This window comes from Cryobacterium sp. Hb1 (genome assembly GCF_004403585.1).
In the GTDB taxonomy this organism is placed as follows: domain Bacteria; phylum Actinomycetota; class Actinomycetes; order Actinomycetales; family Microbacteriaceae; genus Cryobacterium; species Cryobacterium lyxosi.
Genome location: NZ_SOHI01000006.1, coordinates 57,134 through 105,233, shown reverse-complemented (window position 1 = coordinate 105,233; position 48,100 = coordinate 57,134). Strand labels below are relative to the sequence as shown.

Sequence of the window (48,100 nt, the reverse complement as noted above, 5' to 3'; positions counted from 1 at the left end):
GCATTGCCCACTATGGGCAATGTCACAATCGAACTCGGGGCTTTCTCAGGTTCACCCCCGTTCAGGGGCAGACGATGTGCGCACAATGCGCGCAAAAAACCGGCCGGACCTGCAATAACAGGCCCAGCCGCATCCAATTGCCAAAATAAACAAATTTCGCGTCTGAGCTTCTCGCGCACGCCGGGCTACGCTGCTATGCGGCTACGCGGCTACGCGGCTACGCGGCTACGCGGCTACGCGGCTACGGATTATGGGCAACGGGCATGGGCGTGCGAACGCACGCTACTGGCCGGACACGGTGGAGTGGCGCGGGCGAGTGGGGTCAGGAGTCGACGGGGGGCCAGATGCCGTCGCATCCGCTTTGATCACAAGCGAACTGCCACGCATCCCCGTTCGGCACGACCTGCATCGGCATGAGGCAGCGCACGCAGTTGGGCGGGCCGAGCACGACCGTGTTGTCGCTGGCTAGTTCGGCCTCGGTATAGGGCGGACCACAGTAGACAAGCGAGCACGCATAGTTCTCGCAGCCGTAGTCGTAGGAGATGCCGTGCCAGGAGACCTGCATGGGGTCGTTGCACTGTGGGCACAGGCGCGGCCGGGCCACGTCTTTCTTTTGAAAAACCCACGACACGTTGTCGTCCATGAGGTGAGACTAGTCCTGCTAATGGGAGCTCGGTATGGTTTTGCCAATTTGTGGAGAGCCGAGCGGTTCCTACTCCGGTCGACGTTCGCACGTGCGCAGGCCTTGGGTCAGCGCAGGGGCATGTTGGCGTCGCTGGCGCGGCTGGCGAAAATTTGCCCAGGTAACCGCGGCATCAGACTCCTGCCGCGAAGAGGGCTGCCGTGATCGTGGTGACGGAGCCGTTGATGGCCGCCGCCGCACGGGCGTACACGGTCGCGGACTGCCGGTAGGGGTCATCGACGTCGTCGAGAGTGGGAGGAGAGGGCGAAGGGTGGAGTCCGCGGGTCGCGGCGACGTCGGCGATGAAGGCTGCGAAGTCGAGGGGCGGCCGGGCCTTGGAGACGGGGGGCAGGAGTCTCATGGAGGGCTCGGCAGGCTCGACCGCCGAGTTCCGGGCTACGGAGCCGGCGCCGGCCGAGGCCGACGCGTCGACGAGAGCAGCCGGGGCTACCAGACGCGCAAACTGGTTGAGGGTGAAGGTGTAGCGGGTTGCCCTGGGCCGCATCGATACGACCTGACGACGGTGCTCTCTGGTCGCAGTCAGCACCAGGTCAGCATCGGCGATCAGTTCTTCGGTGAGTTGCCGCGCTACGTGCCTGGTGTGTGACGCACCGTACTGCGACGACAGCGCCGCTGCCTCGGGTGTCATGGCGCTGCCGGTCATGGCTCGGGTTCCGGCACTGGTGATGACGGCGTCGATGCCTGCTGTGCGCAGGTCTTCGCGCAGCAGCTGCTCGGCCAGCGGTGACCGGCAGATGTTGCCGGTGCAGACCATGAGAATACGGGGGGCGCGAGCAGGCGCGGCGCTCACGTGCGCGCATGCAGCGGATGCAGCGGATGCAGCGGATGCAGCGGATGCAGTAGCGTTCAGGTCCCTACTGGTCTGGGGTTCGTTCATGTTTTGCTCTCGATCGGCGGGAGTTTGTGGGGACGATAACTTCGGGGCCGGAAACGTCACCGTCGGTGTGTCCATTTCCGTAGTGGTTTTAGCCGTCAGCTTCCGGCCTCTCAGCATCCGGCCTCTCAGCATCCGGCCTCTCAGCATCCGGCCTCTCAGCAGGCAGCATGGTCATAACGGCTCCGCGAGCACGACCAGAAGTTTTCGAAGGTGAAGACCTTGTAGTGCATTGATACCGGATGGCTCCGATCACCCAAAACCACGGCGTTCTGTGATCGCTGTGGTCCTTCGTGGTGAACCTAACAAGTGAATTCTAATGATGCGGTGTCATTGAGAACGATCAATGGTGTGCTGCGCAGTTCGAGCTGACCGGTGAAGGGCTCGGCTCCCAGCCAGTTGAAGCGCAGCACGGTGCTCTCGCCGGGTGCCAGTTCGATGCTGATCGAACTCACCGGATACCCGGCATCGGCAGCCGGACGGTAAGGCACTTCGACGCCGTCACGGGTGAGGCCGAGGTTGTGCACCTCGGGGGTGCCGTAGCCCGCGACCAGGGTCTTGATATTGCCGGGTGCCACACCGAAGGCGCCGCCGCCGGTGACGTAGGCCGGGAGGCTGGTGGCGGCATCCGCTGGGGCAGTGTTGGTAAGGGTGACCTCGAACGCATACTGCGGGCGCCGGTCCTGGCGGCAGGTCTGTTGGCCGATAGCTGTCTGCACGTCGAGGTAGAGGTCCATTTTGGAGCCGGTTCCGTCGTTCAGGTAGAGCCCGAACCGGTTGGTCTTGTCGTCACTGACCGGTCTGGCGCCGGCCAGGGTGGTGTCGTTGAGAATCGTCTGCTCGGCTTCGTCGGCATTCCAGACCAGCACCCGGTTCTCGGCAGCAGCCCTGGCGAGCGCTGCGATGAGCTTGGTCGGGTCGGCGTTGCCGCTTTTGACTGCGTTGAACACGGCGCCGGCTGCGGCCGCGAAAAAGATGTCTTGCTGCTTCGGGTCGTCATACCGCGCGTACACGTCACTCAGCAGCAACTGCACGGCATTGTCGGCGTTGAGCTGGTCGCCGGTGGGGAGGGTGATCGGACCGGTGGCCTTGAGCAGGTAGCTGAGCGCGACCGGGTCGATCGACAGCACACCGTTTGCTTCCAAGCCGAATTCCAGGCGCCACATTTCGCGGGCGAGCTCACCGGTTTGCGCAAAGTCAGGGGCCATCGAGACGTTCTGAATGAACTGCCCGGTGATGTCGCCGTAAATGCTGCGAATCTCGTCGCCCAGGGGTAGCACCGGAACCGGGTATTGCGGAAAGGAGGTCGAGCTGGCCTGCTGGGTGAGTTCAATGCTGCCGTTGTCAGTGTGGAGTAGCGCGAGCGCACCGGGGATACCGCCGGTGGAACGCAATTCGGCCGGGTTTTGGAACAGCAGAATGTAGTCGCGCGGCTCGGTGGCGCCGAGCATGGCCGGCAGCAGGGTCACTGCCCGGTTCATACCGTCGAGCGTGGCCGAGGTTTCAACGGTGACCGTCTGCAGCCGGGTGACGGCATCGCGCACGACATCGAGCACGTCGTTGGTCTCGATGGCTTTCACGTTCGTGACTGCCCGGGCCAGGGCTGCATCGGCAGCTGCTACTGCCGGCTGCGCATCGAGCAGCGGTTGCAGGGCAATGGCGCCGTCGACGGGCTTGAAATCGGTCAGGTCGAGATTGCCGGCCAGCGCAGCCAAAGGGGTGACGGCGCTCTGCGCGACGTCGTCGACGACCGCGGCGATTTGACGCACGGCCACGAGGTTGGAGCCGAGAAAGGGCAGCAGCTCGTAGGTGCGCCAGACCGGATCGCTCGTGCGTGACCGGGCGGTGTTGGCGTATCCGGCCAACTGTGCAGCGGTCCGGGCAGCAGCGTCACCGTCACCGGAGACGACTTGGTCGGTGATTTTCTCGGCCAGCGGCACCGCAGCTTCGAGTGCGTCCTTGGCCTGCAGTCCACGAATGCCCACCCAGGCGGTGGCCGCCACCACGATGACCAACAGACCGAGCACGAGGAACCCCACGGTGGTGCGTGTTCGCGAGCGCTTCGGAGGCATGGTCTGCGCCGAGTCAGAAGAGGACATTGCCATATTCAAGCAGACCTCGGATGTCGGCCACGGCTTGACGCGCGCGCCGGTGCCGCATCCGTTTCGCTGGCTTCCGGGCGGAGCGCTAGCGCAATCATCGCGGACGTGACTTTCACCGGCCTCGTGATCGAGCCAGCGCTGGTGATTATCTGACGACATGCGTGCTGGGCCTGCGCTCACAGCGTCAGACCGATCCAACTGTCCCCAGAATTGGGGCTGGGTTACAGCTACCTAAGCGAGAGACTCTGTGTCGGAGTTCACTAGGCTCGGCAGCACATGGAAATTGTCGTTCCCGTTTTGGAAATGAAACCCGTGGTTGTATGCGAATCGGCCTGCCGTTCGCGTTCGCCGATGAACCAGCGCGAGGCAGAAAAATGGGCAAGTTGACGTATGACTCGAGCATCACCGTCGATTTCGACGACCGAGTACTCGCACACATTCAACTCGTGGTCGGCGCCAAACTGCGCCGCGGCGAATCGTTCTATTTCTCCTGGCGCGACGACCCCCCCGTCGGGGGAGGCCGCAGCACCGTTTGGATACACCCCGGCATTTCTCTGGCCTATAAGTACTTCGGCAGCAAGGCGCCGGTACTCAACCGCGACTGGGTTGAGGCGCTGTCGCTCTCGGCCAACTCCGCGACCGGCCTGCAGGTGATGGCGGAACCGGCGCAACGCACCCCCCTAGCGCTGCGTCCGGGCGGTTAGCCCCACGTATGCCCCAGCTGCTCCCGAGGGGCAGAACTCGCACTTTCACACATCGCGTTCAATCGGGCCCCCTGTGCCTGTCGTTCGACAGTGGTCGCGCTGGTTCAAGTTCTCCGGGAGCCGACGAAGGGGGCCTGCGCATTGGCCGCACGGACCGCAAGCACCACGCGCTCGCGCTGAGTTCGGCGTCAACACGGTCTGGGTTGACGTCCCGACTGCGGCCCAGTCCGTTGAGGCGATGGTTTCACCGCGCGCATCCGAGATGATGGCCCCGACGAGCACCGCCGTCAACTCGGGCTTACACACGACGCCGAGCACTCTCGCACGGGCAGGGCGTCGTCTCCCCCGGTGAAGGCGCACGACCGAGCCCCGGGCACGGAGGCGGTCGACGTTGCTCGTAATTGTTGGCCCGTCCGAGAGTCGCGATCGTGAGAACGAGCGCTCCACCGGCCTTATGTGGGCGCTGGCCGGCTGCGATTGTTCAGCACGCCGTGGCTCTCCTCGAGGTAACAACTGCCGCAGAATGACTCGTAGGTGACTTCTTCGCCATCGATGGCTACCTGGTCGCCGTCGAACACGAAGACGCCGTCGATCTTGCGACCGTTGAACACGGCCTTGCGTCCGCAACGGCAGATGGTTTTGAGCTCTTCGAGGCTATGAGAAACTTCGAGTAGGCGGCGACTGCCGGGAAAAGCGACGGTCTGAAAGTCCGTGCGGATGCCGTAGGCCAGCACGGGCACGTTCTCCAAAATCGCGATACGCAGCAGGTCATCGACCTGGGTTTCGGTAAGAAACTGAGCCTCGTCGAGCAGCAGTGCACTCACGTCTCGGCCGGACCTGCGCAGAACCTGCGCGCGGTGCTGTTCGAATGCGGCGTACGCGTCCGTCTCGGGGGTCAGCAGAAAATCGACGGTTCTGGTGACGCCGAGGCGGGAGAGGATGCCGCGGTCCCCCTTGGTGTCGACGCTCGGCTTGGCCAGCAGCACATGATGGCCGCGTTCCTCATAGTTGTAGGCCGCCTGAAGCATGGACGTGCTCTTGCCGCTGTTCATGGCGCCGTATCGAAAGTACAGTTTTGCCATTATTTGATGCCCTCGATCGTGGTGCGTTCAGCGTTAAATTCTAGCGTGAGCAGCGCATGCCGACTGGTCACCCGCACCCGAGTGAACACGGCGCGCAGCACGCTGAGGTACGGTCGCAGGGCGCGGCGGCGCAGGTACGGCGGCAGTGAGAGTACGACCTGGATGGTGATGGTGTCTACGTCGCGGTCATCTCGGCGGGCGTGTATCTGGGAATGCAGCTGCGCTTGGGCACGCGCCTGGGTGCGGGCCTGCGCGGATGCCTGCTCTTGGGCTGCGGTGACGATGGCAATGGTCGTGGTGTCGGTAGCCGGAGTGGGAAGAGCTCCGCGTAGTCCGAAGGCCTGGGTGACCTGGGCGGTATCGGTCGGGGCGGCGCCGGATCCGTCGATCTGCACGACAAGGCTGGTCGGATCGAATCCCTTGAGAGTGCACAGAGCCACGATCATGGCGCCAGCGGCGGCGCGCTGGTCGGAGTCGAAAGCGGTCGCTCGACGGTCGGGATCGGCGATGACGCAGAGCGGGTCGAGGCCGCGATCGGTGAGGCCGATGCGTTCGCGTCCGATGAGGTCGTCGAGCCAGGTGTGGTCGACCTCGGCTACGAGCACCCGCCGCACCTGGAAGGCGAGGGAGCGTGCGCGTTTGATGTCGGCGGCAGTGAGTTCTTGCCGAACGAGGACGTCGGCCAGAAAGGGGAGAACATCAGCGCCGAGATTGGTCAGGCGATGGTCCACCACCTCGTGCGCGAGGGGGCCGCGGCTCTCTTCCGTGCGCGCGCGGATGGCGCGGCGGGCATCCGTCTGCCAGCGGTGAATGGAGTTGACGACCTGTCGAGAGTATGCGGCGGAGGCCAGCGCGGGCGCGAGCACCTGCGTCATGGCGATGACGGCGAACAAAACGGGCGGCGTCTGAACACCGAGGAACGGTGACTGAACCAGGGCCGTGATGCCCACTACGGTAGCGGACGAGCCGCCGAGCACGAGGATTTCTTTCCACGGCCGGAACGGCGCGAGGGCCAGGAGCAACAGGCCGAGCCCGATCGGGGCGAAGTCGTCCTGGATCATGCCGTTGAACTGCCAGGTGCTCGCCGCAGCGAGCAGGTGCGCCGCAAGCCCCAGGGCCACGATCACGATGGCGCGGATGCGGGTGAATGGGGCCAGGTCGGGACGAGCGGCCCAGACGAGCACGGCGGCCGCGATCATGAGCACGCCAACGGACACCACCGCGAGCTCTATGAGCAAAATCTCATGCATGCGCGAGATCGTCGCGGCGACGGCGTAGGTGACGACGATGGCCGAGACAACCGGAGCGAGCGGCCAGGCGGCAAGGCCTCCGATCGGGTCGAGCCGCTGCTGAGAAGCGGATGCCGGCGCACGCGGCCGACGCGGAGTGGGGGTCGCGCGGGTCATGCGGCGGGCCGTTTGACGCGGTTCGGCTGATCCTGGGGCTGTATTGGTGCCGCCGGCACCGTCAGGCGCACGTTCGTGCCGGCGCCCGGTCTGCTCCAGATCAGTACGGATCCGCCGAGTTGTTCGATACGGCGCCGCACGGACTGGCGGATACCGAGGCGGTCGGATGCGGATTCCGATTCGGTGAAGCCGCGGCCCGCATCCGTTATGAGGAGTGAGATCGTGCTCAGGTCGGATTCGACGGCAACCTCGGCAGAGGCGACGCCGGCGTGCAGGATGACGTTGACGAGGCAGTGCTGTACGGCGAGGCCGACGTCGCGGTCGCTTTCAGCGTCGAGGCGGGCGAGGGCGTCGCGGTCACCGGTGACCTCGACGACAAGTCCGCGGTCACGGCTCCGTTCGATGGCGGTGTACACGGCGCTGGAGAGCCAGGCGTCGCTGGGCAACTTCTGGGTGTCGGTCGGTTGCAGGGCGGTGTTGGTGCGGGCGTCGATGTCGGTAAGCCAGTTGGTGTCGTGCAGGGTGGTCAGAGTGTATTTGAGGCTCGCGGTGAGGCCCGGTGAGAGCACTCCGGGCTCGGCGAGCGACAGCGCGACGAGCTGAGCCACCGTCGTGTCGTTAAGTAGGGCAATGGCGCGGGTATCGAGGGCATCACGCAGCTGCCGGTTGGCGCCGTCTTGCACTGCGCGGTGGATCGCGGGCTGGGCGGCGTTGCTGGCCCGTCGGTCGATTCCGGCGAGCACCATGGCGCCGACCAACACGAGGTACGTCGACAGGGTGAACAGATCGGGCCGGTAGGGCACGGTGGTGGTGAGGATGGCAAGGAAAGCGGAGGCCTCGGCGAGAATGAAGGCGGCGGTGCTCCAGAGCACGCCGCCGACAGCGCTGATTCCGGCGCCGCCGACCATGACGAGCGCCATTTTGGGCATGGCAACGAGGAACATATTCGACGCGGGGAATGCGTCTGGGACGCCGAGCACGGTCGTGGTGAAGACGTAGACGCCGAGGGTTCCCACGACAAGATAGGCGACCGCGAATGCAATGCGGCGGTGCCGGGTGAAGAGCACGAGCAGGGCGCCCATAGCCACGACGACCCCGACCGTCACCCAAAGTTCGGGACTGTGCAGACTTAGAACGGCAACCGAGACGACTGCGGCCATAAGACAGGTCAGCGCAAACCAGTGTGCGGCCCGCGCGAGGGCGCGGGCGAGCGTCAGCTGGACCAGGTGCCCGGGTAACCCTAGAGACATATTTCCCCCGCGTTAAGTATGCCACCGGGGGTGTGCGGTGGTTGAGCGGGGGTGCTGTCGGGGTGCTTATGGTGCTTGGGGTTGGCGTTCGCGGCATCCGCTCGCCGGGCCCACGTTATGGCCCCGGGCCCAGTTTCTAAGCTGGGCCCACGGTCCGGGCCCGGGCCCCGTCCGGAACGGAGTCAGAACAGGGTCGGCGCCAGATCGGGCGGAAGCTCCGCCGCGATCAGCGATCGGGGCGCCTCCGCAGCGCGGGCCCACATTATGGCCCCGGGCCCAGTTTCTAAACTGGGCCCACGGTCCGGGCCCGGGCCCCGTCCACTTGACGCTGCCGGCACACTTGACGCGGCCTGCACACTTGACGCGGCCAGCACACTTGACGCTGCCGGCACACTCGACGCGGCCGGCACACTTGACGCTGCCGGCACACGGGGCGCGGGCGGGGACGACGCGGGCGTGCGGAAGCCGGACGTCGGCATCCGCTCTGGGGAGACCGGAAGGGCACTTGACCGCAGGCCACCGGTGGCTGGGTCGACGATTCCACGCTCTAGGCCGTGCGCACGAATGAGGGGTTTGATGCGGGCGGCGAGCCAGGTGCGGTACTCCTTGGGTGCATATTGGCCGCCGGCGTAGAGTTCCCGATAACGGCCAACGAGTTCCGGATGCTCGCGCGCCAGCCACAGCAGGTACCAGTCTTTGACGGCGGGCTTGAGGTTGAGCCCCGAGTAGAGCACGCTCGTGGCGCCGGCGGCTTTGGCCCGCCGCAGGGCCTCGTCGAGGTGGGCGCGGGTGTCGGTGAGAAAGGGCAAAATTGGCATGAGAAAGACGCCGCAGTCGAGTCCACGTTCGCGAACCGCGGTGACCGTGGCCAGGCGCGCCTTGGTGGTGGGGGTTCCAGGCTCGACCGACTGCTGCAACTCGTCATCGTAGATCGCGATCGACATGGCCAGGTCCACCGGAACGTGTTCGCTCGCCTCCACGAGCAGGTCGAGGTCGCGGCGCAGCAGCGTGCCCTTGGTGAGAATGGAGATGGGCGTCTTGCTGTCGGCGAGGGCCGCAATGATGCCGGGCATAAGGCGGTAGCGTCCCTCCGCGCGTTGGTAGGGGTCGGTGTTGGTGCCAAGAGCTACTGGATGCCGGCCCCACGTCGGCTTGGCGAGTTCTTTTCTCAAGACCTCGGCCACGTTGACCTTCACGATGATCTCGCTGTCGAAATCTTTGCCGGCGTCGAGGTCGAGGTATTGGTGCGTGGTGCGCGCAAAGCAGTAGGTGCAGGCGTGTGAACAGCCGCGGTAGGGGTTGATCGTGTAGCCAAACGGCATCGTGCTCCGGCCGGGGACATGGTTGAGCGCCGACTTGCACAGGATCTCGTGGAACGTGATTCCTGCAAACTCGGGCGTCTGCACGCTGCGCACGAGGTTGTTCAGGCGGGCGAGTCCCGGCAGCGCACCAACTTGTTCGGTCTGTAATTCCTGTGAGCTCCACCGCATGCATCCAGTCGAACACAGGTACTAGTCAAATGCAAGTACCGCTCAATATTTCCGGAGTGAAATGAATGCCGACGGCCGCCCCGCGCGCGCTGCCTCTTCGCGGCACTCGTCCGGAAAGCGTGCACCCCCAACACGGAGTGCCGCGAAACGTACCGGGTGCCGCGAGGCCTGACCTGCGGCACGACCTGCGAGACGGGGGGCGCCGCATCCGTTCGCGGGTGATTCGCACTACTCTTCCGGGCAGGCGCACAGAGAGGGGATCCGCATGACCCGGTTACGACGCAGCGACCCGACACGACCTGGGTATTCCCGGCGGCGGGCGGGTACGGGGTTCAGCTATCGCGACCCGACCGGGCAACAAATCACCGACACGGAGCTGCGGCAGCGGTTCGCGGCCCTCGCTATCCCTCCAGCATGGAACGACGTCTGGATCTCGCCGCACCCGAACGGTCATATCCAGGCGATCGGCATCGATGCCGCCGATCGCCGCCAGTACATCTACCACCCGGCCTGGCGGGAACAAAAGGACCGCCTCAAGTTCGAGCGCGCGCTGCAGTTGGCCTCGTCTCTGCCGCGGGTGCGCGGCCAGGTCACCCGTGAACTGCGCGGCGACGGTCCGCCGCGCACTCGGGCACTCGCCGCGGCCTTTCGCATGCTCGACCTGGCCTCACTGCGCATCGGCAGCGAGCGCTATGCCGACACCTACGGCAGCCACGGACTCTCGACCCTGCTCTGCTCGCACGTCACGGTGCGCGGCGACGAGGTCAGGCTTGATTTCCCGGCTAAGAGTGGGCAGCAGTTCGAGAGCGTGATTACGGATGCCGACCTCGCCACCTACCTGCGTGCCCGGCTGCGCGAACGGCCGGCCGCACCCCTGCTGTCCTGGGTGTTGGATGACGTCGAGGACGTCGTCTCGGCCTCCGACATCAACGATTTCATCAGGGAACGCACCGGCGGCGAGTTCACCGCAAAGGACTTTCGTACCCTGCGAGGCACGATTGCTGCCGCGCAGAGCCTGGCGCAGAGTTTGACGGCGAGTCTGGCGGACAGCGCGCGACCGGTGGGGCAGGCGGCCAGGGGGCCGACCGGTGGGGCGGGCCCCAGTGATGTGCCCACCTCGTTTGCTGCGTCCCCGGCATCCACTGCGCCGCCACCACGCGCGGCAACGCGCAGCCGACGCTCCGATGACCGCGCCATCGCCGAAGCGATGCGGCAGGCCGCCGATGCGCTCGGCAATACGCCGGCGATCGCCCGCACGAGTTACGTCGATCCGCGCGTCGTCGATCTGTTTCGCGCGGGTGAAACCATCGACCCGGCGAGCCGGGTATCGGTCGAAACAGCCCTGCGCGAACTTCTGCTCGGCGACACGGAGTGAGCAAAAAAGCCACCCGGCGCATTGTCGCGCCGGCAGCGCGAGCCAATTTCAGTGGATGTCCCTCGTTCGGGGTATAACTTAAACGTCGCCGGTCGAGGCGCAGCTCTGGTCATCGAGAAAGGTATGCCCGTGTCCCACGATTCTGATCCCGTTGAAGAGCCGCCGCTCAATATTCCGGAGCCGCCGAGCACACCGACCAATCCCGACCAGCTCGTGGGACCGGACGGCCCCGACGGCCCCGACGCGGAACACGCGGAGCCCGCCGGGAAACGAGACGGTTCTTCCAGGGAACACCCCAAACCGACCATTCCAGTCGCGAGCGCGAGTGCGAGCACCGGCCCGGACGGTCCAGCTCCGAGCATCGATGGGTCGACTGCGGGAGAAGCTGCCGTCGCAGCCGCGGTCGAGCCGAACAGCGACACCGAGGTGAACCTCGACGACGTAGACCCGGTCGACGACCCCTCGAACCCTGATCTGGTCGGCCGCGACGTGGATGACGATGATCCCACCCGCGCCGAACCCACTACGCGGACGACGACGATCCCACCCGCGCCGAAGCCGGGGCCTAAACCCCGCAACCTGAAGGAGTCCCTATGAAAGGCAAATTCCTGTTCCTCGCCGGCACCGCAACGGGCTTTGTGCTCGGATCCAAGGCTGGCCGCCAGGCCTACGACCGCCTGAGCGCGAAAGCCCGCCGGCTCTGGGGCGACCCCACCACGCAGAAGGTTATCTCGCAGGCCGAGACCATTGCGCGCGACGCGGCATCCGTGGCGCAGACCAAGCTGAGCGATCTGCTAGATCGCACCGAGGCATCCGTCAAAAAAGAAGAGGCCAGGACCAGTCCGAAAGAGGATGACGGGGGCCACGTCATATAGACCACCGGGGAGTCGGCGGCCACGCGGGCTCTCTGCCGGTACACGGGCCCTGTACCGGCACACGCCCTCCCTGCCGGAAACGGGCTCTGTACCGGCACGCGGTCTCCCTGCCGGAAACGGGCCCTGTACCGGTACTTAGGCAGGCGCGTCGTGTCGAACGGGCCCGTCGCGTCGGCCACTCCGCTGTGCGTGAACCGGCCGGCCGGACCAGCTGCGATACACCCAGGTTTCCGCACCCGAAACGCCAATGTTCGGGTTCACGTGCCGACTCCGGACCGTTCTGAGCCTCAAGTAGACATCAGCTCGTAGTCATCAGCTGACTGCCTCGATCAAAGGGTTGACCGGGCGCAGCTCCAAAACTCTCACGCCACTCCAAAGCGCCGCCCGCGCATGACTCCGGCAAGCCCTCCGGCAAACTTCTCTCAGGCGCATAACTCCTGCAATTTGTTTCAGGCACGCCGAGGCTCCCGCGTGATCACGCAGGAGCCCACGTAGCAGCACGCAGATTGCAGGAGTTATGCACCTCGCCGGCCACCCAGCAGACGCCGAGCAGACGCCGAGCAGACGCCGAGCAGAAGCCGAGCAGAAGCCGAGCAGAAACCCAGTAGGCGGAAGCCACTTAGACGCCCGCCCAGCCGGTGCCGGGCGGCTAGTTGCTCAGGTGCAGGATCTCAGCGGTGGCGGCCAGCGACGCCGCGGCCGCGGCAGGGTCGTCGGAGAGTTTGGTGCCGTAACTGGGGATCATCTGACGTATGCGCGGCTTCCATCCCTCGATGCGGTCGGGGAAGCAGCGGGCCAGCAGGTCCACCATGATCGGCGCTGCCGTCGAGGCTCCCGGCGAGGCACCAAGCAGGCCGGCGATCGACCCGTCAGCGGACGCGATGACCTCGGTGCCGAACTGCAGCACCCCGCCGAGCTTGGCGTCGTGCTTCATGACCTGCACGCGCTGGCCGGCCGTGATGAGCTCCCAGTCGTCCGAGACCGCAGCGGGAATGAACTCGCGCAGGGCCTTGAGCTTGGCGTTTCGCGAGGCGAATACCTCGCCGAGAAGGTATTTCATCAAGTCGAAGTTGTGACGCGCGACGGCGAGCATGGGGCCGAGGTTGTGCGTACGAATCGAGAACGGCAGGTCGAACCAGGTGCTTGTCTTCAAGAACTTCGGGCTGAAACCGGCGTACGGGCCGAACAACAGCGACATTTCGCCGTCGACCATGCGGGTATCGAGGTGCGGCACCGACATAGGCGGCGCGCCCTTGGCTGCCTTGCCGTATACCTTGGCCTGGTGCTGGGCGACGAGCTTCGGATTGGTGGTGCGCAGAAACTGGCCGCTGATCGGAAACCCGCCGAAACCCTTGATTTCCGGGATTCCACTCTGTTGCAGCAATGCCAGGGCTCCACCGCCGGCGCCGACGAAGACGAAGCGGGCGTTGATGCTGGTGCGGGTCTGGCCGACCTGGCGCAGCAGTTTGAGGTTCCAGGTGCCATCCGCTTTGTGCTTGAGACCGACGACCTGCTCGTTCATGTGCATCGTGACCCCCTGCTGTTCGAGGGTGTCAAACATGAACCGGGTGAGGGCGCCGAAGTCCACGTCGGTTCCGCTCACGATGCGCGTCGCGGCAATCTTCTGGCCGGCCGGGCGCTTGCGGGTGAGCAGGGGCGTCCACGTACCGATCTTCGCGGCGTCGTCGCTGAACTCCATGCCGGAGAACAACGGCTGGGTGGCCAGCACGGCATGACGTTTGCGCAGGTACTCCACGTTGGCTTTGCCGTGCACGAAAGTCATGTGCGGGGTGGAGTTGATGAATTTGTTCGGCTCCGGCAGTGCGCCGATGGACACGAGGTGGGCCCACAATTGGCGGCTGATCTGAAACTGCTCGTTGATGACGACGGCCTTGTCGGCCGTGACCGAACCATCGGGTGCCTGCGGCATGTAGTTGAGCTCGCAGAGGCCAGCGTGGCCGGTGCCGGCGTTGTTCCACGGGTTCGAGCTCTCCTGGGCAAGTTCGCCGAGACGCTCGTACACCTCGATGCGCCAGTCGGGCTGCAACTCCTTCAGGAGTATGCCGAGGGTGGCGCTCATGATGCCGCCACCAATGAGGACTACGTCGACGGTTCCCGAAGAATTCACACTGTTGAGTGTATCGCTGCGAGCGGATGCGCCCTACCGTGCCGCCCAGCCCCGCGGCGGCCCACACCTATCGGCGACCGGGCGCATTGAGGCGCCCGTGGGTCGTGCAGTACCGCTCCCCGGCTACTGTCGCGACGCAGCGGACACCAAGGTCGATCACCGACCAAAGACCACCCCCTGCCAGCAGCTGGGAGCTGGGAGCTGGGAGAACGTCGCAGTGATTTTCGGCCGGGGTCGGAACGGTCTGTTTAGTAACGCATTAAGTCACCTCGGTAAGGATCCGCCAACTTAACGGGATACTGGAGAGCATGTTGTCAGAAAAACCCGAGCAGCGCGTCGCCGTCATCATCGAAGACGACGCAGACATTCGTAACCTGCTGGAGGCCGTGCTCACTCAGGCCGGGTTCGAGACAATCGCCGCGAGCAACGGCCTCGACGGTATCGCCGCGGTACGCGCCCACGATCCGATCGTCACGACCCTCGACGTGAGTATGCCCGGTATGGACGGCTTCGAAACAGCCAAGCGTATCCGCGCGTTCAGCCCTACCTACCTCGTCATGCTCACCGCCCGCGACGACGAAATCGACACCCTCCAGGGCCTCGAAGCCGGCGCTGACGACTACCTGACCAAACCGTTTCGTCCACGAGAGCTCCGGGCCCGCATCGAGGCGATGTTGCGGCGCCCCCGCCAAACCGGCACCGCGAATGCAGCCGCCGTACCAGCTGTGGCCGCCGCCGCCCCCGGAGACGTCGCCGACGGTGATGTGGGCGACGGTGACGTGACCCGCACTGAAGTGGCCGACAGCGATGTGTCTGCGGATCGACCCGCCACCGCGCCCCGTGCGGCTCTGCCGACCGACCCGGCACTGTCGCGGGTCTTTCGACAGGCTCCCGTCGCCTGCGCCCCCATTTTTGTGCCGGCCGCGGACGCCGCCAGCCCGGGACTCGACGCGGTACCGTTGAACGGATGGTTTGAACACAACGACCTGCGTTTAAACCCCGCGGAACGCCTCGTGCATCTCACCGGCGCCCAGCTTGAGCTGACCCGCACCGAGTTCGAGCTGCTCGCCGCACTGCTGCAGTCTCAGCGTCGGGTGCGCAGCAAGAACGATCTCGCGCAACTTCTGCGTGGTGAGGCCTATGCAAGCACGTACCCGGTGAACGAGACGGACCGGCGCGCTATCGAAGTGCACATGGGCAACCTGCGACGCAAAATAGGCGACAGCAGCGCGACCCCGCGTTGGCTCGAAACAGTGCGCGGCGTAGGTTACCGGCTTACCGCCCCCGAGTAGCGCGACCAGCAGAGTCCGCGTTGGACTGGCCCACGTTACCGCGCGATATGCCGCGACAGCGCCAGACAGGTATCGACGCCCACCTCGCTCAGACGCGGCATCTGCCGTTGACAGCCGGGCAGGTCCCGGTCATGCAAGGTGCTGTGCAAACGGCCGGCGGTGTTCTCCAGGCGCACCGCTCCGATCATCTGACTGCTCGAACGTATGCTCAGAAGCACGATGTGGGCGTCGTCGAGGTCGGCCGAGGCCAGAGCCGTGTGCAGGCGCAACTCGCGGGTGTGCCACAGGGCGAGAAAGTCGTTTACGAACCGATTCTGCGCCATGGTGTCCCCGCCGAGATCGCTGCGCAGCCGCTGCAAGGGTGCCGGGTCGACAAGCGGACTCATGCCGAACATCCGCTCGTTGCGGTGACGTAAGGGATCGGAATGGTCACGCTTTCAATTCTCACAGGTCACCCCCGTTCAAGGCATAGTTTCGGGTCGATTCGGCTCAAGATCTGATCAAGATCCGGCTTGGCCGGTCGCGGCTAGTTCGACGGCGATGTCATTGCCGCCGCGCCCCTTGACGGTCTCTATGGCCGTGTTGACTGCGATGCTCAGCGCGGTCAGCGCATAGCCGTGGTCGAACGTGTCGGCAATACCAAAACTCGCGGTCAGTCGAATCAGGGAAGCCTCCTTCAACGGTTCGTCGACGAGGGTCGCCTGCATGCGTTCCGCAACCGCGCGGGCTTCGGCCGCCGACCCGGCGCCGACGAGCACCAGAAACCGCCCGCTGGCCGGGTGCCCAATAATCGAAAGCACCGGAGCACTTGCACGTAGTTTCGAGGCGAACGAGGCGATCGCCTCGTCGCCGGCCACCCGGCCGAAGGCAACATTGATTTCCGGCAGGTTGTCGATATCGGCACCGATCACGGCGAGCCCCACGCCCGCATTTCTCGCACGACTCAGATGGTCGGTGGCCGCCTGCCCAAAGGCGGCCGCCGACAGCACGCCCGCCGCCGAGTGGATGCCGTCGGTCAGGTCGCCGACGGCACTGCCCGACACCTGCTGCGCGCGCAGTGCGGAAACGGCGAGGGTCAGGAGCACCACGAAACACAGGCTGAGCGCCGTGGCGTTCGCCGTGTTGAAATAGGTCAGAAACACCGCCCCGGTCTCCCCGTCCACGGTGAAGACGATGGAGCGAGCCATAGCCGCTGCTGCAGTGACCCACAGGGCCACGGCCAGAATCTGTCCGCTCAGGTTGCGGCGCATACGCCCGCGCACGGCTTCGAGTGCACCGAGCAGGCACAGGACCGCCACAGCAATCCACAATTCCGCGGCGCCGGCCCAGCGGCCGGCGGATTCTCCGTGCAGCAGCGTTGCGGCGAGCACCAGAACGCTGATCGCGCCGACCACCCACAAGCCGCCACTGCTGCGCCGGTTGTACCGCCGGAGCCCGGCCCACAGCGACCCAACGGCGATCGTCAGCGATACGTTAGCGACGACGATAGCCCACCAGATCAGTTGGCCGGTCGCGGAAGCGTCGTGCGCGATGGTGACGACCATGGCGGCGATGAAGCCCATGCTCCAAATGCGGTCGACGGAATCGGTGCGATGGAACGCGGTGTTCAGAATGAAGGACATCCCGCACAGCGCGATGACCACTCCATTCATGACGAGTAGTGTCGGTGTGTCCAGGTTCATGCCCCTACCTTTTGATTGCCGTTCATGATGTGCGCGGTAACGTCGCGATGGCGGTGGTGCCCTTGCCAAACGCCGATTCGAGCCTCAGGTCTCCCCCATGCTGGCGGCAAATGTCGCGGCTGATGCTCAGTCCGAGTCCTGTTCCGTGAACGCTTGACCCGCGCACCGAATCGGCACGATAGAACCGATCGAACAGGTTCAGCTGCTCGCCGGAGGACATCCCTCGGCCGGTATCGGTCACGCGCAGCTCGATCTGGGTGTCGGAATCGAGCAGGGTCACGTCGATGCGTCCGGATGCGACGTTGTACTTGATCGCGTTCGAGAACAGGTTGTCGATTACCTGGCGCAGGCGGAAAGCATCCGCTTGCAATCGCACGGTCGGCAACGCCACCAGCACGAACGTGATGTCGCGATCGGCGGCGACCGGCCGCATCGACTCGATGGCGTCGGTGACGATCGCCGCCAGGTCGCACGGGGCCAGGGTGATAGCCAGCTCGTGCTTGGTCGCGGCGGCCGTAGTGAGCAAATCGGCAACCAGAGCCAGCAGGCGGTCGGAGTTCTTCGACACCACTTCAAGCATGCGCCGGGTCGAAGGATCGAGGGCATCGTCATCGAGGGCCAGTTCGAGGTAGCCCATGATCGAGGTCAGCGGAGTGCGCAATTCATGGGAAACGGATGCGACGAGGTCGTCTCGTGCCTTGATCGCACGCAGTTCGGCGGTGACGTCCCTGGAGACCATGACGCCGCCGTCGAAGTTGTCGTTCTCGTCGAGAATAGGCCGGGCAGAAATGATCACGGCGGCCTGGTGCTGGCCGTGCTCCCCCACCCAGACAGTCACTCGGTCGATTGTTTCGCCGCGCATCGCCCGCTGGAACGGCCGATCAGCCTCGGCGAAAGGGGTGACCTGGTCTTCGTGGTAGACCACGATCGACGAGATCTGGCCCTCTTTCACGCCGAAACGGGAGAGCATTTCGCGTTGGGCTCGGTTGATGAAATTCGGCTTGGATTCTCGGTCGAACCCGACAACGCCAAAGTCAACGCTGTTGACGATCTCGTCGAGGGTGCGTTCCTCACGGCGAGAGCGGCGCAGGGCCCCCTCGAACAGGACGGACTGCTGGGTGAGCAGCGCCTGCTGCGCTGCGGCACGCTTCGTCGTCGTGTGCGTTGTCGCTGCGACGAAGGCCAGCACGATAGGCACGATGGCCAGCCGCGGAATCTCACTGCCCGAGACCGAATCCGCTCGCATCAAACCCGCAGCCCAGAGTAGCGCCGAGGTGAAGACGACACCTCCGACGGCGCCCCGGCCACCGAAGTGCGTCGACAGCCAAATGATGGGAAAAACAAGGAGAAACGTCGTGCCGAGCAGCGGCTCGCCCTCCCGTGCGATTACTAGCCCAACGAGGTCGAGGATGGGCAGGACGACGATCCACTTCTTATCGACGTGCCGCCACGGTACCCCGGCCGACACAGCGGTGGTGAGAAAGATAATGAGAATACCGGCTAGGAACAGCTGGTTGTTGAAGAGGTGACTGTCGAGCAGCCCCGACACAGCCACCAGAAGCAGCGTCGCCGATCCGACCAGCAGCTGCGTCAAAAAGACGGACCGTTCGACCCGATAGCGGTGCGCCCGATTTGAGCGGTGGCGCTGGATCATGACGGTGCCCCCGAACCAGGCGCGGCTTGGGCTGCCGGCTGCAGCTCGGGGTGCACGACCGGCCCACTGTGGGCGGGCAGCACGGCCTCAGCACCGAACTCATCGAGCCGATCAACCGTCTCAGTGAACCCCTGTGGCACCCCAAAGTGAAACCCCTGCGCGCTCCGAATGCCGAGCTGGGTCAGCTGAACGGCCATGTGTTCGTTTTCAACACCTTCGACGATCATCGAGTACTCGAGCTTGTCGCCGAAACTTTGCAGGGCGGTGAGCACTTCACGCTGGCGCACGTCGGCAAGGTCATCGACCAGGCTACGATCGATCTTAAGAATGTCCATCGGCACCCGAACGAGCGAATCGACCGAGGAATCTTCGGACCCGTAGTCATCGAGTGCGATCAGAATACCCACCTCGCGCAGCCGATCAGCCTGCTCTCGTACCTGCGCCGAGACCCGCGCCGCCGAACGTTCGTTGAGCTCGAGGCACAGCAAAATCTCGGGGTAGCGACTGTTCAGGTTTTCTGCGAACGCGCCGAGTCGTTCCGGCGCCAGCTGCCCGGCCTCAACGTTGACGGTGATGCAGGTGATGCCGGGTTCGACAAGTCGAAATTCGGCGGCCGCGGCCATGGCCTTCTCGGCAACCTGCCGGGTCAGCTTGTCGAACCGGCCCAGGCTCTTGGCCTTTTCCACCAGCGACGGCGGTGAGATCGCGCCCAGCTCCGGGTCGACGTAGCGCAGCAACGCCTCAAACGCCCAAATACGCCCGGTGACAAGGCTGACGATGGGTTGATAGGCCAATTGCAACTGATTTTCGTCGATAGCACGAGCAACCGTGGCATCGAACCGCGACGAGCGGTGGCCAGACACGTTGATGCTCGCCACGCCGTCTGTGTTGCCGCGGCGGCGGCGCCTTTTCTTGACCATGAGCATGCTGTGGTCAGCGTCGCGAACGAGCGAGGCGATATCCGTTTCGATGACAGCGGAAAACGCCACGCCGATGCTGAGGCTCGGAGTGAAGCTGTCGGTGCCGACAACGAGCGGCGCCGCGGATGCTCTGAGAATCGTTTGGGCGATCGCCGTGGCTTCGTCGAGGGTGGCCAGGCGCGTGAGGATGATGACAAATTCGTCGCCGCCGACCCGGGCGACGACATCGTGCGAACGCACAGCCTGGCGCAGTCGTTGGCCGAGAACCCGCAGCACCTCGTCACCTACCTGGTGCCCGCAGCTGTCGTTGAGGCGTTTGAACCCATCAAGGTCCATGAACAATACGGCGATGGCTTCGGTGTCGCTTCGGGTGCTGTTGATGGTGTTCAGTGCCTCCTGGAAGGCGCCATAGTTGGGCAGGCCGGTGAGCGGGTCGGTGTTGGCTTTCGCTGTGAGTCCGGCCACATTCTGCCGGGCTTTTCCGGCTAGTTCAGCGGTGGCACCGAGGGCTTCCAACGTGTGCCGGTCGACGCCGGAGAACGCGCCATCCATCGGGTCACGACGGGCCACCAAAAACTGAGGTTCTCCGGGGGTGAACGTGACGGGGACAGCGATGGCGCCGGCCTCGGCGGGGCCGGGCTGCAGGGCGATCGACTGCACACCGACCGCGGTGGCCGCCGCCTGGCACAGGGCATCCGCGAGGCTGTCCACGCTGCGTGTATGGCTGAGGATGCTGCTGCCGACCACGAGACCGTTCAGCCTCCGTCGCATATTCCACGCGGAGCGCACAACAATGACGATCACGGCCACCGTGAGACTCCCCAGGAGCGTGCCGACCGCGGTTTGGATGCTGGTGCGACCCTCTCCAGGGGTGGGCAAGCCGGCGCTAATCCAGTGGACCGAAAACATACTCAACGCGGCAACGATGACCAGCAGCGCAGCCAGTCGCAGCGGCGAGACGAATAGGCGGCCGCCGCGGTCTGCGGGGGCGCTGAGCAGGTGCATTCTGACGACTTCGAGCGCCAATACGAACAACACATATCCAGCAGATGCCGCGGCGGCGGTTGGCAGCGCGGCCGCACCGAACTGACCGAGATGCCAATCGATCAGGAAGTAGACCATGCAGCCGACACTGGCGAGGCCCGAGCTGTAGACGGCCACTTTGATGCGACGGGATTCCAGCAACCGCACGACGAGAATTCCAAACATCACGACGCCGATGATCGCCTGCCCGGGCAGTAGCGGAACGAGCGCGGGAACGGCGAGAATTGGCAGGCTGACGACGGGCGTTCGATGACGCACACTGCCCACTCGAATCCAGGCCAATTCGAGGGCGGCAACGCACAGGATTCCGCTCACCGCAGCGGCGATCCTGGTGCCGGGATCAGCCAGAACGGCGACGATTGCGCCCGTGATGAACGCCAAAGCCACGGCCGTGAACACGCCGAAGGAGACGCGCTGCAGCACGCCAGACACCCCACTTCGACTCACGCATTCAAATCCTACGCGACTTGTCTTGGAACGCACGCGCGGTACCGGATTTGGTCGCGGTCGTTTGGCGGGCTTCGGTGACAAACGGAGTTCCAGGTTCGGGCGTACCAGCGGAAGCGGGCCCGCGCGCGTCGAGGTTAGGCTACGACGAGGTCGACCGCGATGAGCTCGGCGATCTGCACGGCATTCAGTGCTGCACCCTTGCGGAGGTTGTCATTACTGATGAAGAGGGCGAGGCCACGGCCATCCGCTACGCCTTCGTCCTGGCGGATGCGACCGACGAAGCTGGCGTCCTGACCGGCAGCCTGCAGTGGGGTGGGGATGTCGGTCAGTTCGACGCCAGGGGCGGATTTTAGTAATTCCTGGGCGCGGGCAACGCTGATCGACTTGGCGAACTCGACGTTGATCGACAGGGAGTGGCCGGTGAACACGGGTACGCGCACGCAAGTTCCCGACACGAGCAGCTCGGGCAAGTCGAGAATCTTGCGGCTCTCATTGCGCAGTTTCTTCTCTTCGTCGGTCTCGAACTGGCCGTCATCAACAATGGAGCCGGCCAAAGGAATCACGTCGAACGCGATCGGACGGGCGTAGATGGTGGGCTCGGGCAGGGCAACCGACCTGCCGTCGTGCACGAGCTGCAGAAGGTTTTCGTCCTGGGCGGCGACGCGTACCTGGCTGGCCAGCTCGAACGCGCCGGCCAGGCCGCTGCCAGACACCGCCTGGTAGGTACTGACGATGAGCCGTTTGAGGCCGGCCTCATCGTGCAGCACTTTGAGCACGGGCATAGCTGCCATGGTGGTGCAGTTCGGGTTGGCGATGATGCCCTTGACGGCTCGTTTGATGGCTTCGGGGTTGACCTCGCTGACGACCAGCGGAACGTCGGGGTCCATGCGCCAGCCCGAGGAGTTGTCGACGACGAGCACGCCGGCCGCGGCGAAGCGCGGGGCCTGGGCCTTCGAGAGGGTGGCGCCGGCCGAGAAGATGGCCACGTCGAGCCCGGTGGGGTCGGCGGTCGAGGCATCTTCGACCGTGATGGGCTCACCCTTGAAGGTGAGGGTACTGCCAGCCGAGCGGGCCGAGGCGAAGAAGCGGATGCTCTTGACCGGAAAATCGCGGTCCTCGAGCAGGCGCCGCACCACGGCGCCGACCTGTCCGGTGGCTCCGACGACGCCGATGTTGATACCGGCTGTGTTGGCTGAGGTAGTCACGTGTGTTTCCTAACGTCGTTCGCCCTCACGGGCACTTCATGCTGTCGAGGGGCTAGCGGCCGGAGCCACCGTGCACGACGGCCTCGATCTCGCCGTCGAGCCCGAACGCGGTGTGCACCACGCGGAGGGCTTCGTTGATGGTGTCGGCCCGGGTGACCACCGAGATGCGGATCTCGCTCGTGGAAATCATCTCAATGTTGATTCCGGACTCGTAGAGGGCCTCGAATAGTTTCGCCGATACACCGGTATTGGTGCGCATGCCACCGCCGACCAGGGCGAGCTTGGCGATCTGGTCGTCGTACTGCAGGCTCGCGAAGCCGATGAGGTCCTTCTCGTTGGTCAGCGCGGTGAGTACCCGCTCCCCTTCCGACTTAGGCAGCGTGAACGAGATGTCGGTGAGCCCGGTGGCGGCAGCCGACACGTTCTGCACGATCATGTCGACGTTGGCGTTGGTGCGCGCGACGATCTTGAAGATGAGCGCGGCCTTGCCGGGGATGTCGGGCACACCGACCACGGTGACCTTCGCCTCGCTCAGGTCAGCGGCGATTCCGGCGATGATTGGCTCTTCCACGATTTCTCCTTTTTCTCGCGCGGTCACGGCGTCGTACACGATGGTGCCGGTGTTGTTGTTGAACGAGGAGCGCACGTGGAGCGTGACGCCGTGGCGGCGCGCATATTCCACAGCGCGAATATACAGAACCTTGGCCCCCGCAGCGGCGAGTTCCAGCATCTCTTCGCTCGTAACGCGCTCGAGTTTGCGAGCACGAGGAACGACGCGCGGATCCGCTGTGAAGACGCCATCGACATCGGTATAGATCTCGCAGATGTCGGCGCCGAGGGCAGCGGCGAGGGCGACAGCGGTGGTGTCGGAGCCCCCGCGGCCGAGGGTGGTGATGTCTTTGGTGTCGCGGTTGAAACCCTGAAAACCGGCAACGATGGCGACGGCGCCCTCATCGAGCGCCGAGCGGATACGCCCTGGTGTGACGTCGACGATACGCGCGGAACCGTGCCGGGCATCCGTGATCATGCCGGCCTGGCTTCCGGTGAAGGAGCGTGCGTCGTAGCCGAGGCTTTTGATGGCCATCGCGAGCAGCGCCATCGAGATGCGTTCGCCGGCCGTGAGCAGCATGTCGAGTTCGCGCGGAGCGGGCAGCGGGGTGACCTGGTGGGCGAGGTCGAGCAGTTCGTCAGTGCTGTCGCCCATCGCCGAGACGGCGACGACGACCTCGTTGCCAGCCCTGCGGGTGTCGACGATGCGCTTGGCGACCCTCTTGATACTTTCGGCATCGGCGACGGATGACCCGCCGAACTTCTGCACGATCAAGCTCATGTGACTCCTGAGATGGGGGTTTGCGGGCCGATGATGCGCGCCCCGTCCAAGGTTCCATCCTAAATGCTGGCGCTCGGGGTCGGTGCCATGTGACGCTGCGCTGCGGGCCGGGCCGGGGCGGGAGTGGCTAGTGCGCGACCTCGCGGCGACCCTCGAAGGCGCGGCCGAGGGTGACCTCGTCGGCGTACTCGAGGTCGCCGCCCACCGGAAGACCGGAGGCGAGGCGGGTCACCTTGATCTCGAGGGTTGTGAGCAAGCGCGACAGGTAGGTCGCAGTGGCCTCCCCCTCGAGGTTCGGGTCGGTCGCGATGATAACCTCCTGCACCGTGTTATCGGCGAGACGCTGCATCAGCTGGCGGATGCGCAGGTCGTCGGGGCCGACGCCGTCAATCGGGCTGATGGCGCCGCCGAGCACGTGGTACAGCCCCTTGAACTCGCGGGTGCGTTCTATTGCGACGACGTCTTTGGCCTCTTCCACCACACAGATCGATGTGGGGTCGCGACGTGGGTCGCGGCAGATGAGACAGGTCGGCTGTTCGGAAACATTGCCACAAATTTCACAGAATCGCACCTTGTCGCGCACCTCGAGCAGCACGTTCGCCAGCCGGGTCACGTCGAACTTCTCGGTCTGCAGAATGTGGAATGCGATGCGCTGGGCGGACTTTGGTCCGATACCCGGAAGCTGGCCGAGCTCGTCGATCAGTTCCTGAACGATGCCTTCATACATGGTCTAGTAGTCGTTTCTGGTTCGGGGCGCCGCGCTGTACGGCTGCTCTTCGATGAAGGTGGCACCAAGAATTTCGCGCACGACGGCTTCGCCGTAGCGCTGCTTCGTCGCGAACGACGGCGCCCGCGACGGATCTTTTGGGGCGCCGCGTTGGCCGGCGTTCGGGTGCTGCCGCCCACGCTGCGCGCTGGTCTGCACGGCGTTGGTCTGCGCGGCGTTTGTCTGCACGGCGTTTGTCTGCACGGCGTTTGTCTGCACGGCGTTGGTCTGGACAGCTGATGCCTCAGCCTGCCCCGCGTAGTTCGGCACACGTTCGTCGGCGGGTGCGTCCATCTCGGGGGGAACGTCGTCATCGAACGGTGGTGGTACGTCGTCGAACGGCGGCTCGTCGTGACGCTGCGGCGCGGCAAACGGCGCAGCGGCCGAGGCGTCAGGTACCGCGGAGTGCGCAGCCGGGGAAGTGGCAACTGAGGTCGCGGACGACGAGGCCGTGACCGGGGCAGTCGTCGAAACCTGTGCAGCGGCTTCGGCCGTGGCATCCGTTGTCTCGTCGGCGATAACGGGTAACGCGGGACCATTGGGCGAACCGGGAATGGCCACGGTGGCCCACCCACTGGTTGATGCGGCGACCGGTGACGCGCCTGCGCCCGGCGACGCTACCGCGCGCGCAGCGGCGGCCGGAACGGACGCCGTGCGCGGGGTAGCACCAACCCCACGTGCAGCCGGTGTCGCTGCAGTCGGTGTGACTGCAGCCGGCATGGCTGACCGGGACGTCGCCGAAACCGCAGTCCCTGGATCTGGCTCAGCCGCTTCGAGCGCATCAGCGCCGGGTGCTGCAATTGCGGTTGATTCAAATGCGGGGTTCGCTGGCGCAGGCTCCGCGGCGACGGTCGGCGAGGCCCCGGACGACGCGCTGGGCGAAGAGGTCTCACGGCTCGCTTCGACGCGCGCGATGAATTTGACCCGCAGGCCGAGCACAGCCACGATCGCCGTGCGCAGAAAATCGCTGGTTCCCATTCCGGGAACTTTTTGCTGCTTGAAGCTCTCGACGTCGGCTTGGCTCGGGAACGAGAGGGCGAGCACGTCGCCGTTCAGGCCGAGCACTTGAGCGGTGTAGACGACGAGCCACGCCGTGGTCTTCTCGTTTTTGACAGCTTCGAGAATCTCCGGCCAGGCATCCTTGAGCTGCTGCAGAGTGACCGGGGCGCCGGGGGCGCCAGCGGGGCGGTCAGCCTGCGTTCCCGAAGTGACAGACTCGGCCACCGGTTGTGGAGACACGACTGGTGGTTGTGGAGACAGGATCGGCGCCGAGGCTGCGGGCGCGGAGGATGGCGACGCTTGGGAGACGGGCAGCATTCCCTGTGCGGCGGTCTTGGCGGACTTGACCAGCGATGCGGGCGCGGAGGAGGCGTTCACCACAGGAGGCGAGACAGGCGCGCCCGAGGCAGGCGGCACAGATCCCGCGGAATTCGCCGAGTCACCAACGGCGGGCGCCGCAGCAACACCGTCGACGCCGATGCGACGCTCGAGGCGCTCGACCCGGGCCAAAGCTCCACGGGTCGTGTCATCGGTCGCGGGAATCAGGGCGCGCGCGATCATGAGCTCGAGGTGCAGTCGCGGCGAGGTGGCCCCGCTCATCTCGGTAAGCGCGGCGTTGAGAATATCGGCGGTCCGGGAGAGTTCGGCCGTTCCAAAAGCGGCGGCCTGAACGCTCATGCGCTCGAGTTCGTCTTGCGGCACACCGCGCAGCACGGCCGCCGCCCCCGCGACGCTCGTAGCCGCGACGATAATGAGGTCGCGCATGCGTTCCAGCAGGTCTTCGACGAACCGGCGCGGATCTTGCCCAGTCTGGATGACCCGGTCGACCGCATCGAACGCGGCGGCTGGATCGCGGGCGCCGATGGCCTCAACGGCCTCGTCGAGCAGGGACGCGCTCGTGTAGCCCAGCAGTGCCACGGCGCGTTCGTACTCAATGGACTGCCCGTCAGACCCGGCCATGAGCTGGTCGAGCAACGAGAGGGTGTCGCGCGGCGAGCCGCCGCCGGCGCGCACGACGAGTGGCAGCACCCCGGGGGCAACGACCATCTTCTCGGTGTCACACATCTGCTGCACGTATTCGAGCATCGGTCCCGGCGGCACCAGCCGAAACGGATAGTGATGGGTGCGCGAACGGATGGTGCCGATCACCTTTTCGGGTTCGGTGGTCGCAAAAATGAACTTCACGTGTTCCGGCGGCTCTTCGACGATCTTGAGCAGCGCGTTGAAGCCCTGCGGCGTAACCATATGCGCCTCGTCGAGGATGAAGATCTTGTAGCGGTCGCGGGCCGGCGCGAAAATAGCGCGCTCACGAATGTCGCGGGCGTCGTCGACGCCGTTGTGGCTGGCCGCGTCGATTTCGACGACGTCGAGGGAGCCTCCGCCATCGCGGGCGAGTTCCACACAGCTCGGGCAGACACCGCAGGGAGTGTCGGTAGGACCCTCAGCACAGTTCAGGCAGCGGGCCAGGATGCGCGCCGACGTGGTCTTGCCACAGCCACGCGGACCACTGAACAGATAGGCGTGATTAACCCGGTTGGTGCGAAGCGCCGTCATCAGCGGATCGGTCACTTGGGACTGGCCGATCATCTCGGCAAAGGTCTCTGGCCGATAGCGGCGATACAGGGCGGTAACCACGTTCTCAATGGTACTTGCCCGCACCGACACTCGCCCGCGCTCGCGCCGCTGAACTGTTCTGTGCCTGCGCGTAAATCCGGTCGATCCGCGACAAACCGTTCGAACGAGCTAACCCACCGTCGCCAGGGTCTGGCGGGCGATCTCGAGCTCTTCGTTGGTGGGAATCACCAGTACGGTGACCGCGGAATCGTCGGCGCTGATGACACGCGCTCCCCGTTCGGCGGCCGCGTTGCGCTCAGGATCGATGCGGATACCCAGCGCCTCCAGCCCGGCAAGCGACCGTTCGCGCACGAGCGGCGCGTTCTCCCCGACACCGGCCGTGAACGAGATCACATCGAGCCGGCCGAGCTGCGCGTAGTACGCCCCGATATAGCCCTTGATTCGGTGCACATACACGTCGATCGCGAGTTGTGACGGCCCGTCACCGGCGGTTGCGGCTTCCATGACGTCGCGCAAGTCGCCGCGTCCGGTGAGGCCCAGCAGCCCGCTACCGCGGTTGAGCAGGGTGTCGAGGTCATCGAAGTCGAGTCCGGCCCTACGGTGCAGGTGAAAAAGCACGCCGGGGTCGATGTCACCGGAGCGGGTGCCCATGACGAGCCCCTCGAGCGGCGTCATGCCCATGCTGGTCTCGACCGAACGGCCGCCGGCGACCGCGCAGACCGAGCCTCCGTTGCCGAGGTGCAGCACAATCTGGTTGAGCTCCGTCACCGGGCGCGCGAGAAAGTTGGCCGCCTCGCGGGCCACGAATCCGTGGCTCGTGCCGTGAAAGCCATAGCGACGAATGCGAAAACGCTCCGCCAGGTCGGCATTGATCGCGTAGGTGAACGCCTCCGGAGGCAACGTCTGGTGAAACGCCGTGTCGAAGATGGCCACGTGCGGCACGTCCGCGAAGGCTTCACCGGCCGCGACGATGCCCTGCAGCGCGCCCGGATTGTGCAGCGGCGCGAGCCCGGACAAATCATCGATGTCACGCTCGACCTGCGGCGTCACCAGGGTCGGCTCGTGAAAGCGCGCTCCGCCGTGCACGACGCGGTGCCCGACCGCGACCGGCGCGTGGGCCGCGAGCGATGGCCCGTGGGTCGCGAACGCCGCGAGCATCACGGCAAATCCGGCCGTGTGGTCGGGTATGGGCAGCTCACGCTTCCATTTCTGATCAGTGGATGCCGAAGCTGGCGTTTTCGACGCGGCATCCGCCTCCGCAGTAGTTGCCGCCACCCCGGCGACAGAGTGTGCGGCCGCGCCCATGAGCTCGCCGATGCGCTCGACCAGACCGCTCGCCAACGTGGTCTCGGTGTCCATTTCGATCAGCTGATATTTGAACGAGCTCGAGCCTGAGTTGACGACGAGAACCGCAGTCACCGAGTTGCCCCGGCGGGTGTGGCATCCACGACAGGACTGTTCCGCGCGCCGGTGTCCAAAGCGGAGGCAAGCCCGGCCGCCTGGATGGCCGTGATCGCGACGGTGTTGACAATGTCCTGCACCAGGGCACCGCGGGAGAGGTCGTTGATCGCCTTGCGCAGGCCCTGCAGCACGGGGCCGATCGCGACGGCGCCAGCGCTGCGCTGCACCGCCTTATACGTGTTGTTGCCGGTGTTGAGGTCGGGAAAGATGAACACCGTGGCGCGGCCAGCCACGCTGGAACCGGGCATCTTGGTGGCGGCGACCGCGGCATCCGCTGCGGCATCGTACTGAATCGGGCCTTCGACCAGCAGGTCGGGCCGGCGCTCACGCACCAGGGCGGTCGCGGCGCGTACCTTCTCGACGTCGGCGCCCTCGCCGGAACTGCCGGTGGAGTACGACAGCATGGCGATGCGCGGCTCGATGCCGAACTGCACCGCCGTCGCCGCAGCGGAGATAGCGATGTCGGCGAGTTGCTCGGCCGTGGGCACCGGAATGACGGCGCAGTCGCCGTACACCAGCACGCGGTCGGCGAGGGCCATGAGGAACACGCTCGACACGACTCCGACACCGACCTGGGTCTTGATGATCTCGAAGCTCGGCCGGATGGTGTGCGCGGTGGTGTGGGTGGCCCCGGAGACCATGCCATCGGCGAGACCCTGCTGCACCATCATGGTTCCGAAGTAGCTCACGTCGGTGACGGTCTCGTTGGCCTGGTCGAGCGTGATGCCCTTGTGGGCGCGCAACTGCATATATTCGTGCGCGAACTTGATGCGCAGCAGGTCGTCGTAGGGGCTCACGACGTGGGCCTTGGAGATATCCAGCCCAAGGTCGATGGCGCGCGAGCGCACCTCGAATTCCTCGCCGAGGATGGTCAGTTCGACCACATCGCGGGCCAGCAGGGTGGCAGCGGCGCGCAGCACGCGGTCGTCCTCGCCCTCGGGCAGCACGATGTGCTGGCGGTTCTGCCGGGCCCGTTCAAGCAGCGTGTACTCGAACATGAGCGGGGTGACGACCTCGGCCCGGCTCACATCGAGCCGATCGAGCAGTGCGGCCGCGTCGACGTGCGTTTCGAACAGGGCCAGCGCCGTGTCGTGTTTGCGTTGCGAGTCGGCGGCGAGCCGCCCTCGGGTGCGGGTGATGCGCATGGTCGTGTCGTAGGAACCGAGCGACGTCCGAATGATCGGCAGCGATGGGGCGAGGCCCTCCATCAGCTGCTGGATAGCGTCGGGGAGTTCGAAGCCGCCATTGAGCACGATGCCGGCGATCGACGGGAACGTTGCGGAGGCGTTGGCGAGCAGCACGGCCAGCAGCACGTCCTCCCGGTCACCAGGCACGACGACGACGGCGCCTTCGATCAGTCGTGGCAGCACGTTGACCATCGACATGGCCGCCACGACAACGCCGAGCGCTTCACGGGCCAGTAGCGCCGGGTCGCCCTCGATCAGGGTGCCATCGGTCGCCTCCATGATGCTCTGCATGCTCGGTGCGACAAGGTAGGGGTCTTCGGGAATGGCCCAGATCGGCACGCCGAAGGCTCCGCCCGAGCGCGCCGGCTGGGCGTTGGTCGTGGCGCGCACCGACTGGATAATCTCGGCCAGGGTCATTTCGTCGGCGCGGTTGACGATGATCGCCAAAATGGATGCATGTTCGTCGCGCAATTCCGCCAGCGCTACGTCGGTCTGCTGACCGATGTCCATGGCGGAGCGGGCGTCGCTCTGGCCGAGGCGTTCACCCTCGCCGGGGCCGACACGGCCGCCGAGCACGAGCAGTACCGGGGCGCCGAGGTTCGCGGCGATGCGGGCGTTGAAAGCGAGTTCGGTGGGGCTGCCGACGTCGGTGTAGTCACTTCCGATGACGACAACAGTGTCGCAGTTGGCTTCAATCGCCTTGTAGCGCGCGACGATACGGGCCAGTGCCGCGTCGGGGTCGGTGTTGACGTCGTCGTAACTGACCCCGATGCTCTGCTCGTAGGTTTGCCCGGCCGCAGCACCGGGTCCGGCGTTGGCCTGCAGGTGGCGAAGCAGGAGCTCGACGACGTAGTCGGGTTCGGTTGCGGTGCGGGCAACAGGGCGAAACACGCCCACCCGCTCCACCAGGTGGGTGAGCGTGTCGAGCACGCCGAGAGCGATTGAAGATTTGCCGGTATTGCCTTCGGCGCTGGTGATATAGATGCTTCGAGCCACGGTGTCCATTCAAGCGTATGTGGGGTGTGAGTTTGTTCTAGCTAGATGTTGTCGCTGCCGGTTTGGTCGATGCGCGGCGCGGCATCCGTCTTCGACCAGGACCAGTTGGTGACCGCTGGCAGGTCCTCGCCGAAGTCCCGGGTGTACTGGCGCGCCGCCAGGCGGGCGTCCTGCATCTGCTGCCGGAGCAGGCCGGCGCGGGCGGCGAGGCCGGGTGTGCGGTCGATGACGTCCATGACGAGGTGATACCGATCGAGGTCGTTGAGCATGACCATGTCGAAGGGGGTCGTCGTGGTGCCGTTCTCCTTGTAACCGCGGGCGTGCAGGTTCTCGTGGCCGTGGCGCTTGTAGGTGAGCCGATGAATGAGCCACGGGTAGCCGTGATAGGCGAAGATAATGGGCTTGTCTGGCGTGAACACGGCATCGAAGGCGCTGTCGCTCAGGCCGTGCGGATGGTCGTCCTCGGACTGCAAGCGCATCAGGTCGACGACGTTCACGACCCGCAGCTTGAGATCCGGCAGGTTCTCGCGCAGAATCTCGGCGGCGGCGAGCACCTCCAGCGTCGGAACGTCGCCGGCCGCGGCGAGCACGACATCGGGCTCCTGACCGGCAATTTCGGTGCCCGCCCAGTCGAAGATGCCCAGTCCCCGGTTGCAGTGGGCGACGGCCTCGGCCATGGTGAGCAGGTTCGGCGCTGGCTGCTTGCCGGCCACGACCACGTTGACATAGTTGACGCTGCGCAGGCAGTGGTCGTAGGTGCTCAGCAGCGTGTTCGCGTCGAAGGGCAGGTAGACCCGCACCACGTCGGCGCTCTTGTTGACGACGTGGTCGATGAATCCGGGGTCCTGGTGGCTGAACCCGTTGTGATCCTGCCGCCAGACATGCGAGCTGAGCAGGTAGTTCAGGCTCGCGATCGGCGCCCGCCACGAAATATCGGCGGTCACCTTGAGCCATTTGGCGTGCTGGTTGAACATGGAATCGACGATGTGAATGAACGCTTCGTAGCAGTTGAACAGTCCGTGCCGCCCGGTGAGCAGGTAGCCCTCGAGCCAACCCTGGCACTGGTGCTCGCTCAGCACCTCCATGACGCGGCCGGCGCGCGCCAGGTTCGTGTCACCGGGCCGAATCTCGGCGTCCCACTGTTTGCTGGTCACCTCGTAGACCGGCGGGGCCAGCCGGTTGGAGGCGGTTTCATCTGGCCCGAAGATACGAAAGTTGTCGGGATTCAAGCGGATGACTTCGGCCAGGTAGCCGCCCAGCACCCGCGTGGCCTCATCCGTCGTTGCAGCCGGCTCTGGCACGTCGACGGCGAAATTGCGAAAGTCGGGCAGGTGCAGGTCGCGGCGCAGGAGTCCGCCGTTGACGACCGGGTTAGCGCTCATGCGCAGGGGACCGACCGGGGCGAGAGCTCGGATGTGTGCGACGGGAGCACCGTTGGACTCGAACAGCTCTGCGGGACGGTAGGAGAGCATCCACTCTTCGAGCAGGGCCGTGTGCTCCAGGGTGTCACGGGCGTTGGCGAGCGGAACCTGGTGGGCGCGCCAGGTGTTCTCCACCTGCACGCCGTCGATAATGGCGGGACAGGTCCAGCCCTTGGGAGTGCGCAGGATGATCATCGGCCAGCGTGGACGGGCAAAATCCTCGTTGTTGTTATCGGCCTCCGCCGCCGCTGCCTTGATCTCGGCGATCTGGTTGAGCACCCGATCGAGGGTCTCGGCCATGCGGGCGTGCACGAGCAGCGAATCTTCACCGTCGAAGCCGCCAGAGACGATGTACGGAGTGTGACCGTAGCCGCGCATGAGGTCGAGCAGCTCGTCTTCGGGGATGCGCGCGAGCACGGTGGGGTTGGCGATCTTGTACCCGTTGAGGTGCAAAATGGGCAGCACGACGCCGTCGTGAATCGGGTCGATGAACTTATTGGAGTGCCAGCTGGTGGCGAGCGGCCCGGTTTCAGCCTCGCCGTCGCCCACCACCGCGGCCACGAGCAGGTTGGGGTTGTCGAATGCGGCCCCGTAGGCGTGGCTGAGGGCGTAGCCGAGTTCGCCGCCCTCGTGGATGGATCCGGGGAGTTCGGGCGAGGCATGGCTGGGGATTCCACCGGGAAAGGAGAACTGGCGAAACAGCTTCTGCACGCCGTGCGCATTCTGCTCGATGTCGGCGTAGACCTCGGTATAGGTGCCGTCAAGGTAGGCGTTGGCGACCATGCCCGGACCACCGTGGCCGGGACCGGTGATGTAGATGGTGCTCTGGCTGCGCTCCTGGATCGCGCGGTTCAGGTGCGCATAGAGAAAGTTGAGGCCAGGCGTTGTGCCCCAATGGCCGAGCAGGCGCGGTTTGACGTGGTCGCGGGTGAGGGGCTCGGTGAGCAGGGCGTTGCCGAGCAGATAGATCTGGCCGACGGTCAGGTAATTCGCGGCACGCCACCAGGCGTCGATACTCGCGAGGGCCTCCGGGCTAAGCGGTGCGGGTGCACGCGTAGGCCAGGTCATGGTGCCGGAATCGTGGATCATCGGTCCTCCGCATCGTCTCGCGGCCACGCAGCCGCGCTTCTTCCATCCTATTGAGCCTTGGTCGTGCCTCAAGTGCCAAAGGTCCCGTTGGCCGCGGAGGCGTCCACTCCCTGGCTTCAGTCCAGTAGATTCACTTCTGAACGCGACCTGATCCAGTCATAGAATCGTTCAATGGAACTGCGTCAACTTGAACATTTCGTCACGGTCGCCGAGGAACGTCACTTCACCCATGCCGCCGACCTCTTACAGATCTCACAGTCCGGCCTCTCGGCTTCGATTCGTGCCCTCGAAGGTGAACTCGGGATGTCGCTTTTCGCCCGCAGTACTCGGCGAGTAGAACTGACCGCGGCCGGACAGGCGCTTCTGGCGGACGCCCTGCGCACGCTGGCCAGCGCCGCCGCCGCGCAGAATGCGGTCGCGGCCGTTCGTGGTCTCATGCGTGGCCGGCTCACCGTCGGGGCCGAACCGTGCGCCGGCGCAATCGACCTGCCCGCCGAGCTGGCGCAGTTCCGCACGGTCAACCGTGGTGTCGAGGTCAGACTGCGCTACGCGGGTTCGGTCGAACTCATCGAGAGCGTCGCAAGCGGGCGAGCGGATATCGCGGTCGTCGTCGAGACCGGTCCCACCCCGCCAGGGGTTACCCTGCACGAGCTCGGTACGCAAAGGCTCGTTGTACTCGCTCACCCCGAGCATCCGCTGGCCGGCCGATCCTTGATCACTCTGGAGTCTTTGCGCACCGAGTCGCTGATCGGTTTTCAGTCCGGTTGGGCCGCGCACGTGCTCGCCCGACGGGCCTGTGCCGCAGCCGGATTCGACTATCGGGCGGCGATGGAGGTCAACGACGTGCATTCTCTACTGGATCTGGTGGGTTACAACCTCGGTGTCGCCATTGTTCCGGCGAGCTTCGCCGCCAAGCGTCCCGAAACCCTGCGCACGATCGAATTGCCCGGCGGCCTGCCGACGTGGAGTGTCGCGGTCGCCGTCGCCGACGAGCCGAGCCCGGCCGCCAGGGCGTTTCTGGATCAGCTCTTGGCAAACGTGGCGGTTCAGGTTGCGGGCAGCTCGGTCGACACCAGCTCGGCCGCCGCCACCTGAGCCGAAACGCTTATTGCTGGTTGCTAAGCCCTCGTCCTGGCCGCGTCAATGAGCGCCTCGAAGCTACGCTCGAGGTCCTTGTCTCTGATTTGCGCGTCGGGGTGTGCGTCGAACCAGCGGATGGTGTCGCGCGCGCCCTGCGCGAGCGGGGTGGTGCAGACAAAATCGGGCACGAGCGCCTTTATCTTGCTGTTGTCGAAGATGACGGAATGCGCCTTGTCGCCGAGCAGTGCCGCGCCGAGATGCGGTACTGCAGCCGCGATGGTCTCCGACGCAACGTGCACCAGCTCGGGCAGTGGCGCGCCCGCTGCCTCGGCGTACAGCTCGTAGATCTTATTCCACGGCAGAAATTCGTCGGAGGTGATGGTGAAACTGTCGCCGATGGCCTGTGGCAGGCCGAACAGCCCGACAAAGGCCTGAGCGAAGTCCGTGCTGTGTGTGATCGTCCAGAGCGAGGTGCCGTCACCGTGCACCAGCACGGGGCGACCGGCGCGCATGCTGACGATGTCACTCCACCCGCCGGTGAGCGGAATCGCCGTCTGGTCGTAGGTGTGCGAGGGTCGCACAATCGTGACCGGGAATCCTCGCTCGCGGTAGGCCGCCACCAACAGGTCCTCGCAGGCAATCTTGTCCCTCGAATACTGCGAGTAGGGGTTTCGAAGCGGCGTGGATTCCAGGATGGGCAGTCGAGTCGGCGGTTTCTGGTAGGCCGACGCCGAACTGATGAACACGAACTGGCCCGTATGCCCCGAGAACAGCTCGATATCTGCCGCCACGTGCTCAGCCGTGAACGCAACGAAGTCCACGACGACATCGAAGGTTCGCCGACCCACAGCAGCCCGGATCGAGGCCGGGTTGCGCCCGTCTGCCGTGAGGACTTCCACACCGGCGGGAACCGGGCGCTGGGTTGTCGTCGCCCGGTTCAGCACCGTGAGACGGTGCCCGGTCGCGACCGCTCGTGCTGCAGCGGCAGCGCTGATCACGCCGGTACCGCCGATGAACAAGACGTCGAGCCCGCGCATCACCATGCGTAGTCTTCCGGAGCGCTTTTCTTGCCGGGGAAGATCTCGTCGAGGCGGGCCAGCGCCGACGCGTCGAGTTTCACATCGAGTGCGCGGATGCCCGCAGCCAGCTGGTCCTGCGTGCGCGGACCGATGATCGGAGCGGTGACGCCGTCCCGGTGCAGCAGCCAGGCGAGCGCGACGTCGCCGGGTTCGTGGCCGAGTTCGGCGGCGAAGTCTTCGTACTTCTCGATGGCGTCGCGGTGAGTCGCGAGGGCTTGCACGGCATGGTCGGAGAGGCGACGCTTTCCGTCTCGTTGCTGGCGGAGAACTCCGCCGAGCAGTCCGCCCTGCAGGGGGGACCAGGCGATGACGCCGATACCGTTGGCCTCTGCGGCCGGCAGCACTTCGAGCTCGATATCACGGGTGATCAGGTTGTAGATGGACTGCTCGCTGACCAGTCCGGTGAAATTACGTCGACGTGCTTCGGCCTGGGCCGTGGCAATGTGCCAGCCGGCAAAGTTGCTGCTGCCGGCGTAGAGGATCTTCCCCTGCGCAACGGCCGTCTCCATGGCCTGCCAGATCTCGTCCCACGGCGTGCTGCGGTCGATGTGGTGAAACTGGTACACGTCGATGTAGTCGGTCTTGAGTCGGGTGAGACTCGCGTCGAGGGCGCGGCGGATGTTCAGGGCCGAGAGCTTGCCGTTGTTTGGCCAGTCGGTCATGTCACCGTAGAGCTTGGTGGCGAGCACGGTCTTCTCGCGACGCTCGCCGCCCTGGGCGAACCAGTCGCCGACGATCTTCTCGGTCGCGCCGTGCCCAAGGCGACCGCCGTAGACGTTCGCGGTATCGACATAGTTTATTCCCGCCGCCTGGGCGGCGTCCAAAATGGCGAACGATTCGGACGGGTCCGTTTCCGGGCCGAAGTTCATGGTGCCGAGGCAGAGGCGAGAAACCTTGAGGCCGGAGCGGCCAAGCTGGGTGTATTCCATACCCTTAGGTTGGCCGCGCATCGGTCGACTGTCCAACAGCACCCACGGATACTACTGTGCACCTGCGCTTCTCAATCGAGAACGCCTGCCCAGCCGTCTCGGCAAACGGATGCCGCCCCGGTTGCCCCGCGCTTTTCAAGTAGAGAAAAGACTCCTCGCGCACCCGCCAGAGCCCGGTTACCCTTGCTACGTTTCCGTCCTGGGGGAATTGGCCAAGGTGGCGCCACACGAGGAGCCGAACTTTAGTTTAGGGTACGACGTGAGGCGTGGCCAACCGAGCGCGGTCTGGGCCGGTGGCGGCAGCATCCGCTGGAAACAGGTAAGATTCTCTGGTGCCGTTGCTTTACTGAAACGGCGGCCAGGAGAATTCGCCTAGTGGCCTATGGCGCACGCTTGGAAAGCGTGTTGGGTGAAAGCCCTCGGGGGTTCGAATCCCCCATTCTCCGCCAGATAAGCAGTACAGCGTGTTGGGTGACGCACAGCCCCACTTGCGGGGTTCGAATCCCCCGTTCTCCGCCAGATAAGCAAACCGCAGCGTGTTGGGTGACGCACAGCCCCACTTGCGGGGTTCGAATCCCCCATTCTCCGCCAGATAAGCAAACCGCAGCGTGTTAAGTGACGCACAGCCCCACTGGCGAGGTTCGAATCCCCCATTCTCCGCCAGATAAGCAAACCGCAGCGTGTTGGGTGACGCACAGCCCCATTTGTGGGGTTCGAATCCCCCATTCTCCACCAGATAAGCAAACCGCAGCGTGTTGGGTGACGCACAGCCCCATTTGTGGGGTTCGAATCCCCCATTCTTCGCCAAAACAACAAACTCAGCGTGTTGGGTGACGCACAGCCCCACTTGCGGGGTTCGAATCCCCCATTCTCCGCCAGACCCGTTGTACAGCGTGCTGGGTGACGCACAGGTCAGACGGCAGCGCGATCGGCGAGACCGCGCACGAAGGCGGCCTGGCCAGCGTGCTGCAGATCGTCGGAGAGCACACTCGCGAGGCGCACACCGACCGTGACGGCGGGGGTCCAGGAGTCGTCGACGACCCGGTCCAGGTCCGCCGCGCTCAGGGTGGTCAGATAGGCGAGGGTCGCGGTGTGCACGGCGTCGTAGTAACCGCCAAGCAGGTCGGCATCGGCGCGAACGGCGGCGACCTCGGCGGAGGTGAAGCCATAGCCGATCCTCTTCGGCTCGAACGGCAGGTCAAATCGTTCGGCCCACCCCTGCCCGGTGTACACCTGCTCGGTGCCCGCCAGGTCGGCGATATGGTCGTCCTGCAGGCGGGACAGGTGCCAAATGAGCCAGGCGATGGTGTTGGCCTCGGCATCCGCTCGATACGTGAGGGTGGCGACGGTCGCGTTTTTCAGGGTCGCACCTACGTATCCCTGGATACGGGAAAACTCTTCGATGAGCAGTTCGGACGGGGTCATGGCTCTCCTTAGTCGTTCTGCCACCGTACCCCCGCGCTGCGCCGCGATGCTGGCGATGTTATTGCTACGCTCCGCCCAGACGTGTCCAGCCATGATGGTCACAATCCCGAAATCGCGCAGGCCATCGATTCCGGCCGAGCGCAGTCTTGTGTTGTTTACGTGGCGTAAGCCTAAAACTTCGTGCCCCGATCAGCGGTGTGGCCCAACGACCAAGCGCTGCCGCGTGAGGTCGAGCCCGAGGGCAACGACGCGCGCCGAGAGGCCCTCGAGCCCTTCGGCGAGCGCCCTCACCTCGAGCGCGTGGTGCAGCACCGACGCACTTCGGACGGGGAGTGCGCGCCAGATGTCAGCAACGGTGTTGCATAACGAGATCGAGCCGGTGGCGCTGGTCACCGACCATCCCGCGGCGAGCGCCGCGATGCGGGGTGCGCCGGGCACGCCGGCACACACGGCGGACACCGTTTGCGCCACCAGGATGCGATTTCTGAGGGTGTGTTCGTTGCCCATCACCGGATCGGGGTAGACCGTCGTGCCGCATGCTCCGCACATTTTCGGTTCCTGACTGACCTGACGGCCCGAGTTACTGCATCACGTCGCCGGAGTTGGGCCCGAGGGTCTGCCCCACATAGAGGTTTCCTCCCGGCTCACTAGCAAGCAGCAGCGCCGTCGGGGCGACTTCGGCCGCAACGCCGAACCGCCCGAGCGGCAGTTCGGCGCGCTTGGCACGCTTCCAATCTTCGGAGATGCCCTGCACGAGCGGGGTCTCGATCGGGCCGGGCGCGATGCTGTTGACGAGCACGTTGTCGCTGGCAACTTCAAGCGCCAGCGATTTAGTCAGAGCCACGACCCCGGCCTTGGCCGCCGAATAGTGGCTCAGGCCGGTGCCACCCTTGATGGCGAGCTGGGAGGCGATATTGATGATGCGGCCCCATTTCTGTTGGCGCATCTCCCCCACCACCTCCCGGCAGCACAGGAACACCCCGGTGAGGTCGACCGAGAGAGTCTCGTTCCACCTGGCGAGTGTCATGTCTTGCAGGGGCGACTCGGTGAGCAGGCCGGCACTGTTCACCAGAACGTCAATGGTGCCAAGCCGTTGGCGAGCGGTCGCGAAGGCCGCGCGCACGCTGTCTTCCTGCGACACGTCGACGTTGATCGCGTCTGCGTTGATCGCGTCAATGTCGGTGACCACGCGATCGAGTACGACCACGCGGTCACCGTTGGCGACAAATGCTTCGGCGATCGCCCGCCCGATTCCGCTACTACCGCCGGTGACGACGACTCCGCGGCCGGTGGACGCGCGATGGTGCAAGGTCATTTCTGTTCCATATCTAGGCGCGCATTTTCACGGTGAGTCCGCCGTCAACGATGAGGGACTGCCCGGTGACGTACCCGGCCTGCGACGAAGTGAGAAACGCGATAACACTGGCCACTTCTGCCGGCGTACCCACCCGACCCCAGGGGATGTCCTTGCCGGCTCGATCGAGTCCGTCTGGTCCCAGCGAATTTACCGGGTCGAGTGATTGCGGAGTTTCGATGAGTCCGGGAATGACCGCATTGGCCCGAATGCCCTGCGGCCCCAGTTCAACAGCCACACTGCGAATCAGACCGAGCACGCCGGCTTTCGCCGCAGCGTAGTGAGCATGACCCTCCCACCCGTAGACCGCGCCGGCGATCGAGGAGACCGCCACCATGGCGCCGCCCTCGGTCATGCGTTCGGCTCCGGCACGCAGCGTGCGCAGCACACCGGTGAGATCGACATCGAGCATGTCGGTCCACCGGGCATCCGTCATGTCGGCGAGCGATGAATGACGCAAAATACCCGCGTTGGCCACGGCGCAGTCGAGGCGGCCGTACTCGTCGACCGCTCGTTGGGCGAAAGCGTCAACGGATGCCGTGCTGCGCACGTCGACCTCGTGCACGACGGCTTCGCCACCGGCGGCGCGCACCAGCCGCAGTGTTTCCTGCGGGTCGTGCGGGTCACCCGGAAAAGTGCCGATGACGCTGCGCACCCCCTGGCCGGCATAGTGCACGGCGAGGGCCCGGCCGATGCCGCTGGCGGCTCCGGTAATTATCGCGACACGGGCTTCAGACACGCTGGGCTTTCAGCTCGGTTTCCGGTGCGACAGCGAGGGGAGCTTCTGCCATGGGCTTGGCGGCGAACATGAGCACACCCGAGATGAGAATGCCGAGGGCACCGACCCAGAGCGCAGCGGTTCCCGTGTTGGCTCCGGCGGCGACGGCGGTGAACAGCGCGCCGCCGATAACGATGCCGGGCTGGCTCATCGCGCCGATGAACGCGGTGCCGGTGGCGCGGCAGCTCACCGGGTAGCACTCGGCCATGAAGTACTGAATAGCTGCGTACGGGCCCACCAGAAAGAACAGGCCGGCGCCAAAGCTCGCAACGATGGTCACGGGGCTGTTCGCGAGGGGGCTCAACATGATGGTGAAGGCGACCGATGCGAGGATCCAGCCGCTGATGATGGTGCGCTTGCGGCCGATCTTGTCGCCGAGCCACCCGTGGAAAACGTAGCCAAAGTAGGCCAGGGCGTTGATGACAATGAGCATCCAGAAGGCATCGGAGAGTTCGACGCCCTTGGCGTTCTTGAGCACGGAGCTGCCCAGAATGCTGAAGATCATGATGCCAAAGAAGTTGAAGATCCAGGCGAGCGAGAACACGATCGTGTTACGGCGCAGCTTCGGCTCCCAGATGAGCTTGAGGGGTGCGGTCGAGGAGTGCTCGACGCCATACGACCCGGCGAGCAGGTGGGCTTCTTCGGTGCGCCCGGCCTTGTCGAGGCGGCTGAGTTCACTGTGCAGTTCAAACTGAGGAGTTTCTTTGAGCTTGCGTGCGATGGCCCAGACGATGAGCGCTGCGGGGATGGTGGCCATCAAGTACAGGGCACGCCAGCCGAGGGTCGGAAGAAAGGCCAAAGCGAGCGCACTGGCGAGCAGAAAGCCGAGCGGCCAGCCGCCCTGGATGAAGGAGTAGCTCAGACCCGGTCGCTTGCGCTTCTTCTCGTCTTCGGTGACCTGGTAGACCTCGTTCATATAGGTCGCGTTGACGGCCTGCTCGGAGAACCCCAGACCGCCGAAGGATCGCACGATCACGAGCAACCCACTGCTGAGGAAGGCCATTCCGGTGGGGATGATAGCGGTGAGGCCGGAGACGATGGCCGTGCCACCGACGGTGACGATCATGCCCTTGCGTCGTCCGAGGCGGTCGATGACCGGGCCGACGCCGAAGCAGACGATCGCGGTGCCCACTGCGATCCAGGTATTGATCGCGTAGGCTTCCGGCGCGGTCCAGCCGAAGGATTCCTGCATGGCGGGAAGGAGCGTGCCGAACAGGCCGTAGTCAAAGACCGCGACGGTCCAGGCGAGGAGCGCCAGAATCGTGGCGGTGCGGGTCTGCTTCACGGTGAAGGCGGGAAAGCGACGTTTCTCGTTGACGGTCGCCGCCGTGAGATCGAGGGTGGGAGATTTCAGTTTCATGCGGAGGGAGCCTTTCGGGGGGAACGGGCGAGGAACGAATCTGCAATCTGGTCGAAGGTGTTCCAGCTGACGCCTTCGTGGGAGTTGAAATGCTCGATGAGGCGCTCGAGCATGAGGAGCACTTGCGGTCGCCCGGAGACGTCGGGGTGGATCGTCATCGTGAAGACGGCCTGATCCATTTCGCGGTAGACCCAGTCGAACTGGTCTTTCCACATCTGTTCGATATCGCGTGGGTTCACGAAACCGTGTGAGTTGGGGGCGGCCTTGATGAACATCATCGGCGGCAGGTCATCGAGGTACCAGTTGGCGGGAATCTCCACGAGGTCGGTCTCGATGCCGCGCACGAGCGGCTCCATCCAGGTCTGGGCGTTCTTTGCGTAGTCGATCTTTTTCCAGCTGTCACCGACACGCACGTAGTACGGCTCGAAGTCATTGTGCATGAGCGAGTGGTCGTACTTGATGCCGCGTTCGAGCAGAATTTCGTTCGTCACCGTGGAGAATTCCCACCACGGGGCGACATACCCGGTGGGCCGGCGGCCCGAGACGTTTTCGATCAGTTCGATGGATCGGTCCAGGATCGTGGTCTCCTGTTCGCGGGTCATCGCGATCGGGTTCTCGTGGGAGTAGCCGTGCACGCCCATCTCGTGGCCCGCGGCAACGATCATGCGGGTGAGCTCGGGAAAGGTCTCGATGGAGTGCCCTGGAACGAACCAGGTGGTGGGCAGGTCGTACTTGTCGAACAGGCGAATAAGACGCGGCCCACCGACCTCGCCGCTGAACATGCCGCGCGAGATGTCGCACGGGGAATCTTCGCCGCCGTAGGAACCGAGCATGCCGGCGACAGCGTCGACGTCTACTCCAAATGCAATCTGGATATCTTTTTTCATATCTGAGCCTTTCGTTGCACTAACAAATTTGGGTGGACTCGACGATGGCTGCCCCGTACAGGGCAAACGCGTCGGCGATCTCGTCATGATTGCGATCGAGCTGCAGCAGAAGGCTGAGCAGAATCAGCGATTGTGAGGGCCGCAGCAGGCCAGTGGGGATGGCACCGGCCGCGACGAGGTCTCGTCCTCCGCCGGCGCCGTAGACCGGGATGACCGGGCCGGCACTCACCCGGGTGCTCGTCACCACGACGGTGCCGGCCGCGGCGGCGGCGGTGACGGCGGCGCACAGGGCGGGGTTGCCGTTGCCGCTCCCCGTCGCTTGCAACACGATTCCGCTGGCCCCAGCAGCCACAGATGCCTGCAGCAAGATTCCGTCAGCCCCCGGATAGGCAGACACCACGTCGACGCGCCTGGCCTGGCGGGGAGGGATGGGCGGGAGCGGGAGCGGGGGCATCCGCTGGTTCTGGCGCGTGATGACGACGTCACCGGTGGCGGTCAAAAAACCGGCCGAGCCAAAGTCGGGGTTGGTGAAGGCATGAAGCGCGAAGGTCTGTGCTTTGCGCACGCCGTGGGCGGGGAATATCTCGCCGGCGAAAACGATCAACACGCCGAGGCCTGCTGCCGCAGGTGATCCAGCGACCGCGATCGCATCGGCGAGGTTGCCGGGACCGTCGGGGTCGGCGGCGTCGGCGGATTTCTGCGCCCCGGTAAAGACCACCGGGCTCACGTGGTCGTGGGTGAGGTCGGCCAGGTAGGCGGTCTCTTCCATCGTGTCAGTGCCGTGCGTGACGACGACCCCCCGCACCGATGGGTCGGCGAGGGCAATCTTGATCTGCGCGCAGATCGCGATCATGTCGACGAGAGTGAGCAGGTAGGACCCCTCACAGGCGACGTCGACGACCCGCACGGGGTAGGCCGGGGCCGTGGCCAGACCGCCGAGAACCTGTGCACCGGCGTCGGCGGCAACCGCGGCACCGCCTTCCGCAGAGCGGGCGCGGGACGAGATTGTTCCCCCGGTCGCCAGCAACACCACGTGGGTGCCGGCACGATCTGTCATTATTTTCTCCGGGGGTCGGTACCCAAACGATTGGGTTTCTTGATGCAAGAGTAAATACCCAATGTTTCGGCCGACTGCACGCGTCATTGCGGGTACGTAACACTCGCTACCCAATCGTTTGGGTAGTGAGGTTGTCAAACTATAGAATGAGATCGACAGGCAAGTCAAGCTTCGTATCCGGCTCTCTCGGATCACGGAAACTGGAGACAGCGACATGACAGGCATCGGACCGGGGTCCGTCACCCTGAAAGATCTGGCCGCCGAACTCGGCCTGCACCCGTCGACCGTGTCACGGATCCTGCATGGAAAAGCTGACACGGCACGCGGCGCCGCCGCGCCGGTGACGGCCCAACGTGTGCGTGACCTCGCCAAGAAGGTGGGCTACTCCCCCGACCCCCAGGCCACGAGCCTGCGCACGCGGCGCACGCATCTTCTCGGAGTTATCGTTCCGCGTCTTTCCGACCTCGTGCTTGCGGTTATGTACGAAGGGATCGACGAGGCAGCCGACGACGCGAACTATTCCACATTCGTCATGAACTCTCGTGACGATACATCGATACAGCGGCGCAAGATGGAAATCATGCTGTCTCGGCGGGTAGATGGCCTCATCATCGGTGACGCGCACCTTGACGGCAATATTCTCGACGATCTCACCGAACGCAAGGTGCCGTTCGTGCTCATGAACCGTGCCATTGCCGGCTTTGCATCAGCCACCTGCGATGACATCCTCGGCGGAGCTCTGGTGGCGCAGCACCTCTGGGACCAGGGCCACCGCGATGTTTCCATCATCGCTGGTGAACCCTACGCCAGTACTGGGGTCGATCGCACGCACGGCTTCGTCTCCCGGTTTCGCGCGCTCGGTGGAACAATCCCGGAGAGCGCCATCGTATGGTCGCGCTTCGACACATTGGGCGGGCACACCGCAGCGGATAGCATTCTGCGAGACACAGATCGTCGCCCCAGCGCGATCTTCGCGGTCAACGACTTCGCAGCCATCGGCGCCATGGGCGCGGCAAATTCTCATGGATTGCACGTGGGCCGCGATCTGGCAATTGTCGGATTCAATGACACGTCGCTGGCCGCGCAACTGCCTATCGCGCTGTCATCGGTGCACTCGCCGATGCACGACATCGGCCGGGTCGCCGTGAAGTTGCTCCTCGGCGTGCTGAACGGAGACGCCGTGGAGTCGATCAAACTTCTTCCTGTTCTATGCGTGCGAGACAGCAGTGATTTCACGTGGGCGGCGGGGTAAAAGACGGTTACTGCCCGAAAACGGTGCGGCTCCCCCGGGTACTTGGATGGTGCCACGTCAAAGTTGACGCTCGCCGGCACATCATCGTGAAATACCCTTTTTCTCAGCGTGGAGCGACGTCCCTGGTGCCCGGAATGTACACGTCAGCGACGGTAGGCACTCACATCGGTGGCCTTGACCGAAAGCCAGACCGTCGAGCCCACCTGCAGGCCGAGGTCGGCAACCGCGGCCGGGGTCAGCTCCGCGATGACCTCCGGGTCGCCGCTCGTGCGCAGGCGCACTCCGCCGCTGCCCGGCTCAATGCTCCTCACCCGGGCCGACCAGACGTTGCGGGGGCTGGCGTGCCGGGGCTGTTCCGTGTGCACGACGACGGATGCCGGGCGAAAGACGGCCGCGACGGGCGCGGGGGCTGCGGAGGCGGGGGCCCCGGAGCCGGGGGCCCCGGAGCCGGGGGCCTCTCTGGCGGGGGTTGCGGGTGACAGGGCCGCGGCATCCGCTGGGCGTACCCAGAACGTGCGGCCGTCTGGGGCGACGACCGCGCCGTTCTGCGCGGTACCCACCACGAGGTTGACGCCGGCGAGGGCCGCGACGAAGGGGTTCTGCGGGGCCGCGAGCACCGCTGCGGTCGTGCCTTCGTCGATGAGCGCGCCGTGGTGCAGTACGGCGACGCGGTGGGCGAGCACGACGGCGTCGACGATGTCGTGGGTGACGATGATGGCGCTGGTGCCGGTTTCGGCAAGCTGCTCGCGGATGAGTTGACGGATGAAGGGTGCTGTTTCCGCGTCGAGGGCGGCCATCGGCTCGTCGAGCAGGAGCACGCGCGGGCCGGCCGCGAGGGCGCGGGCGAGGGCGACGCGCTGCTGCTGTCCGCCGGAGAGGGCGCCCGGCAAGCTGTTGCCGAGGCCGGCCAGGCCGACGCGGTCGAGCCAGCGGTCGGCCTGCACCCGGGCCGAGGCGGCGTTCAGTTGCGCTTCGCCGACCCGGAGCGCGAAGGCCACGTTGGCGCGGGCGCTCAGGTGCGGAAAGAGCAGGGGCTCTTGTCCGAGCAGGCCGATAGCGCGATTCTCGGGTGCCACGAGCCGGCCGGGCGCGGTGAGGGTCGCTCCATCGAGGGTGACGGTTCCGGTATCGGGGGTGGCCAGTCCGGCAAGCAGATCGAGCACGGTCGATTTGCCCGAGCCGTTCGGGCCCAGGAGGGCCAGCACCTCGCCGGGCGCGAGTGTGAGTTGCACGTCGAGGGTGAACCCGCCTCGGGTGAGTTGTAGGTTCGCGGCGAGAAGTGCGGTGACGTCCTGGCCGAGGGTGGCGGTCACGAGAGTACGCTCGCCCGGCGGGTTCCAACCAGCACGAGAATGATCACGGCGACCGCTATGAGCAGCAACGACAGGGCCACTGCCTGGTCGGTCGTCACGCCCGAGCCGTTGAAGGCGGTGTAGATGGCGAGGGGCATGGTGCGGGTGACTCCGACCTGGTTGCCGGCGAAGAGGGCGGTCGCGCCGAATTCGCCGAGCGCGCGGGCGAAGCTCAAAACGGTGCCGGCGAGAAGTCCGGGGCCGACGAGCGGCAGCGTAATGCGCGCGAAGACCGTGCCGCGGCCGGCGCCGAGGGTCGCGGCGACACGCTCATAGCGGATGCCGGCGGTGCGCAGCGCGCCCTCGACCGCGATCACGAGAAACGGCAGGGCCACGAAGGTTTGCGCAATGACGACCGCCGCGGTCGTGAAGGGGATGCGCAGTCCGGCAAGTTCGAGGGTGTTGCCGAGTACACCGCCGCGTCCGAGCAGGGCGAGCAGTGCGATACCGCCCACGAGCGGCGGCAAGACGAGTGGCACGGTCACGAGCGCGCGTAATAAGCCGGCTGCACGCGGCTTCGACCGGGCGATGACGACGGCGAGCGGCACGCCGAGCAGCAGACAGAGCAGCGTCGAAACGGATGCCGTCACCAGCGACAAACCCAGCGGCTGCAGGGCCTCGGGTGAGAGCAGCAGGGCCGGCAGGGCAGGCCAGTCGACCTTGAGCAGGAGGCCGGCGAGCGGCAGCACGAGCAGGGCCAGGCCGATGCTGGCGGGTACATAGAGCAGGCGCGGGATCACGCGCGCCACCTCTTGGATTCGTTCGCGGCTCCGGTCGCGGCTCCGTTCCGGGTGTCGTTCCGGGTGTCGTTCCGGGTGTCGTTCCGGGCTCCGTTTCCGGCTCCGTTCCGGGTGTCGTTCCGGGCCCGGGCCCGGGCCCGGAACGCAGGCCCAGGTTCTAACCTGGGCCTGCGATCACAAGGTGGGCCCAGACGAACCAGAACCCTCACGGGGCAAGAAAGCCGTGGGCGGCGAGCACGGCCTGACCGGCCGGGGAGAGGACCAGGTCGACGAAGGCCTGGGCGGCCTCGGCGTGCGCGCTGTCGGCGACGACCGCGATCGGATAGTGCCCGACGACCGCATCCGCTCCGGCCGGCGTCACGCCCTGGATGCGGTCGGGATTGGCGGCGACGTCCGTCGCGTAGACGAGGCCGGCATCCGCTTCGCCGCCGGCGATTTTAGTGACGACGGCCGTCACATTCTGTTCCTCGCTGGCGGGTGTGAGGCTGACGCCCGCATTGGCGAGCAGGCTAGCGGATGCCGCGCCGCACGGCACCTGCGCCGCGCACAGCACGGTGATGACGCCGGGTCGGGCGAGATCCTTCAGGGTTTCGATCTTGAGCGGGTTGCCCGGGGCGACCGCAATGCGCAGGGTGTTACCGGCGAACAGCGTGGCGGGGCCGACCAGTGCGTCGTCGCCGAGCGGCTGCATGTTCTTCTGGTCGGCACTGGCGAACACGTCGGCGGGGGCGCCGGCGGCGATCTGGGTGGCGAGGGTGGAGGATCCGTCGTAGGTGACCTGCACGTCGACGGCCGGATTCTCGTGTTCGAGCAGGGTGGCGAGCTCGTCGAAGGCGCCGGTCAGAGACGCGGCGGCGTAGACACTCAGGGTTTGGGGCGCCAGCCCCTGACCGGTCGGCTCATCGGTGTTCGAGGTGTTCGAGGTGTTCGAGGTGGTCGAGTCATTCGAGGCATTCGATGGTGCACAGCCGGTGAGGGCCAGGACGAGCACGGCCAGAACGGCCAGTGCCTGCGGTAGGCGGCTCACGGCATCCGTCCCGGAGTTTCGACGATCACGTTGGTGGCCTTGATCACGGCGACGCTGAGCGAGCCGATCTCGAGGCCGAGTTCGCGCACGGCCTCGCTCGACATGAGCGAGACCACGCGGTGCGGGCCGCACTGCAGTTCGACCTGGGCCATGACCGTGTCCAGGGTGATGGCGGTGACGATGCCGACGAATCGATTGCGGGCGCTGCGGCCCACGCTCGAGGGGTCGGTCGGGGTGCTCGCCTGGTCGACCGCGAAGGCCGCGAGCGCGGTTCCGTCGACCGCGAGGCGACCGGTGGCGTCGGCATCCGCTGCGAGACGGCCACCGTCGACCCAGCGTCGTACGGTGTCGTCACTGACGCCGAGCAGCTCGGCGGCCTCACTAATCCGATATTGCGTCATAAATGGCACGATAGCACCGCATGTGCGGTTTCAACCCTGCCGGCTCTCCCGGAAACCCCTACCGGCTGTCCCGGAAACCTCGCCCAGCTGTCCCCGAAACCTCTACCGGCTCTCCCGCGCCATGCGCATAACTCCTGCAAATTGCTCAGCCCGACCGGTACGAACCGCTCAGATAGGGGCAGAGTGACGGCGGCGGCGACAGATTGCAGGAGTTATGCCTCTGTGCAGGGCGGTTCGGCGGCACTCTTCCCCGAGCTGGTGGCCGCGGGGCCGCGCAGCGCCTAGCGTTAAGTCATGGCTATTCCTCCCCTTGTCGAGC

Annotated in this window: 39 protein-coding genes, 1 tRNA gene, 1 other RNA gene and 1 pseudogene (1 of these 42 only partly in view); 9 read left to right on the top strand and 33 right to left on the bottom strand. The window is 65.4% G+C overall.

Annotation, left to right across the window (positions count from 1 at the left end; all coding sequences use genetic code 11):
• Positions 1-322 precede the first annotated feature (322 nt).
• The 3 genes from E3T38_RS01115 to E3T38_RS01105 form a co-directional block, all read right to left on the bottom strand.
• Positions 323-643, bottom strand: coding sequence for a hypothetical protein (locus tag E3T38_RS01115; RefSeq protein WP_104195975.1), 321 nt, complete (start codon positions 641-643; stop codon positions 323-325).
• A gap of 172 nt (positions 644-815) precedes the next feature.
• Positions 816-1,580 carry a low molecular weight phosphatase family protein gene (locus tag E3T38_RS01110; protein ID WP_166805370.1) on the bottom strand — a complete coding sequence of 255 codons (765 nt, stop codon included), beginning with the start codon at positions 1,578-1,580 and terminating at the stop codon, positions 816-818.
• A gap of 299 nt (positions 1,581-1,879) precedes the next feature.
• Entirely contained in the window at positions 1,880-3,676 is a 1,797-nt protein-coding gene (locus E3T38_RS01105; RefSeq protein ID WP_166805369.1) for a DUF4012 domain-containing protein, read from the bottom strand.
• A gap of 377 nt (positions 3,677-4,053) precedes the next feature.
• Here E3T38_RS01105 and E3T38_RS01100 point away from each other — a divergent pair, with 377 nt between their 5' ends.
• Entirely contained in the window at positions 4,054-4,383 is a 330-nt protein-coding gene (locus E3T38_RS01100) for an ATP-dependent DNA ligase (protein ID WP_134545599.1), read from the top strand.
• Positions 4,384-4,835: 452 nt separating this feature from the next.
• Here E3T38_RS01100 and E3T38_RS01095 read toward each other — a convergent pair whose 3' ends face one another.
• From E3T38_RS01095 to E3T38_RS01080, 4 genes and pseudogenes are all read right to left on the bottom strand, one after another.
• Positions 4,836-5,465 (bottom strand): thymidine kinase, encoded by a 630-nt coding sequence (locus E3T38_RS01095; protein ID WP_134545598.1) that lies wholly within the window; start codon positions 5,463-5,465, stop codon positions 4,836-4,838.
• Positions 5,465-6,871: a hypothetical protein gene (locus E3T38_RS01090; protein WP_134545597.1), complete on the bottom strand. Its 1,407-nt coding sequence runs from the start codon at positions 6,869-6,871 to the stop codon at positions 5,465-5,467. Before E3T38_RS01090 ends, E3T38_RS01095 begins: the two co-directional genes overlap by 1 nt.
• Positions 6,868-8,121, bottom strand: coding sequence for a sensor histidine kinase (locus E3T38_RS01085; RefSeq protein WP_134545596.1), 1,254 nt, complete (start codon positions 8,119-8,121; stop codon positions 6,868-6,870). Before E3T38_RS01085 ends, E3T38_RS01090 begins: the two co-directional genes overlap by 4 nt.
• A gap of 487 nt (positions 8,122-8,608) precedes the next feature.
• Positions 8,609-9,611, bottom strand: a pseudogene (locus E3T38_RS01080) (Rv2578c family radical SAM protein); the annotation flags it as partial.
• Positions 9,612-9,876: 265 nt separating this feature from the next.
• On the opposite strand from E3T38_RS01080, the gene E3T38_RS01075 reads away from it, so the two are divergent.
• The 3 genes from E3T38_RS01075 to E3T38_RS01065 all read left to right on the top strand — a co-directional run bounded on the left by E3T38_RS01075 (position 9,877) and on the right by E3T38_RS01065 (position 11,861).
• Positions 9,877-10,986: a DNA topoisomerase IB gene (locus E3T38_RS01075; RefSeq protein WP_134545594.1), complete on the top strand. Its 1,110-nt coding sequence runs from the start codon at positions 9,877-9,879 to the stop codon at positions 10,984-10,986.
• A 129-nt stretch (positions 10,987-11,115) separates the two neighbouring features.
• Complete coding sequence (locus E3T38_RS01070) at positions 11,116-11,583, top strand: hypothetical protein (protein ID WP_134545593.1); 468 nt, start codon at positions 11,116-11,118, stop codon at positions 11,581-11,583.
• Positions 11,580-11,861, top strand: a complete 282-nt coding sequence (locus E3T38_RS01065; protein ID WP_134545592.1) for a hypothetical protein — start codon at positions 11,580-11,582, stop codon at positions 11,859-11,861. The genes E3T38_RS01070 and E3T38_RS01065 overlap by 4 nt, the downstream gene beginning before the upstream one ends.
• Before the next feature lie 649 nt (positions 11,862-12,510).
• Here E3T38_RS01065 and E3T38_RS01060 read toward each other — a convergent pair.
• Complete coding sequence (locus E3T38_RS01060) at positions 12,511-13,989, bottom strand: malate:quinone oxidoreductase (RefSeq protein WP_134545591.1); 1,479 nt, start codon at positions 13,987-13,989, stop codon at positions 12,511-12,513.
• Positions 13,990-14,297: 308 nt separating this feature from the next.
• On the opposite strand from E3T38_RS01060, the gene E3T38_RS01055 reads away from it, so the two are divergent.
• Positions 14,298-15,281, top strand: a complete 984-nt coding sequence (locus tag E3T38_RS01055) for a response regulator transcription factor (RefSeq protein ID WP_166805368.1) — start codon at positions 14,298-14,300, stop codon at positions 15,279-15,281.
• Positions 15,282-15,316: 35 nt separating this feature from the next.
• Here E3T38_RS01055 and E3T38_RS01050 read toward each other — a convergent pair whose 3' ends face one another.
• The 11 genes from E3T38_RS01050 to E3T38_RS01000 form a co-directional block, all read right to left on the bottom strand.
• Positions 15,317-15,667: a hypothetical protein gene (locus E3T38_RS01050; protein WP_134545590.1), complete on the bottom strand. Its 351-nt coding sequence runs from the start codon at positions 15,665-15,667 to the stop codon at positions 15,317-15,319.
• Positions 15,668-15,781: 114 nt separating this feature from the next.
• Positions 15,782-16,963, bottom strand: a complete 1,182-nt coding sequence (locus E3T38_RS01045) for a diguanylate cyclase (RefSeq protein ID WP_134545589.1) — start codon at positions 16,961-16,963, stop codon at positions 15,782-15,784.
• A 22-nt stretch (positions 16,964-16,985) separates the two neighbouring features.
• Complete coding sequence (locus tag E3T38_RS01040; protein ID WP_134545588.1) at positions 16,986-18,617, bottom strand: cell wall metabolism sensor histidine kinase WalK; 1,632 nt, start codon at positions 18,615-18,617, stop codon at positions 16,986-16,988.
• Entirely contained in the window at positions 18,614-21,028 is a 2,415-nt protein-coding gene (locus E3T38_RS01035; RefSeq protein WP_134545587.1) for an EAL domain-containing protein, read from the bottom strand. Before E3T38_RS01035 ends, E3T38_RS01040 begins: the two co-directional genes overlap by 4 nt.
• 137 nt (positions 21,029-21,165) lie before the next feature.
• Complete coding sequence (locus tag E3T38_RS01030) at positions 21,166-22,236, bottom strand: aspartate-semialdehyde dehydrogenase (protein ID WP_134545586.1); 1,071 nt, start codon at positions 22,234-22,236, stop codon at positions 21,166-21,168.
• Positions 22,237-22,288: 52 nt separating this feature from the next.
• The gene (locus tag E3T38_RS01025) at positions 22,289-23,566 is read right to left on the bottom strand and encodes an aspartate kinase (RefSeq protein WP_134545585.1); all 1,278 of its coding nucleotides are present in this window, start codon (positions 23,564-23,566) and stop codon (positions 22,289-22,291) included.
• A gap of 127 nt (positions 23,567-23,693) precedes the next feature.
• Positions 23,694-24,293, bottom strand: coding sequence for a recombination mediator RecR (recR, locus tag E3T38_RS01020; RefSeq protein ID WP_104192574.1), 600 nt, complete (start codon positions 24,291-24,293; stop codon positions 23,694-23,696).
• Positions 24,294-24,296: 3 nt separating this feature from the next.
• A complete protein-coding gene (locus tag E3T38_RS01015; RefSeq protein WP_134545584.1) occupies positions 24,297-26,966 on the bottom strand; it encodes a DNA polymerase III subunit gamma and tau in 2,670 nt (889 codons plus the stop codon).
• Between the two features lie 108 nt (positions 26,967-27,074).
• A complete protein-coding gene (locus E3T38_RS01010; RefSeq protein WP_134545583.1) occupies positions 27,075-28,325 on the bottom strand; it encodes an acetate/propionate family kinase in 1,251 nt (416 codons plus the stop codon).
• Positions 28,322-30,550, bottom strand: coding sequence for a phosphate acetyltransferase (pta, locus tag E3T38_RS01005; RefSeq protein WP_134545582.1), 2,229 nt, complete (start codon positions 30,548-30,550; stop codon positions 28,322-28,324). Before pta ends, E3T38_RS01010 begins: the two co-directional genes overlap by 4 nt.
• Before the next feature lie 41 nt (positions 30,551-30,591).
• Complete coding sequence (locus E3T38_RS01000; protein ID WP_134545581.1) at positions 30,592-33,060, bottom strand: phosphoketolase; 2,469 nt, start codon at positions 33,058-33,060, stop codon at positions 30,592-30,594.
• A gap of 171 nt (positions 33,061-33,231) precedes the next feature.
• Between E3T38_RS01000 and E3T38_RS00995 the strand changes: the two genes are divergently transcribed.
• Positions 33,232-34,155, top strand: a complete 924-nt coding sequence (locus tag E3T38_RS00995; RefSeq protein WP_134545580.1) for a LysR family transcriptional regulator — start codon at positions 33,232-33,234, stop codon at positions 34,153-34,155.
• Positions 34,156-34,178: 23 nt separating this feature from the next.
• Here E3T38_RS00995 and E3T38_RS00990 read toward each other — a convergent pair whose 3' ends face one another.
• The 3 genes from E3T38_RS00990 to ffs form a co-directional block, all read right to left on the bottom strand.
• Positions 34,179-35,177, bottom strand: a complete 999-nt coding sequence (locus E3T38_RS00990) for an NAD-dependent epimerase/dehydratase family protein (protein WP_134545579.1) — start codon at positions 35,175-35,177, stop codon at positions 34,179-34,181.
• Positions 35,177-36,148 carry an aldo/keto reductase gene (locus tag E3T38_RS00985; RefSeq protein WP_134545618.1) on the bottom strand — a complete coding sequence of 324 codons (972 nt, stop codon included), beginning with the start codon at positions 36,146-36,148 and terminating at the stop codon, positions 35,177-35,179. Before E3T38_RS00985 ends, E3T38_RS00990 begins: the two co-directional genes overlap by 1 nt.
• Positions 36,149-36,291: 143 nt before the next feature.
• Positions 36,292-36,388: signal recognition particle sRNA small type (gene ffs / locus E3T38_RS00980), an RNA gene on the bottom strand.
• 121 nt (positions 36,389-36,509) lie between these two features.
• Between ffs and E3T38_RS00975 the strand changes: the two genes are divergently transcribed.
• A tRNA-Ser gene (locus tag E3T38_RS00975) sits at positions 36,510-36,597 on the top strand.
• 463 nt (positions 36,598-37,060) lie between these two features.
• On the opposite strand, the gene E3T38_RS00970 is transcribed toward E3T38_RS00975, so the two are convergent.
• From E3T38_RS00970 to E3T38_RS00940, 7 genes are all read right to left on the bottom strand, one after another.
• Complete coding sequence (locus E3T38_RS00970) at positions 37,061-37,573, bottom strand: DinB family protein (RefSeq protein ID WP_134545578.1); 513 nt, start codon at positions 37,571-37,573, stop codon at positions 37,061-37,063.
• Positions 37,574-37,762: 189 nt separating this feature from the next.
• Complete coding sequence (locus E3T38_RS00965; protein ID WP_134545577.1) at positions 37,763-38,122, bottom strand: hypothetical protein; 360 nt, start codon at positions 38,120-38,122, stop codon at positions 37,763-37,765.
• A gap of 31 nt (positions 38,123-38,153) precedes the next feature.
• Positions 38,154-38,888 carry an SDR family NAD(P)-dependent oxidoreductase gene (locus E3T38_RS00960; RefSeq protein ID WP_134545576.1) on the bottom strand — a complete coding sequence of 245 codons (735 nt, stop codon included), beginning with the start codon at positions 38,886-38,888 and terminating at the stop codon, positions 38,154-38,156.
• Between the two features lie 13 nt (positions 38,889-38,901).
• Positions 38,902-39,666, bottom strand: coding sequence for an SDR family NAD(P)-dependent oxidoreductase (locus E3T38_RS00955; protein ID WP_134545575.1), 765 nt, complete (start codon positions 39,664-39,666; stop codon positions 38,902-38,904).
• Complete coding sequence (locus E3T38_RS00950; protein WP_134545574.1) at positions 39,659-41,065, bottom strand: MFS transporter; 1,407 nt, start codon at positions 41,063-41,065, stop codon at positions 39,659-39,661. The genes E3T38_RS00955 and E3T38_RS00950 overlap by 8 nt, the downstream gene beginning before the upstream one ends.
• Positions 41,062-41,952, bottom strand: a complete 891-nt coding sequence (locus tag E3T38_RS00945; RefSeq protein WP_134545573.1) for a polysaccharide deacetylase — start codon at positions 41,950-41,952, stop codon at positions 41,062-41,064. The genes E3T38_RS00950 and E3T38_RS00945 overlap by 4 nt, the downstream gene beginning before the upstream one ends.
• A 19-nt stretch (positions 41,953-41,971) precedes the next feature.
• Entirely contained in the window at positions 41,972-43,009 is a 1,038-nt protein-coding gene (locus E3T38_RS00940; RefSeq protein WP_166805367.1) for an asparaginase, read from the bottom strand.
• 214 nt (positions 43,010-43,223) lie between these two features.
• On the opposite strand from E3T38_RS00940, the gene E3T38_RS00935 reads away from it, so the two are divergent.
• Positions 43,224-44,261, top strand: coding sequence for a LacI family DNA-binding transcriptional regulator (locus tag E3T38_RS00935; protein ID WP_134545572.1), 1,038 nt, complete (start codon positions 43,224-43,226; stop codon positions 44,259-44,261).
• A gap of 143 nt (positions 44,262-44,404) precedes the next feature.
• On the opposite strand, the gene E3T38_RS00930 is transcribed toward E3T38_RS00935, so the two are convergent.
• From E3T38_RS00930 to E3T38_RS00915, 4 genes are all read right to left on the bottom strand, one after another.
• On the bottom strand, positions 44,405-45,574 hold the full coding sequence (locus E3T38_RS00930; RefSeq protein ID WP_134545571.1) for a sulfate/molybdate ABC transporter ATP-binding protein: 1,170 nt from the start codon (positions 45,572-45,574) through the stop codon (positions 44,405-44,407).
• Positions 45,571-46,353, bottom strand: coding sequence for an ABC transporter permease (locus E3T38_RS00925; RefSeq protein ID WP_241984233.1), 783 nt, complete (start codon positions 46,351-46,353; stop codon positions 45,571-45,573). Before E3T38_RS00925 ends, E3T38_RS00930 begins: the two co-directional genes overlap by 4 nt.
• Positions 46,354-46,558: 205 nt before the next feature.
• Complete coding sequence (gene modA / locus E3T38_RS00920) at positions 46,559-47,380, bottom strand: molybdate ABC transporter substrate-binding protein (protein WP_166805366.1); 822 nt, start codon at positions 47,378-47,380, stop codon at positions 46,559-46,561.
• Positions 47,377-47,781, bottom strand: a complete 405-nt coding sequence (locus tag E3T38_RS00915) for a molybdopterin-binding protein (protein WP_104200183.1) — start codon at positions 47,779-47,781, stop codon at positions 47,377-47,379. The genes modA and E3T38_RS00915 overlap by 4 nt, the downstream gene beginning before the upstream one ends.
• A 294-nt stretch (positions 47,782-48,075) precedes the next feature.
• Here E3T38_RS00915 and E3T38_RS00910 point away from each other — a divergent pair, with 294 nt between their 5' ends.
• On the top strand, positions 48,076-48,100 hold the 5' portion of the coding sequence (locus E3T38_RS00910) for a ThiF family adenylyltransferase (protein ID WP_134545569.1). Its footprint extends 1,277 nt past the window's final position; 25 of the gene's 1,302 nt are visible here — the first part of the coding sequence; the start codon lies at positions 48,076-48,078; its stop codon lies off the right edge, out of view.

Excerpts from the sequence above, each read along its gene's own strand:
- E3T38_RS01115 (WP_104195975.1), bottom strand. The coding sequence starts at position 643 with ATGGACGACAACGTGTCGTGGGTTTTTCAAAAGAAAGACGTGGCCCGG.
- E3T38_RS01110 (WP_166805370.1), bottom strand. The coding sequence starts at position 1,580 with ATGAACGAACCCCAGACCAGTAGGGACCTGAACGCTACTGCATCCGCT.
- E3T38_RS01105 (WP_166805369.1), bottom strand. The coding sequence starts at position 3,676 with ATGTCCTCTTCTGACTCGGCGCAGACCATGCCTCCGAAGCGCTCGCGA.
- E3T38_RS01100 (WP_134545599.1), top strand. The coding sequence starts at position 4,054 with ATGGGCAAGTTGACGTATGACTCGAGCATCACCGTCGATTTCGACGAC.
- E3T38_RS01095 (WP_134545598.1), bottom strand. The coding sequence starts at position 5,465 with ATGGCAAAACTGTACTTTCGATACGGCGCCATGAACAGCGGCAAGAGC.
- E3T38_RS01090 (WP_134545597.1), bottom strand. The coding sequence starts at position 6,871 with ATGACCCGCGCGACCCCCACTCCGCGTCGGCCGCGTGCGCCGGCATCC.
- E3T38_RS01085 (WP_134545596.1), bottom strand. The coding sequence starts at position 8,121 with ATGTCTCTAGGGTTACCCGGGCACCTGGTCCAGCTGACGCTCGCCCGC.
- E3T38_RS01075 (WP_134545594.1), top strand. The coding sequence starts at position 9,877 with ATGACCCGGTTACGACGCAGCGACCCGACACGACCTGGGTATTCCCGG.
- E3T38_RS01065 (WP_134545592.1), top strand. The coding sequence starts at position 11,580 with ATGAAAGGCAAATTCCTGTTCCTCGCCGGCACCGCAACGGGCTTTGTG.
- E3T38_RS01055 (WP_166805368.1), top strand. The coding sequence starts at position 14,298 with ATGTTGTCAGAAAAACCCGAGCAGCGCGTCGCCGTCATCATCGAAGAC.
- E3T38_RS01050 (WP_134545590.1), bottom strand. The coding sequence starts at position 15,667 with ATGAGTCCGCTTGTCGACCCGGCACCCTTGCAGCGGCTGCGCAGCGAT.
- E3T38_RS01045 (WP_134545589.1), bottom strand. The coding sequence starts at position 16,963 with ATGAACCTGGACACACCGACACTACTCGTCATGAATGGAGTGGTCATC.
- E3T38_RS01040 (WP_134545588.1), bottom strand. The coding sequence starts at position 18,617 with ATGATCCAGCGCCACCGCTCAAATCGGGCGCACCGCTATCGGGTCGAA.
- E3T38_RS01025 (WP_134545585.1), bottom strand. The coding sequence starts at position 23,566 with ATGAGCTTGATCGTGCAGAAGTTCGGCGGGTCATCCGTCGCCGATGCC.
- recR (WP_104192574.1), bottom strand. The coding sequence starts at position 24,293 with ATGTATGAAGGCATCGTTCAGGAACTGATCGACGAGCTCGGCCAGCTT.
- E3T38_RS01000 (WP_134545581.1), bottom strand. The coding sequence starts at position 33,060 with ATGATCCACGATTCCGGCACCATGACCTGGCCTACGCGTGCACCCGCA.
- E3T38_RS00995 (WP_134545580.1), top strand. The coding sequence starts at position 33,232 with ATGGAACTGCGTCAACTTGAACATTTCGTCACGGTCGCCGAGGAACGT.
- E3T38_RS00990 (WP_134545579.1), bottom strand. The coding sequence starts at position 35,177 with ATGCGCGGGCTCGACGTCTTGTTCATCGGCGGTACCGGCGTGATCAGC.
- E3T38_RS00985 (WP_134545618.1), bottom strand. The coding sequence starts at position 36,148 with ATGGAATACACCCAGCTTGGCCGCTCCGGCCTCAAGGTTTCTCGCCTC.
- E3T38_RS00970 (WP_134545578.1), bottom strand. The coding sequence starts at position 37,573 with ATGACCCCGTCCGAACTGCTCATCGAAGAGTTTTCCCGTATCCAGGGA.
- E3T38_RS00965 (WP_134545577.1), bottom strand. The coding sequence starts at position 38,122 with ATGTGCGGAGCATGCGGCACGACGGTCTACCCCGATCCGGTGATGGGC.
- E3T38_RS00960 (WP_134545576.1), bottom strand. The coding sequence starts at position 38,888 with ATGACCTTGCACCATCGCGCGTCCACCGGCCGCGGAGTCGTCGTCACC.
- E3T38_RS00950 (WP_134545574.1), bottom strand. The coding sequence starts at position 41,065 with ATGAAACTGAAATCTCCCACCCTCGATCTCACGGCGGCGACCGTCAAC.
- E3T38_RS00945 (WP_134545573.1), bottom strand. The coding sequence starts at position 41,952 with ATGAAAAAAGATATCCAGATTGCATTTGGAGTAGACGTCGACGCTGTC.
- E3T38_RS00940 (WP_166805367.1), bottom strand. The coding sequence starts at position 43,009 with ATGACAGATCGTGCCGGCACCCACGTGGTGTTGCTGGCGACCGGGGGA.
- E3T38_RS00935 (WP_134545572.1), top strand. The coding sequence starts at position 43,224 with ATGACAGGCATCGGACCGGGGTCCGTCACCCTGAAAGATCTGGCCGCC.
- E3T38_RS00915 (WP_104200183.1), bottom strand. The coding sequence starts at position 47,781 with ATGACGCAATATCGGATTAGTGAGGCCGCCGAGCTGCTCGGCGTCAGT.